The sequence below is a fragment of the Prevotella ihumii genome, from assembly GCF_900155655.1.
Lineage (GTDB): Bacteria > Bacteroidota > Bacteroidia > Bacteroidales > Bacteroidaceae > Prevotella > Prevotella ihumii.
Window position 1 is genome coordinate 2,683,330 of record NZ_LT706987.1, and the last position, 57,671, is coordinate 2,741,000.

A 57,671-nucleotide genomic window follows, 5' to 3' on the forward strand; every position below is an offset into this window, starting at 1 on the left:
GCCTCTGCCTCACCGACTTTGAAACGATGACCACGAGGGAAACTTAGCCATATATGAAGCTCCTTGGCGGAATGCTCGCCATCAATAAACTCAATCTTGGATACTGTCCAAGGTTCTGACAGGCCTAATGCCATTGTAAATATCTCGGTACTATTCATTTTGCAAAGGTAACATTTTGACGAGAAATATTCGATACCTACCCACACGATTCGTTATAGAGCCGGAATGTCTTTGTAACCTTTTGATAGTCAAAATGTTATAAAGGCGTTTTTCTTTATCTTAGCTTTTTCTTATATTGGTCTATTTTTCCTTCTTTCGTTTGATGTATCTTTCTACCGCCTTTCGTATCGATTCTAGTCCAAAGTCCTCTGCTTGCAATTGGTCTAAGGATAGCCACAACGCCTCGTCGGCATCATCGTTGGCTTGTAGCAATGTGGTATCTTCCACCTCACACGCAAAGAAGAAGTCTAACGTAGGTACACAAAAGCCGCTGTAAACATAGCGGTTGGGAATACTGTCCACTAAGGTTAAATGGCTAACAGTAAGCCTTGTTTCCTCCATCACTTCTCGCCTTACGGTTTCTTCTATGGTTTCGCCAATGTCGGTAAATCCCCCAGGGAGGTCTAACGTTCCCCGTGCAGGGTCTTTCTTGCGCCTTACTACCAATAGTTCGCCCTTGCTGTTGTGGATAAAGGCTGCTACAGCTGCACTCGGATTGAGGTAGTACGTAAACCCACAATCCTCGCAGTGCTTGCTCTTCTCATTGTTCTCTATGAAACGCTTGCTCCCACAAACGGGGCAAAACCTAAACTTATCTAATACGTGCATCGTAGTTCTTAAACTGTTAATATTATCTTTTAAATCATTAAAAATGGTTTACACACACTTTCTTTTGTGCAGCTTACTTGCAAATATACTAAAAACTCTAAACATTCGGTTCCTTTGTTCGCCTTTTTTTCTTATCTTTGTATCTTATATAAAGCTATTTAAGCTGCATTTGTGGTGTAAGTATAAACATCATAAATGGACATATAAAATTTCAAAAGATAAGAATGAATTTAAGAAAACTTTTTGTTGCGGCAGGCTTTGTTGCTTTGTCAGCCGTAGCAAGTGCGCAGAGTACATTTGATGTGAAACTCTACAATAACAGAATGCCAAACAATAATGGCGACAAACTTGATACTGCAAAGGTGCGTGTGTTCCTCCCTATCGATCGTGAAGCTACAGGTCGTGCCATCGTTATTTGTCCCGGTGGCGCTTACGAGAGTCTCTCTATGGAGAGCGAGGGTTACAGTTGGGGCGAGTTTTTTCAAAATCAAGGCATTGCTGCCATCGTGTTGAAATATCGTATGCCACACGGCAATCCCGAAGTTCCCATTGCTGATGCCGAACAAGCTATGAAGTTGGTGCGTATGAATGCACAGGCGTGGAAGATAAATCGTAACGATGTGGGCATTATGGGCTTCTCGGCTGGCGGCCATTTGGCTGCAACTGTGGCTACATCAAGTCGTGGTGAGGCTGCTGCCAATTTCCAAATATTGTTCTATCCTGTTATCTCTATGACCGAAGGATTTGGACACGAAAAGAGTTATCGCAACTTCTTGGGCAAGCGTCCGAGCAAGCACGAACAACGCAAATATAGTGCTGACTTGAATGTTAGTCGTGTTACACCACGTGCATTTATCGTGTTGAGCGATGACGATGATAGTGTTCCTCCAGCAAATGGTGTGAACTATTACACACAACTCTACCGCAACGATGTGCGTGCATCGTTACACGTTTATCCTGGTGGAGGTCACGGCTGGGGCAGCAAGATAGGTTTCCGCTATCACGAAGAAATGATGATGGACCTCAAGGCTTGGTTGCGTAGTTTCTAAAAACAAAATAAGAAGGGTAGGAACAATGAGGATTTCTTGCTCCTATTCTTTTTGTATTATCTATCCATAGTTTATTCTTTTTATTTAATAATTCTCTTTCTTAAGGCTGGTTCTATAAATTACCACCGCATATAGTCATTAATTTTTTATGAAATATGTTTTGTTATCTTTTGGCTTCTTTTTAGTTCAAAATGTAAGTTCGTTCAGTCGTGTAGCTCGCTACTCTCCTTCACGCTCTTGCATTTTGACCTCAAAAATAAGCTCAAAATCTAACAAAGCTAATTTATAGAACCAGTCTTAACACACTTCTTATCCCTCTATATTGTGAAACTAAAGAAATTTTTAACTGCTTTTTATTCCTTTGTTGAGCACAACTTCTCGTTTATTTCCATTATGCTGTTGGTTAATCTTACAGCCTTAACTACGCTCAATTCGTTTGGAAAATCCCTCCACTTGTTTCTTTATCAGTGTTTTGCGGTGGTTTGTCTTACTGCTCTTATTGCGCTTATTCCGTGGCAAAGGGCGCGAAAGGTGGTGCAGGATGTATTGATAGGACTTTCGGTGGTTTTGCTCTTTACCGATATTTATTTCGCTTGCTATTATCAAGGCTTGCCCGATCAAGCCATTATGGAGGTACTCATTGCAACTACTGCTGAAGAAGCGTGGGGATATGTTAGAGCCAACTTGTTGAACATCTGGCTTATAGGAGGATTGGTAGTGGGCTTAGGCTTGGTTTATCTGTTGTTCCACTTTGTTGTAAAACTGCGATATGTTAAGGGTGTAGTGCGTACACTTAGCTATGTGTTGCTCGTTGCATCATTGTTTACCATAGGCAATATGGTGAAAGACGTGTTCAAACATAAGGATAAAACCGTTAAAAGCCTCACACACAATTGCTGTTCGGTGCTACGCACAGGAACTCAGTTTTATGAAGGTTGGACAAATATGCGTAACTTTGAGCGTGTTTTACATCGTGGAAATCTTCATCCACGTTTGTTGAAAAACTCCTCATCTATTCCCTATGTGGTCTTTATTCTTGGCGAGTCTACCTCACGACATCACTTGGGCATTTATGGTTATCCGCTCAATACCACACCTTATATGGCTGCTCGCGAGCGTTCGGGCAATCTTGTTAAGTTTACCGATGTTATTAGTCCGCACGGACAGACGATGCCTGCATTGGGAAAGCTCTTCACCTTTTATCGTCACGGTGCAAAGGGGGCGTGGTACGACTATACCGACTTGTTTAGTATTCTTAACGAGGCAGGTTATCACACGGTATGGCTGTCTAATCAAGAATTCTCAGGTATCTATGGCAACAATGGGCGAGTGTATGCCGAACGATGCAGCGAATATGCCTTTACAAAGCTACGTGGGTCGGATAGTTATACCATAAAAGACCCTTACGATGAGGAGATATTGCCCCTCTTGGATAAGAGTTTGAAGGGTGCAAAAGCGAAGAATTTTATCGTTTTACACCTTATGGGAACACATCAAAACTATAAGTTCCGTTTCCCTGAAACCTTCCGTAGCTTCTCTGCAACAGAGGAAAAGGGAGAAAACGATAAGATAAAACAAACAAGAGCCGATTATGATACGGCTGTGCGCTATAACGATAGCATTATGAATGACATCATCAAACGTTTTGAAGATAAAAATGCTGTGGTCATCTATGTGTCTGACCACGCAGAAGATGTTATGGAAATCAACAAGAAGATTGCAGGTCATAGCGAAATAGGATTGAACCGACGTATGGTGGAGATACCTATGATGGTATTCACCTCAAAGCGTTTTCAGACTGCTTACCCTATGTTGACGGCTCGTATTCGCAACGCTGCTAATCGTCCGTTCGAAACAGACGATATGATACACGCCCTTCTCGACTTAATGGATATACATACTGCGGACTACAAGCCACAGTTAAGCGTGTTCAATCAGCACTTTGATGCTAAAAGAACACGTTATTATGGAACGAAAAAGTATTAATCCCAAATCGGTCGTTAGACTTCTTCGAGATTTGCGAGCTTATTTTGAGTTATTTTTGGTTGTTTTTGAAGACGTTTAGCGAGCTAAACAACTGAAAAAACAAACGAAAAGAGCCAAAATAAGGTGCAAGGACGAAGAAAAGCATAACACCAAACGCTTTAAAAAGCCTTTGCGGGCTAATGACCGATTTGGGTTAATGCGTATTGGTTATATCGAAGTATTTCTTTAAAACCATCAGTGATATAAGGCGTTCACGACGTTTGTTGCGGAATTGAGCCACATACTCGTGAGCGTGTTGGATAATCATTTCAGCCTCATTAGGGTGAGCGATGTAGTAGCGTAGACGCTCTTCAAGATCGGAATAGTCGGACTTTATTTCTATGTAATGGTAATTCGGAATGAGCGTAGCTTCCATAAACCACGTTTCACAAGTGGGGCGAGGCATCACAGCGATGGAGTTTGAAGACATAATCCACTTCAGATTGCTTGCTACATCATTGCCTTCTAACGACATAACAAACTTGTAGTCTAAGTGTTCGGTGATGGTTAGCTTGTGTGAGTTCCACTCTGGGAAGTGCTTGTCTATCACCCCAGCATTAATCAATGGGTGTCCAAAAAACTTTTGCATAAAGTCTAAGCGGTTTTTCTTCAATCCGTTGCCTTGCATTTGCCCAATCTCGCCACGAAATATAGCCATATCTTTCTTTTCTCGGAACGACTTCTTATCCTTTACAAATAGGAAGTGGCGCACTTTATCGAGCTTCATGAGTACTGCATTAGTATTGTTCTCGCCTATCGGACGGCTCTTTGTGATGGACGGAAGATGAGGTACGAGGACGTTATCGCCAGGTAATAACACCCACTTCAATGAGGGTGAAAAGGCTTTGGCATAACGATAAGAGTCAAGATAGTACACCTTTTGTCCCGTAATGGGTTGATGGCGCAAGGCTATGGCTTCGGTCTCAAAGGCATCTCGGTTGAATACTGACGATGTTGTAAGTGCATTGTAGTAGTTCACGCGCTGCAAGATATAGTCTTTATCGGCACGCTTTTCCGATGCGTTAAGCTCATATTTCAAAAGCCATTTCAAAAGGATATGCGGAGTATAGATAGCAATGTAAGAACTGACATAATAAGCCAATTTAGAGTTTTTATTGCTATTGAACGTGTAATATATCTTTCTTAAAAAGCTGTGCATTGCGCTTACTTTCCTTTAAAGAACTTCTTCAACTTCTCTATCCATGTAGGTTTCCAGCTGTGCGCACAATAATGAATGGCATAACTCTCAGCTGTGGCTTCGTGCTTGTTGCCTGCAAAGATTTCAGAACGATACACCTTGATGTTGTCTTGCAGAAGTTGGTCTACATCTTTGTACTTGAAACCGTACTTCTCCATTACACGTGCATAAACAAAAGGAGCAATAACACCAGTACCATTCGAGCCTTTAGGCATCTCAAAGGCGCGTCTTTGATAGTCGTCCATTACATCTTTTACAAATGCACAACCAGCCTCTGACCCCATAACAGCCGCTTGTATCTGTATGCCTGATACAAATCCGTCCTTTATGCGATTGCCTTCTGCATCTATCATATCCATTGCGCCCGTCATCTCAATCTGCGATGGGTGATACTCCAACGATGTAAAGAAGTTGTTATTTAGAAAGTCGTCGAATGGTTTCAGCACCTTTACATCCGAATCAAGATATATTCCGCCTTCTGTATATAGTGCATACATACGAATATAGTCGGCTGCAAATGCCCATTTGCGTTGTTTATAGGCTTCTTGCACATAAGTAGGAGCAGATGATATGTCGAAGTTCTCGGTGCTCCAACGCTTTATCTCGTAGTCGGGCATAACCTTCTTCCACGTGTCCATACATTTCTTAATCTTTGAGGGGAAAGGGTCGTTGCTTAACCACACGAAGTGAATAACTTTAGGTATCATTGTTTTTTATGTTTTTTGCTTATTTGTTTCTTAGTTTGCATAGTCCATACACAAAGTAAAGGCGAGGCAGAAAACGGAGTTTATCCATTGTGTTGTCAGTCTCTTGTATCACTTTTATATTGTCCAACAAGCCTTTCGACCTGTTTGTATTCGATACACCATTAGTGTCGAAATTGGCTATAGGGAACGAAAGCTGCACGAAACGTTTCTTAGCCTTCCACAATTGTTTGAAGAGCTTGAAGTCGGCAGACATCGTATGCGTAATATCAAACGGAAAGTCGATTAATGCTTGGCGACTTGTAAGGCAACTTTGATGGCAGAAATACATACGATGTGCATTGTGGGGTGGTTCTGCAGGCTTTATAGTCTTGCCTTTTACAACATCGCCATAGATAACTTCTGCATTGTGTGGTTCGGCAAATATGCGACTTAACACGTCTGTTGTGGCAAAGGTATCTCCTGCATTAAGGAAGATAACCCACTCGCCTGACGCCATACCCACTGCTTTATTCATTGCATCGTATATCCCCTTATCGGGTTCACTTACCCAATGGTCTATCCGCTGGGCAACGCTTTGTATGGCTTCCACTGTACCATCAGTAGATGCACCATCTACCACAACATACTCTATGTTGGCATAGTCTTGTGCAAAAACATTATGAGCGGTCTTTAAGAAAGCCTCTCTCACATTGTAACACACCGTTACAATAGTTACTTTAGGACAATATTGTTTGTCTTGCATAATGGTTTTTAGCGGTTTAAAAGTTTATCGTATTCGGCAAGCATCGTCTGTGCAATGTCGCCATTCTCAAATCGTTTGACATAGATACGGCTCGCTTCTATTCGTCTTGCTCTATCGTCACTGCCTCGCAACATTGCTGTAATGCCTGCTGCAAAGCTGTCTGCATCATCGGGATCTACATAGATATTCTCCCTTCCGCCAGCTTCTTCCAAACACGAACCTGTACACGCCACCACAGGAAGTCCACTTTGTATGGCTTCGATGATAGGAATACCGAACCCCTCGTAGCGTGATGGATAAACGAAACATTCGGCTTGTTGGTAGATGGCTGGAAGTTCTTGATTTGTAATGCCGTGGAGGAAGTGTAAGCGATGTGTTAATCCATTTTCTTGTGCAAACTTTTCCACCTTTTGGGTGTACTTTGTCCGACGCCCAACAGCCACAATGGCAATATCGTTTGGCAACTTTAGGAGGGCTTTCACAGCCAATAGAAGGTTTTTGCGTTCCTCTATCGAGCCGACAAAAAGCAGAAAACGCTTCGGGAGATTGTACTTTTGTGCCACTACCTTCTTTTCTTCGTTGCTTGCAATGGTTCTAAAGCGTGTGCCACAACTCTGATAAACCACATCAATGCGGTCTTCAGGGAAGTTGGAGTAATAGAGAATGTCGCGCTTAGTACATTCGCTAATTGCCACAATGCGGTCTGCCTCCTTGCACGTATTCACGAATTTGCGCTTATAGAGGAAACCATCAATGCGTGTGTAATACTCTGGGTGGCGAAGAAAGATGAGGTCGTGAATGGTAACAAGGCTTTTAATGCCCGATGCGTTCAAACCTTTAGGCAGTTCGCCCGATAATCCGTGATAAAGATTTACACCATCTTTGCCGAGTTGTTTCACAATACCTGCCTGTCGCCAAATGTCTTTTTGGAAACGGAAATGTAGGTTTTCGGGATAAACAAACTGCACGTTTTCAGCCTTTATCACCTCGTTTCGTAAGCGTTCGTTACCCTCGTCAGGTGCATAGAGCCGCAATTGTAGGTCGGAGGTTGAGGCGGCAAGCGAATTGATAAGTGTTCGCCCATAGTTGCCCAACCCTGTATTGTTTTTTACAATGCGCTTTGCATCATATCCTATTCGTATGTTGGTGTATTTGCTCATTGCCTATGCAGTGGTTTGAGAAGCCTTTTGCTTTTCTCTTTTTATGGTTTCTAAGTCGCCATAGTTAAACTTTCCCGTCTCTTTGTCGTATCTTAAATCAAACTCCTCACGTGTTCGTTTCCATCGCTTATGACTCCATAGCCAGTAAGCAGGTTCACGTTGTATAGTCTCTTCGAGCATCTTCATATAGATGTCGGTAATCTCAAAGTTGGGACGAGTTTTAGGGTTCAATTCTATCAAGCGCATATTGCACACATAATAGCCTCGTTTGGGACGACTCATATCTCCATAGAAGCACGCTTGGCATGTATGTCTTGCGATGCGTTCAGCACCTGTCAGCACAGGTGTGTCGTGGTTGAGGAAATCCACCCAATGGTGAATGTTGTTCCACATTGGAGCTTGGTCGGCAATGTAGCCCACCACAAGCGATGCGTTCTTGCGTTTGAAATCGAGTATCTTACGCAGCGATTCCTGCATCGGGATACAAAGTGCGTTTTGCTGTTCACGAAGGTGGATAAATACTTTGTCCATCGCACGGTTTTCTAACGGGTGATAAAGCTCGCAACACTGTACGTGCTTGGGTACCCAATAGGGGATAGCTGAAATCCATTCCCAATTGCAATAGTGTCCTAAATATACAGCACACGAACCACCGTTGTTCAATACCTCGTTGAACTGTTCCATACCTGTAAACTGGATATGCTTGCGCAACGACTTTTCCGACATTGTCATCAGTTTGATGGTTTCTACCAAATAGTCGCAAAACCAATGGTAGAAGTCGCGCTGTATCTTCTTGATTTCAGCCTCGCTTTTTTCGGGAAAGCTCTCTTTGAGGTTCTTCCAGATAGTATGGTGGCGGTACTTTACCACCTTGGCAACAAGGAAGTAGAGGCAATCGGAAATGATGAAAAGCAGCCAAAAGGGTAGCAACGACATCAAGAACCAAAAGCCATAAACGAGGGCATATAGAATTTTGTCCGTTATCTTCATTATGCTTTGTCTTTTCACGTGCGGACAATGTGTTCCGAACGCTTATACTTGCTCTTTCAAAAAGTAGTAAATCGCATAGCGTATTAAGGCTGCTCAGGCAGCTTACCACAACGCAGAATACCACCATACAAAGGTAAAAACAATTTTTTAGAAATCGACAAATTATGGAAAGAAAAGCCACGGCAACAAACTTTTATAACATCAAACAGCATTGCTTTGGCTCGTCGGTTGTTTCTATAGGCTGGTTCTATAAATTAGCTTTGTTAGATTTTGAGCTTATTTTTGAGGTCAAAATGCAAGAGCGTGAAGGAGTGTAGCGAGCTACACGACTGAACGAACTTACATTTTGAACCAAAAACGGAGCAAGCCGAATGCAATCAAACTTGTTTGAATTGTTGAGGCGCAGCCTGTTTTATATAAAAAGAAGCCAAAAGGTAACAAAACGTATTTCATAAAAATTTAATGACGATATGCGGTGGTAATTTATAGAACCAGCCTATAATGTTATTGTGAACTACCTTTGTAGGATAAGTTGAGAGGCAAATGCTATTGTAAACTAATATCTCTTTAACAAAAATATTGCTTAAAGAAAGCTCCTTTTGAAACGGATTTTAATATGCGTAGGAGCCCCTACACCCCCCACAAGCATTTGGACATAGTTCTCTTTAACTCCTCTAATTTCTTAATAAGAGGAACGAATTTTAAGTTAATAGAGATGTGTGCAAAGAGTAGGGAGGATAGGGAAGAATAGATCAAAGGCGACTCTATCTAAACCTTTAAAAATTACCTTTGTAATGTTTTGATAATAAGGAGGTTATAAGTGTGTTGTAAAACATATATGTTTGACCACCCAAAACATATATGTTTTACCCTCTCAAAGTTGAACTTTGACCTTGTCAAACATAGATGTTTGGCTTTCGTAAGATTGATGTTTGATTTTGAAAAGATGAGGTGTGGAAAAATAGAACAATGTTTTTCAACCCAAATCGGTCGTTAGACTTCTTCGAGATTTGCGCGCTTATTTTGAGCTATTTTTGGTTGTTCTTGACGACGTTTAGCGAGCTAAACAACTGAAAAAACAAACAGAAAGAGCCAAAATAAGGTGCAAAGACGAAGAAAAGCATAACATCTAAACGCTTTAAAAGCCTTTGCGGGCTAATGACTGATTTGGGTTTAAGCATAAACAACCACTTGGTTTGTGCTTAAAAACATTGTTCTTCTATTTATAAACGATTAGTTGACGCTTAATTTATCGTTCACCATTCTATACATATATTGATAGATGATGGCTTTCAACTCTTGTTCCATTTGGGCTTGTTGGGCAACTTTTCCTTTCAGGTTGTGCTGCATTAGGCGGTCGGAGAGCTTGTACATACCTACTACTTTTGAACCATCAAACTGCATCACATAGCCATTGCGAGCGTATTGGTACACGCCATTGATGTAGCTGAGCGCATATTGTTGATGGGCAGGGGTATGGAGAAGGTCGCAACCAAAGCTCAGATAAGGTTTGTTGTAGCCTATGAGGTTGAAGATGGTCGGCATTATGTCTATCTGCTGTGCAATACCTTGACGCATAGAAGGTTTGATTTCGCCTGAAGGGTCGTAGATAACGAAAGGTGCGCTAAACTCTCCGATGTCCGATTTGTATTCTTGATGGTTGCTTTGATTGGTGTGATCGCTTACAAGGATAAAGATGGTGTTCTTAAACCAAGGTTGTTTGCGAGCCGAAGCAAAGAATTTGCCGATGGCCATATCCGTGTAGCGAATACATTTATGAATAGGTAGCGTGCCTTCGTCTTTGTAAACGTTCTTGTATTTTTGAGGTACGACAAAAGGGTGATGGCTCGATACGGTGAACACAGCTGTCATAAACGGCTGTTTCATTTCGCCCATCTTTGTGCAGTAATACTGCAAGAAAGGTTCGTCCCATATCCCCCAATTGCCATCAAAGTCGGCATCGCCTCCGAAACGTTTGTCGGCTGCATAGTCTTGTCTGCCATAGTAATGTTGGAAACCTATCTTCTTAGAGAAGGCAAGGAAACCCATTGAACCGCGATTTGCCCCGTGGAAGAATGCCGTCTGATAACCCCAGCGTGAAAGATGTCCTGGGATACCCGTGTAATCGTTCATTGAGGCGGGGGTAAGTACGAAAGGTTCGATAAACATAGGTATGCCGCAAAGTGCCGAGGGCATACCGTCAATACTTTTATGACCATTTGCAAAGGAATATTCGAACACAGTGCTGTGAGCTATAAGCGAGTCGACGTGGGGTGTGTAACCCTTGTAGCGCCCGTTGGGTTCGAGGGTTTTGTTGAATGCGCCTATATATTCACGTCCGAAACTTTCCACAATGAGAATTACAATGTTCTTCTTCTTTGGCTGTGCATTGGCTAATGGTTGTTTGACAGGATTGAAAACACGTGCAGAAGCCTCTATTGAAGCGTAATAATCGGGTACTTTGAACACGCTTTTGCCCAAGGTTCGCATCAGTGCGAATGGCGTGTTAAGCACCAAAGCACACTCTATGGGGCGGTCAACATATTCGTTGGCATTGCTGATGGTGATAGGGCGGACACCACTTTGCAGTCCGCCACGAGCTCCGCCTATACATAAGACAACCGAAAGGGCAAGTACCAAGAAATTGATACCTGTGAATTGCCAGCGTCTGCGTGGGGTATTAAAATCGAAAACTTTTATTTTTGGGAACTGATAGAGTTTGTAAAGCAACCAAACAAGGAAGATAAAAAGCAATACGAAGTACCAATGACGAACAAACTCTGTACCTACAATGCCGAGAAGATTGTTTTCGTTGCCAAATTCCCTAAATACGCTGGTGGTGGTACGTCGTAAGGTGAATGGAAAATATACGGCATCGGCAAGATTGATAGCCAAACAAAGTGCATTGACAACGACAAAGATCCATCGGCAAAACTTATGGTATGCCGTTGTTTCTTTGAACCATAGCGGAACAAGCATTAAAAGAATATAAAGCGAATGGCTATAAACAATGGCTGTGGTGTCGAACTTTAGTCCGCCTACAAACATCTCTATGCCGTGGCTGAAGGTAAGTCCTTCCTTAAAAGTACTAAAGTTTTCTACAAGATAAGCCATGCGTGCTATTGTAAAAACAAAATAAGCCAATAGCAGATTGTATAACAATGCTGCTATTGGCTTTAAAGATAATGTAACGATATTCTCGTTTCTTTTATATGAATTGTGTATCATTGGTTTAGTTCCCTTTAGTGGATAGAATAAACTGCGATAATATTTTATATCTCCTGCATATCGTGCAGCTTCCTGTAATATCCGTCTATCTGCATCAATGCTTCGTGTGTGCCTCGTTCTACTATTCGTCCTTCGTGCATCACACATATTTCGTCCGAGTTCTTAATGGTGGAAAGGCGGTGAGCCACGGCTATGGTTGTGCGGGTCTTCATTAACTTGTAGAGCGCATCTTGCACCAATCGTTCGCTTTCTGTATCTAATGCCGACGTGGCTTCGTCAAGGATAAGAATAGGTGGATTTTTCAATATGGCACGTGCTATGCTTATACGTTGACGCTGTCCGCCTGAAAGTCTGCCACCTCTATCACCGATGTTGGTGTCGTAGCCTTTCTCGTTTTGCATAATGAAGCTATGAGCATTGGCAATCTTAGCTGCCTCCATAACATCGTCTTTGGTTGCATTCACGCCAAACGAAATGTTGTTGTAGAATGTGTCGTTGAATAAGATTGCTTCTTGATTGACATTACCGATAAACTTGCGAAGTTCGTGTAGACGGAGGTCTTTCACATTGATGCCGTCTATCAAAATATCACCTTCTTGCACATCATAATAGCGTGCAATGAGGTCGAGTAGGGTGGATTTGCCGCTTCCACTCTGTCCGACGAGGGCTATGGTTTTACCTTTGGGAATAACAAGATTGATATTTCGCAGCACCCAATGAAAATTTACGCTTCCGTCCTCAGACTTATCAGACGTGTAGGCAAAACTTACGTTTCGGAACTCTATTTCGTGATTGAATCCGTTTAGAACTTTCGGGTTTTTAGCTTCCTTGATTTCAATCTCAGCCTTCAGTATCTTGTCCACTCTCTCCATAGAGGCCATACCCTTAGGAATGTTATATCCTGCCTTTGAGAACTCTTTTAATGGATTGAGAATGCTGTAAAGAATTACCAAATAGTAAATAAACGTAGGTCCGCTAATGACTGGATATTGTCCTAAAACCAATGTTCCGCCAAACCAAAGCACAACGATAATCATCAATGTACCAAGAAATTCGCTCATAGGATGAGCCAATTGTTGGCGAATGTTCACCTTCATTATATCAGAGCGGTAACTATTGTTCACTTTCTCAAAACGTTCGTTCATCAAACGTTCAGCGCAGAACGCCTTAATGATACGTAAGCCGCCCAAAGTCTCCTCTACTTGGCTCATGGTATCGCTCCATAAGGCTTGTGCGGTAACACTATTCTGTTTCAACTTTCGACCTACTTTGCCCATAAACCAGCCAAAGAAAGGGACAAAGATGAGTGTGAAGAGTGTTAACTGCCACGAAATGACAAGCAATGTACTGAAGTAAAAAACGATAAGGATAGGATTTTTGAACAGCATATCCAATGATGCCATTACCGAATTGTCTATCTCTTGCACATCACCGCTCATACGAGCAATGATGTCGCCTTTACGTTCTTCACTAAAAAAGCCTAACGAAAGTTGGGTTATCTTTTGATACAATGCGTTGCGAATATCCCTCACTACACCTGTACGAACTGGTATTATAGAGGCTGAAGAAAGGAAATAAGCCCCCGTTTTAAGGAAGGTCATAAAGCCCAATGCAAGCCCTATAATAAGCAAAGTGTTGGTCGGTCCCCAGCTTGTAACAAATATCTGAACATAATAATCAGCATTGTTGGCTAAGACGTCCTTGTATTCGTGAAACCCTTCAGCTCTACTCCAAGGAATATATTGTGTAGCTCCTGTTCCTGCATCTACCTTAAAAAGAATTTGCAATAACGGAATAAGCGTCATAAAAGAGAAGATGTTCAGCAGTGCCGAAAGCACGTTGAACCCCACCGCCATCACAAGATATTTCTTGTAAGGTGGGATAAATCTGCGTAATACTTGTATAAAATCCTTCATAGGATACAAAGATAATAGTTTAAAGTGGGAACTTGTATTTTCTTGTTTTCAAGGTTTTGTACCTTTTTTCTCAGTCTACTGATGTTGCAAGCTCTCACTTGATATAGCAAAAGGTATTAATCTACCAATTCGCCAATGAGTGTTGCCGAACTTGAGTCTACAATTCTTACTCTCACCGTTTCACCAATATGATGGTTGCCACGTGGAATAATCACTGCCTTATTTTGTTCAGTGCGCCCCATCAATTGCTCTCTGCTGCGCTTACTGAAACGTTCGATAAGTATATCAAACTCTTTTCCCTTATCTTCCTTGTTGCGTTGAGCCGAAATCTCTGTCTGTAACTTAATCAGTTCGTTCAATCGACGCACCTTTTCTTCCTCGCTAATGTTATCGGGTAAGTGCTTTGCAGCGTATGTGCCTGGGCGTTCAGAGTATTTAAACATAAAGGCAGAGTCGAAGCCCACCTCACGTACCAATGAGAGCGTTAGCTCTTGATCTTCCAAACTCTCATCGTGATACCCCACAAAAATATCAGTTGTGAGTCCACAGTTAGGAATAATACGACGAATGGCTGCTACTTTCTCCAAATAGTCCTCACGTGTGTACTTTCGGTTCATCAGTTTCAGCACCTTATTACTTCCGCTTTGTGCAGGGAAATGAATATGATTGCAGAGATTAGGTTCGTCAGCCACAGCGTGGAGAATATCCTCAGTCATATCTTCAGGGTTGGAAGTAGAGAAACGCACACGCATATCAGGCACGCTCTGTGCCACCTTGCGCAAGAGTTCGGCAAACGATGTGCCGTTTTCAGGGCGTTTTCCGTTAGGCAGAAGTCCATACGAATTGACATTCTGACCCAAGAGCGTTACCTCTTTAAAGCCTCTGTCGTGCAAATCCTTCACTTCGCGAAGAATACTCTCTACATCGCGCGAACGCTCACGACCACGTGTAAACGGCACAATGCAATAGTGGCAGAAGTTGTTACAACCACGCATAATGCTCACAAAGCCCGAAACCCGATTGCCCCCAATGCGTTGAGGCACAATGTCACGATAGGTTTCAGTTGTCGATAGGTCAACGTCCATAGCGTTATGCCCATTCTCACAACGTGCTATCATTTCAGGCAAGTTAAGATAAGAGTCAGGTCCGCACACAAGATTTGCATAGTGATTGTCTATCAAGTCTTTACGTACACGCTCCGCCATACAACCCAATACGCCCAAGATGCGCTTTTTCCCTTTCTTTTTCTCAGCATATAAGGTTTCTAATCTATTGTAAATCTTGTTCTCTGCGTTCTCTCTTATGGAGCAAGTATTAAGGAATATAGCATCTGCTTCGTCCTCATTCTCGCACACATCGTATCCTGCCATCTTCATCACGGAAGCAACCACCTCCGAGTCTGCCACGTTCATTTGGCAGCCGTATGTCTCTATAAAGAGTTTTTTCATCAATCTAAATCTAAATTTATTATATAGCTTGAATGTGGCAAACAATTACTAAAATTCGGATAGTCTGCCACTTATAACGTGCAAAGGTAATAAATTGTTAGCAACTTTACAAGTGTTTTGTTTCATTCCTATGGGTACATTCAATATTATTTTGTATATTTGTAGCACAGTAACAAACAATCTTTTGTCATCTCATCACATCAAGTTGACCTATGCGAAACTTCTTTTATATGCAGAAATCGGATAGAAAAGTAATTCTTTTCCTTATCTCTTTAGCACTCATAGCCCTTTGTGCAATCTATTTTGTTGGCAATCAAAACCAATATACAGCCTTATCCCAACCCGATAGCACATGCATTGCAAGTCTACAAAATCCAATCAATGCGAACGAAACGCAGCACTCTGTTCATTATGCCCTTCAGGACGGCAAACGTATCACCTTATTTCCATTCGACCCCAACACAGCCGATAGCAACGCCTTGTCAAAACTCGGACTTGCGCCTTACCAAATTCGGAGTATTTATAAGTATCGTGCAAAGGGCGGAATATATCGTACTCCGCAAGACTTTGCCAAACTTTACGGACTTACCAGAAAGCAATATCGCACCCTTGAACCCTATATAGAGATAGGCGACGACTATCTTCCTGCCTTCACAATGGCAACTATTCAAGCGTATGAACAAAATAAGCGTGCCGAAAAACAACGCATACACGAGGCATACGAAGCCTATAAAGCATCAGACACGTATACACCTTATAAGAAAACCGACCGTGATACCGTGCGTTACCCTATCAAAATAAAGGTAGGCGAACACATCAACCTTGCCACAGCTGATACTGCCTTACTGAAAAAAGTACCTGGGATAGGGTCAGGGTGGGCGCGTGCCATCGTAAACTATGGAAAGCGATTAGGTGGATATGTAGCCGTAGGGCAACTGAAAGAGATAGAAGAATTTCCTGTTGAGGCTCTTCCGTTTTTTGAAGTTCGTGGCGAACATACGCAGAAACTCAACCTCAACACCCTTTCGCTCAGTCAGTTGCGAAGGCACCCTTATATCAACTTTCATATGGCACAACAAATTGTAGCGTATCGCCGCACACGTGGAAAACTCACAAGTTTGTCGCAGTTGCGTCTCCTCAAAGACTTCCCGCCCGAAGTTATCCAACGTTTGCAGCCTTACGTTACTTTTTGATGCCTTACTCTATTTTGTTACAATAGTTCGGGCAACTGGAATAGCTTTGTGCCATTACTACCTTTTATTAATATATAGTGGTCTGTGGGGCAATGGCGTTCTATTTCCAGCTTCACCTCTTCCACATCTTTAAATTTCTTAAAGTCGGTTTTGGTGTGTTCAAAGTTTTCACCTACGAGCCATACATTGGTAATGCCAGCAGCCTGGATAAGGTCTACCACACGTTGATGTTCAACTGCCGAAGTTTCGCCAAGTTCACGCATATCACCCAAGATAGCCATCTTGTTTTCTACATTCATCACTCTGAAGTTTTCGATAGCTGCCGCCATACTCGATGGATTGGCGTTGTAAGCATCTACAACAAGTTTGTTATGCGCCGTAACAGTGAGCTGCGAGCGGTTGTTGCTTGGAATATAGTTTTCTAAAGCGTGGCAAATCTGTTGTGTCGATACCTCGAAATGCAAGCCTATGGCAATGGCTGCCAACATATTATCAAGGTTGTAAGCTCCTACAAGATGGGTCAATACCTCTTTCCATTCGCCTCCTTCTTCGTGCCAACGGAAACGTAAGAAAGGCGCACAATCCACTACTTCGCCTTGAACGTTGGCGGTTTCGTCTTGTCCGTATGATATGATGCGGTCAAAATTGCGCTGCTCTGCCATTTCTGTAAGGTCGTTGTTGCTCTCGTTTAGGAAGAGCAGACAGTTGTGCGCTTTAAGATAATCGTACAATTCACCTTTTGTGCGTTTCACTCCTTCAAAACTTCCAAATCCTTCAAGGTGAGCACGCCCCACATTAGTAATAAGACCGCAAGTAGGCTCTGCATAGTTTACGAGCTTTTCTATATCGCCCTCGTGCGATGCTCCCATCTCTATTACCGCAATTTCGTGTTCGGGAGCAATGCGAAGCAAAGTTTTAGGCACACCCACATCGTTGTTAAAGTTGCCTTCGGTATGCAACACGTTGTATTTTTCTGCCAATACGGCTGATATAAGTTCCTTGGATGTAGTTTTCCCGTTTGTTCCCGTAATACCGATAACAGGGATATTAAATTCTCGGCGGTGTTCTCTTGCTATCTCTTTGTAAGTCTGCAAAGCATCATCTACAAGGATAATACGCTTGTCGGTAGGGTCGGCATATTCTTTTTCGTCAATAATAGCATAGCTGCACCCTTTTTCCAAGGCAGCTTTAGCAAATTTATTTCCGTCAAAAGTTTCACCTTTGAGCGCAATAAATAGGCTTCCTTCAGGACAGTTTCGGCTATCTGTTGTTATTACAGCGTGCTGTTTGTACAGCTTATAAAGTTCTTGAATATCCATAGTTTTCTTTATTTTTATTGACCCTTTATCGTTGATGTTGCTTCCGTTCAAGCTATATCATCTTTCTCCTTGCAAAGCCCTACTTTAATATATAAGGGTAGAACTTCTCACAAGGGTGATGCACCTACGCATTGTTGTTTGCTAAATAGTTTTAAGTACCAAAAGTCTATGGCGTGCTTCAGCACCAACAACCTTTGGGTTAAAGCCAATACAAAAGTAAATAAAAAAAGTAGGAAAAGAAAACTTCAGCACATTTTTATTATTTTATACTAAAATCCCAATAGAATTTTCGTTTGTTCTATTGGGATTTACTTTTGGCTGGTTCTATAAATTAGCTTTGTTAGATTTTGAGCTTATTTTTGAACCAAAAACGGAGCAAGCCGAATGCAATCAAACTTGTTTGAATTGTTGAGGCGCAGCCCGTTTTATATTAAAAGAAGCTAAAAGAGAAAGAAACGTATTTCATAAAAATTTAATGACTATATGCGGTGGTAATTTATAGAACCAGCCTTTTATAAGTCCTTTTATGCTTTTAGTGCTCTTGTGGCATTCAATACTGCCAAAACCATAACACCAACATCAGCAAAAACAGCTAAGCCCATAGAGGTGAGACCGAAGGTAGAGAGTACGAGCACACCCACCTTAATACCAATGGCAAACACAGCGTTTTGCTTTGCAATGGCAATAGTATGGCGCGAAATGCCAATAGCTTTTGCTATTTTAGACAGCTTGTCGTCCATCAACACCACATCGGCAGCTTCGATGGCAGCCTCCGACCCTAAACCGCCCATTGCTATACCCACATCGGCACGTGCCAACACAGGTGCATCATTAATGCCGTCGCCTACAAAAGCAAGTGTAGAGGTAGCAGATGAGGTAGCCAGCAATTCCTCCATATACTTCATTTTATCATCGGGCAACAACTCTGCATAATGCTTATTTATGCCCAATTCATCAGCTACGTGTTGTGCCACATCAGCCTTGTCGCCTGTAAGCATTACCACTTCGGCTACTCCCATCACCTTTAGCTGGGCAATGGTTTCTTTAGCCCCTTCTTTCAGCGTATCGGCAATCACGATATGTCCCTTGTATTGACCGTCAATCGCCACATATACAAGGGTAGCCACAGCATTTGTACACGCATCGCATTGCGGAATGGCTACGCCTACTTGTTGCATCATTCGCTCATTGCCCAAGGCTACGTTGTGCCCGTCTATGGTTGCTGTTACGCCGTGTCCAGCTATTTCTTTTACATTCTTTATTCCTTCCTTGCTTATCGTTCCCGAATAGGCTTTTGTAAGTGCAAGCGCAATGGGGTGAGCTGAAAACTGTTCAGCCAAAGCCGCTATTCGTAGCAATTCTTCGCTTGCTATTTCGTGTGTATGAACAGCCTCCACCGCAAATGATCCGTGGGTCAAAGTACCCGTTTTGTCAACAACAAGGGTGCGAAGTTTAGCCAAGGTCTCCATATAGTTTCCCCCCTTGATAAGAATACCTTGATGACCAGCCCCACCGATACCACAGAAGAAAGTAAGCGGGATAGACATAATGAGTGCGCAAGGACAACTCACCACCAAGAAAGTCAATGCACGATAGAGCCAAACCGAGAAGCCTGCACCATAATCGGCATAAAAGAATGGGGGTACAACAGCAAGAATAAGGGCAAGAATAACCACGGCGGGGGTGTAAACACGTGCAAAACGACGGATAAACGACTCACTTTTCGATTTGTTTTCACTTGCTTCTTCTACCAATTGTAGTATTTTGGCAGCTGTCGATTCGCCTGCAGTTTTCTTTACCTCAACTTTTAATACGCCCGATAGATTTACACAGCCCGACACGATGAAATCGCCACTTTTTACACTTCGTGGTACACTTTCGCCCGTCAAAGCTACAGTGTTGAGGCTTGATGCTCCCTCGATTACACGACCGTCGAGTGGCACTTTTTCGCCAACTTTTATCAATATCGTATCACCAATTTTTACCTCTTCAGGTGTAACCTCTTTTGTGTCATTCCCCACAACAAGATTTGCTTTGTCGGGACGAATATCCATCAAATCGACGATGGAATCGCGACTTTTGTCTTCCGCATAGTGTTCAAACATTTCGCCCAACTGGAAAAACAGCATTACGAAAACACCTTCCATAAATTGAGGTTCGGCATTGGGAAGAAAGCCTATTGCCATTGCACCGATGGTAGCAATTGCCATAAGGAAGTTCTCATCGAAGGGGTCAAGGTTGGCTATTCCCTCCGCAGCTTCCCACAAAACATCGTATCCTACGACAAAGTAAGGAATAAGATAAACCAAGAGCAGTTGCCACAAAGGTAAGTTGGCGTTCTGTTCTATTACGTATGCCACAGCCAATAAGGCAGCAGCAATGATAAGACGGATAATTTTAGTTTTCATATCGCTCTATTTTTTTGTTACTGATTTATGGTTTGCAAAGATAAATAAAAAATATTGCAACTCGGTTGCAAAGGTTGTTGAGGTATTATTTTATAGGAGTTAAAGGAGTGTAAGGGGAGATGTTTGTGGGGGTAGTTTTGGAGAATTGGTCGGACAAGTCGGACGTGTCGGACAGGTCAGACAAGTCGGACAGGTCAGACAGGTCGGACGGGTCGGACGGGTCGGACAAGTCGGACAAAACCACAACAACGAAACATTTGGCTTTAACTCCTCGATAAATCGAGCCCCTACATATTGTTCTGTTTTTCGGTTGACGAACTTTCAAAAACAAAACATCAATCTTTTATTTCCAAAACATATATGTTTGGCATTGTCAAAGTTCAACTTTGAGGCGGTAAAACATATATGTTTTGGGTGGTGAAACATATATGTTTTAGAATGGATTTGTAAATCTCTTGTGCTCAGTGGGTTATGGCATTAAATTTTATGGATATGGTTTAAATATTAATTGTTCTGTTTTTCTGTTGCCTCGGATTTATCCCTATCCTCTGAAAAGTCCTTTTATAATTCTTTTAAATATAAATATCGTGTTTATCAACTTTAAATTGTAAATTTGCCAAGTTAAAAAGGAAAGAAAAAGATAATCAACGCTATGGTGTTAAATTATATTTGGGTAGCTTTCTTCGTGATAGCCTTTGTTTTCGGCATTGTGTCGCTATGTTTTGGCGATGCTACGGTGTTTGAGAAGATGGTTACGGCAACTTTCGACTCCTCTAAGTCGGCTTTTGAAGTGTCGTTGGGCTTGACAGGAGTTTTGGCATTGTGGTTGGGAATTATGAAGATAGGCGAACGAGCTGGCATTGTGAATGTTTTGGCGCGTGTGCTTAGTCCTGTTTTTACCAAACTCTTCCCTGATATTCCAAAAAACCACCCTGTGATGGGCAGCATTTTTATGAACATTGCATCAAATATGTTGGGGCTTGACAATGCGGCAACACCTACGGGGCTGAAAGCAATGGCACAAATGCAGGAGCTGAATACACGCAAAGACACAGCCACCAACCCAATGATAATGTTCTTGGTGCTGAACACCAGCGGACTGACCATCATTCCAACAAGTATTTTAGCATTCCGAAGTGCCAACGGAGCTGCAACGCCTACCGACGTGTTTATCCCCATTCTGCTTGCAACCACGGTGGCAACGATTGCAGGAATTGTGATTACAGCCCTTTGGCAACGCATCAATCTGTTGCAACCTGTGCTGTTAGCTACCATCTTTGGTATGATTGCCGTAGTGGGTGGCATAATGTGGGGCTTTGGTCAGATGGACGAAGCAACGATGACACGTACAACCTCGATAGCCTCAAACTTGATATTGATGTCGATTATCGTCCTTTTCATCGGTGCAGGAGCACTAAAGCGCATCAATGTTTATGACGCTTTCATCGAGGGCGCAAAGGAGGGATTCACTACGGCTGTACGCATTATACCTTACCTTGTTGCCATTCTCGTGGGTGTGGGTGTGTTCCGTGCATCGGGAGCTATGGATATGCTGATTGACGGCATAGGATGGACAATGGAGCAATGCAATCTGAATACCGACTTTGTAGGTGCGTTGCCAACAGCACTGATGAAACCGCTTTCGGGTAGTGGGGCACGTGGATTGATGTTAGAAGCAATGCAAACATACGGTGCAGACTCGTTTGTGGGCAGACTAAGTTGCATTTTCCAAGGTTCTACCGATACGACGTTCTATGTTTTGGCTGTCTATTTCGGTAGCGTAAGCATACGTTATACCCGTCACGCTGTGGCTTGTGGCTTGTTAGCAGACCTTTTCGGAGTGATTGCTGCTATTGGGGTGTGCTACATATTTTTCTAAAATAAAACGATACAAAATAAATGGCAAACTTAAAATCATTGGCGAAAGATACGGCTATTTACGGACTTAGCAGTATTGCGGCAAGGTTTATCAATTACTTGTTGGTGCCTATTCAGACTACCAAATTTAATGCTGCTGGTGGGCAGTATGGTATTATTACCAATGTTTACTCGTACGTGGCACTGCTGATAGTGCTGCTTACGTATGGTATGGAAACAACCTTCTTTCGCTTTATGAGCAAAGAAGGCGAAGACCCAAAGAAGGTTTATGCCACAACGTTAAGAATGGTGGCTGCCACATCGCTCGTGTTTATGGCAATCATCGTTGCTTTTTATAAACCCATTGCTGCAATGGTGGGCTACGACGACCACCCCGAATATATATTAATAATGTATATCACGGTGGCGATAGATGCCTTTGCAGCCATTCCTTTTGCATATCTTCGCTATGTGCATCGTCCTATAAAGTTTGCTACACTGAAGATGTTGAACATCACATTCAACATTGCTTTCAACATTCTTTATTTGGTAGTGCTGCCGTCATTACAGCTCAATCCGTTCGGAATATACGATGCCAACTTTACTTTAGAGGTGGTTTGGATTTTCTATATCAACCTTTTCTGTACCTTGCTCACCTTGCTGATGCTTGGAAAAGAGTTGTTGGGCATTCGCTATGCCTTTGATAAAGCAATGTGCAAGCGTATGTTGAGCTACACTTTTCCACTGCTGATAATGGGTGTGGCAGGACAATTGAACCAGAGTGCATCGCAGATTATCTTCCCAGAGGTGTATAATGGCACTGCCGAAGAAGCACGTATGCAGCTCGGTATTTATGGGGCTTGTATCAAGATTGCAATGATTATGGTAATGATTACGCAGGCTTTCCGTTATGCTTACGAACCTTTTGTGTTTGGAAAGTCAAAGGATAAAGACAATAGAACGACTTACGCTAACGCTATGAAGTTTTATATTATCTTTACCCTCTTGGCTTTCTTGGCTGTTATGGGCTATATGGACATACTGAAACACGTAGTGGGGCGAAGCTATTGGGAGGGCTTGGAGATAGTACCGATTGTGATGGCTGCCGAAATAATGTTTGGTATATTCTTTAACCTTAGTTTTTGGTACAAACTCACTAACCGTACCATCTGGGGAGCATACTTTGCTGGAATAGGAGCGGTGGTGCTTATTGTGATGGACATTGCGCTCATTCCTGTTTTTAGCTATTGGGCTTGTGCGTGGGCAGGCTTTGTGTCGTACGCCGTGAGTATGGTGATAAGCTACTATTTCGGGCAGAAGTATTACCCCATCAATTATCCTTTAAAGGAAATAGGCTTCTATGTTTTGGTGGCATTAGTGCTATTTGGGGCTATCAGTGCTTCTAACGACTATTTGCCAATGATAGGTGCGCTCGGCGTGAACACCCTGCTTCTCTTTGTCTTCCTTGGCATCATTGTGAAGCGTGACTTCCCTTTGAGCAAGTTGCCCGTTATAGGCAAGAAATTTAAGAAATAATATATTTACCAATAAATCAATTATAATGAAAAAATCTACCCTATTGCTTGCAGGTTTGCTCGCTATGAGTACTGCATCGAAAGCAGACGAAGGTATGTGGACACTTTTCAATCTTCCACAAGCAGTTTATACGCAAATGGTTGATTACGGCTTCGCATTGCCTTCTACCTCATTGTACAATAGCCCTAACGCTATTAGCAACTACGTTGTCAATTTCTCTGGCTTCTGCTCAGGTGTTGTTGTGTCTCCTGATGGACTTGTATTCACCAACCACCACTGTGGTTTCGGTGCTATCAACGCTCACTCTACTGTAGAACACGACTATATGCGCGATGGCTTCTACGCAAAGAGTTTCAGCGAGGAATTGCCAAACGAGAATATGTTTGTGTCATTTATGCGTAAGCAGGAGGACATCACGCCACGTGTGAATGCAATGATTGCAAACAAATCGCATGAAGAACAGGAAAAAATCCTTGATGAACTTACCAATGCAATGACCGACTCTATTAAGAAGATAGACAAGACTTTGCATATTGAGGTGCAGCCATTCTACGAAGGCAACAAGTATTATGCAACTACTTATCAAGACTTTACCGACCTTCGCCTTGTATTCACCGTGCCAAAGAGTATGGGTAAGTTCGGTGGCGATACCGATAACTGGATGTGGCCACGCCAAACTTGCGACTTCTCTGTATTCCGTATCTATGCTGACCCTAAGACAAATGGTCCTGCAGCTTACTCAAAGGACAATGTGCCTTACCACCCAGAGCATTGGGCACCTGTAAGTCTTGAAGGTTACAAGGAAAAAGACTTTGCAATGACCATCGGTTATCCAGGTTCTACACGTCGTTATCTCTCATCATACGGTATTCAACAGCGTCGTGATATAGAGAATGCAAGTCGTGTTCAAACTCGTGATATTAAGCTCGCATTGATGAAGAAGTATATGGATGCTGACCAAAAGGTACGTATTCAGTACGAAGACAAGTATGCAAGCTCTGCCAACTATTGGAAAAACTCAATAGGTATGAACAAGTGCATCGACTCGATAGGTTTAATTCGTCAGAAGGCAGAATATGAAGCTAAGATACAAAAGTGGCTTAACGAGCAGACTGTAAAGAACCCTGCAACTAATGTAGACTTTGCTAAGCTCGAAAGTCTTTACAAAAAGAGCCGCCCAATGATGAACGCAATGAGCTATTGGAGGGAATCTTTCTGGAAGACTTCTGAATTTTTCACTCGTGCAACACGACTTGTATTAGGAATGCCGCTCAAGGGTGATGCTGCTAACCCTAAGAAGCAATATTGCGAATTTGCAGACAATAGCGACAGCTGGAACTACACTTTGGATAAAGAGATGACAGCAGCTATGATGAAAAACTTTGCACAACAGATGCCTGAAGAATATCACCCAGAGTTCTTTAAGACCGTGAAAGCTAAGTTTGGAGGCGATTTCTATAAGTACACAGAATGGCTCTATAAGAATAGTAATGTACTCAAAAAGGGAGCAAAGTTCTATGTAAATGACAAAAAGAAGTTTATGAAAGACCCTGCTGTTCAGGTTGGTGGCGAAATTATGGCTATCGCTTCAGTAGTGGGAGAGAAACTTAGAACTATAACAGAAGATATTCAGGCTGAAGAAAAGAAGCTCTGCGAGGCTAAAGTACAGATGGAAATGGATATGCCACATTATAGCGATGCTAACTTTACAATGCGCTTGAGCTACGGACAAGTAGGTGGCTATATGCTCGGAAGTGTAAATAGCGGCTATTATACAGCAGCTGAATCTATTGTAGAGAAGTTTAAGAAGGCAGACAAGATTGCTGACTACAAGGCTGAACCTATAATGATGGATTTGCTTTCTGCAAAGGATTTCGGCCGTTATACCGACAAGACTTCTAACAAAATGCAGCTTTGCTTCCTTACCAACAACGACATTACTGGTGGTAACTCAGGTTCTCCAATGTTCAACGGTAAGGGTCAGCTCATCGGACTTGCATTCGACGGCAACTGGGATAGCCTCAGTTCTGACATCAACTTCGACCGCAAGCTCGCTCGTTGTATCGGTGTAGATATTCGCTTCGTGCTTTATATGATGGACAAGTGGGGTCACGCAGACCGCTTGATTAAAGAAATCAACCCACAATAATTCACGTTAAATAGTTCTTGCACCTATCTTTCATAGCTGTTAGGTGCAAGAATATAGCTTAAACCCAAATAGGTTGTTGGCGCAACAATGGCTTATTAAGGATAAAACTTAAATCGCTCGTTAGCGTAACAATGGCTAATTGGGGATAAAAAACAAAATCGTCATCAAAGTGAGTTTAATGCTTTGATGGCGATTTTTTGATGTTATCTGCAAAATAATTCGTATTTTTGTCTGCGAAATATTGAGGGCTTAGGCGTAAAAGATATACATTCAACGCCTATGTGATGAATTATAAACACTTAGAAGTAAATATTCTACGTTTAGAATTTGTCCCTTTAGCGAGGCAGAGATAGAACTATAAAACAATACTTCGTTAATTCTAATGTAATCGTTTGAAAATGAGAGAGTTAATTAACTTAATATAACTAATAAAATTTGGCCAAGTGGCTGATTATCAGTAACTTTATAGTAGCAAAAACATAAAGCAAATGACATCAGAACCACTCGACCAATATACAGAAATCTGCAGAGATGCCATCAAAAGCTCATCTGCAAAATTAGGCAAAACTTTTGAGAATCTACTCTTGGAAATACTCTTATTGTACATGGCGATACAAAGAAAGATAAATTTCACTCAAATGGAGCGTTACGGCACCCATTGCGAGCAGACCTACAGAACGAATTTCAACCGCAGCCGGGCTAAGTGCATCAACTGGGTTAAGTTCAACCTCTACCTTTCCCAGCGTTATCTGAACATGGACGGACTGCTGGCTATAGCCATAGATCCGAGCTACATCAGTAAGTCAGGCAAGAAGACTCCGCATGTTGGTACTTTCTGGTCCGGCTGTGCAGGTTCCATGAAACACGGACTTGAAATCATGGGACTTGCCCTTGTCGATGTCTACGCCAACAACTGTATGATGCTTCGTGCCCATCAAACCCCTTCTACAAGAGAGTTGAAACTGCGTAGCATGACTCTTGTGCAGCATTACATTGCCGTCATCAAACGCTACAGGAAAGAATTGTTGAAGGTCACCGATATTGTTGTCGCTGATGCTTTCTTCTCTATCCGTCCGTTTGTGGAGGGAATCAAGGAGCAAGGCTTTCATCTTGTCAGCCGTTTCAGGGATACGGCGAGCCTATACTATGTGTACACGGGACCTCGTTCCAATAAGCCCGGGCGTCCCAAAACACTTGACGGGAAAATCAATTACAAGAAACTCGACCTCACGCGTATGGCGAAGATGCATATCGAAGGACTTGAAGGCACAGCTTACACACTCATCGCCTATTCAAAGGCACTGAAGCAGAAAGTGCGTCTTGTCATTTGGGTGATGCCGAACGGCAAGCACAAGCTTTTCTTCTCCACAAAGACATCTATGTCGGGTGAAGAAGTATTGCGCACATACCGCTCAAGATTCCAAATCGAGTTTTGCTTCCGTGATGCCAAGCAGTATACCGGACTCGCGCATTGCCAGGCAAGGCACAAGAATCAGCTGGACTTCTCCTACAACGCATCATTTGCATCACAGAATGTGGCAAAGGTGATGATGAAGGAAAACGGGCTACCGTATTCCATGGCTTCTTTCAAGGAGCTCATGGCGAGCACATACATTGCAAAATTAATTTTCGACAGGTGTCGGAGCATACCGAACCGAAAGTTAATTAGTCATACTATCAAAGAACTCTTTGGCTGGCAGAGGAAAGCTGCGTAACAATTATCTCAAATTTTAACGAACTATTGATAAAACGAAAGAAATAAAAATGATGAAACTACTCATAAAGCGTTTTCCGCTTACGATATTGATGACCATCGGCATTTGGGCGCTTTGTCTCATTCCTGTACCCGAAACTCCGTTAAATAACGTTGCATTGATAGACAAATGGACACATATTGGAATGTTCTTTGTTTATGGTATGACAATAGCTCACGAGTGGTTTCACACATACAAAAAAGCCAAACCTATGGCGTTATTGCTATGGGTTTGGCTTCTTCCAACCTTAATGGGTGGAGTATTAGAGTTGCTCCAAAGATATTGTACAGCAGGTAATAGAAGCGCTGAATGGTTAGACTTTGTTGCTGATGCCTTAGGCTGTGGCATAGCGTGGGTTATCGGTACGCTTCTGTCAAAGTTTCTTTCCAAGCCTTAAAGGTTATCGGTACGCTTCTATCAAAGTTTCTTTCCAAGCCTTAAAGGTTATCGGTACGCTTCAGGCAGAGTATCTTTCCAAGCTTTAAAAGGGTTTCGACGCATCTGAGAGTTGTAAAACCGACGGTCTCCAGTTACTTCCATACCGATGAAATCGGGCTTTTCAAAGGTTTCGTCTTCACTATTTAGCTCTATTTCAGCCATCACTAAGCCCTCATTGTCGCCGTAGAACTCGTCTATCTCAAAGGTTTTACCGCCAAAATCCACCAAGTAGCGACGCTTATCTATCACCCCTGGTTCGCAAAGCATCAGCAGTTCACGAGCCTCGGCTATGCTTATTTCTTTTTCAAACTCATAGCGCGACAGCCCACCATTGCGTGATGGTCCTTTTATGGTGAGGTATGCTTTCTCGTCACGTATACGAATACGCACAGTGTTGATAGCTGCAAAATATCCTTGCTGAATGTGTGAAGAGCTATGGGCATAACTTTTCCAGTCCATCGCTTTATGAACGAGGAACTTACGTTCAATTTCTTGTCCGCTACTCATTTAGCCTATCATTATCACCGACCAAACCATCGTAGCTATTGCCAAGATACCTAAAGTAATAAAAATCCACTTTATTACTGCCTTAGCCTGTTTTTCCTGTCTTTCTTCACGTGCTTTCTTGCTTAGTTTCTTCTTATCGCTCATAGTAATTGATTGTTTATTAGGGCTTTTTCAAGGTCGTTAGAACTAAGAAATGTTGAGGCTTCAGAAGTCTTTAACCTATTTCTATTGTCTATCACCTATTGCTCTAAAGTTAAATAATATGATTGTTTAAACTCTGTTGCTTTGCATCTTATCAATTAATGCTTAACATTTTGTCGCTTTATGTTTGGCATTTTATTGTTTTATGCTTTACATCTTACTATTTAATGTGGGTCTATAACGTTTCATGTGGGTAATCGAGTTTTAATCCACCTGTTACGAAGTAGACCATATACTTAAAGTTTTCTGTATTGACAAATCCTCTTGCCCTCTTTTTAGCGAGTTGTATTTGTGAGTTAAGTCCCTCAAGGATTCCATTATTGACCTCCCTCATTGCAAAGAGATTCTTTATGCCGAACATGTGCGATCTGACCATCGCCACAAAGTCTGTCATGGGCTTGATGGCAGATTCCTCTACCATCTTGCACCACCGTTCAAGCCTTTCCACGGAATCCTTTGTACATTCGTTGAATATATCTGCGAAAGATTCCTTGAAACCATAAGCTTTGCCAATGGTTGGATATGTCAGCAGTATGGTCTCTAATTCCATCGCCTTTTTCTCCGAGAGATTCTTTTTGTTGTACAGCAGCGTGAACCGATGTCCCTTGAGCAGTCTGGTATCCGTATGTTCCAGCTTGCGTACCGTGTCGACAGCCTCGTTGAGAGCCTTGAAGATATGGAACTTGTCAAATATAATCCCTGCCTTGGGAAAGTGTGTCAAAGCTCCTGATATGAACGACTTGGACATGTCCATACTGATTGCCTCGATATTCTCTATCTTACCCTTCTTCTCGACAAGAGCCTTGCGGAAAGCCTCGAATGTACCCGCATCCTTGCCGTCCGTAACAAAGATGGTCTTGCGAGTGTCCAAGTCTACGAACTGTGTGATATAATTATGTCCCTTTCTTTTAGAGGTCTCATCCACTCCGATGCGATGTACCTCGAACATATCTATCTTGTCAACAGCTTTGCGCACCCAATGGTTGAATATGCGCCAAATGCGGGGAGCCGTCTCGCGGACAGTGCGGGAAACGCTGTTCACCGGCATCTCACGCTCAATGAGAAGCATGGAGTAAGCCTCGAAAAGCAATGTGAAGCCACTATTCTTGCGAGCCCATGGCACGTCCACCATCGAAATCTCATGGTCGCCAACCTTGATGCGGGGAACACTGGCATGAAGGTAGCAAAGATGCTCGAAGAAATTTAAGTGGCGCCAAGTCTTGTCTATGGTGTCATAGGCTGTAGCCTCTGCCTCACCGACTTTGAAACGATGACCACGAGGGAAACTTAGCCATATATGAAGCTCCTTGGCGGAATGCTCGCCATCAATAAACTCAATCTTGGATACTGTCCAAGGTTCTGACAGGCCTAATGCCATTGTAAATATCTCGGTACTATTCATTTTGCAAAGGTAACATTTTGACGAGAAATATTCGATACCTACCCACACGATTCGTTATAGAGCCGGAATGGGTCTATAACGTTTCATGTGGGTAATCGAGTTTTAATCCACCTGTTACGAAGTAGACCATATACTTAAAGTTTTCTGTATTGACAAATCCTCTTGCCCTCTTTTTAGCGAGTTGTATTTGTGAGTTAAGTCCCTCAAGGATTCCATTATTGACCTCCCTCATTGCAAAGAGATTCTTTATGCCGAACATGTGCGATCTGACCATCGCCACAAAGTCTGTCATGGGCTTGATGGCAGCTTCCTCTACCATCTTGTACCACCGTTCAAGCCTTTCCACGGAATCCTTTGTACATTCGTTGAATATATCTGCGAAAGATTCCTTGAAACCATAAGCTTTGCCAATGGTTGGATATGTCAGCAGTATGGTCTCCAGTTCCATCGCCTTTTTCTCCGAGAGATTCTTTTTGTTGTACAGCAGCGTGAACCGATGTCCCTTGAGCAGTCTGGCATCCGCNAGCTTTGCCAATGGTTGGATATGTCAGCAGTATGGTCTCTAATTCCATCGCCTTTTTCTCCGAGAGATTCTTTTTGTTGTACAGCAGCGTGAACCGATGTCCCTTGAGCAGTCTGGTATCCGTATGTTCCAGCTTGCGTACCGTGTCGACAGCCTCGTTGAGAGCCTTGAAGATATGGAACTTGTCAAATATAATCCCTGCCTTGGGAAAGTGTGTCAAAGCTCCTGATATGAACGACTTGGACATGTCCATACTGATTGCCTCGATATTCTCTATCTTACCCTTCTTCTCGACAAGAGCCTTGCGGAAAGCCTCGAATGTACCCGCATCCTTGCCGTCCGTAACAAAGATGGTCTTGCGAGTGTCCAAGTCTACGAACTGTGTGATATAATTATGTCCCTTTCTTTTAGAGGTCTCATCCACTCCGATGCGATGTACCTCGAACATATCTATCTTGTCAACAGCTTTGCGCACCCAATGGTTGAATATGCGCCAAATGCGGGGAGCCGTCTCGCGGACAGTGCGGGAAACGCTGTTCACCGGCATCTCACGCTCAATGAGAAGCATAGAGTAAGCCTCGAAAAGCAATGTGAAGCCACTATTCTTGCGAGCCCATGGCACGTCCACCATCGAAATCTCATGGTCGCCAACCTTGATGCGGGGAACACTGGCATGAAGGTAGCAAAGATGCTCGAAGAAATTTAAGTGGCGCCAAGTCTTGTCTATGGTGTCATAGGCTGTAGCCTCTGCCTCACCGACTTTGAAACGATGACCACGAGGGAAACTTAGCCATATATGAAGCTCCTTGGCGGAATGCTCGCCATCAATAAACTCAATCTTGGATACTGTCCAAGGTTCTGACAGGCCTAATGCCATTGTAAATATCTCGGTACTATTCATTTTGCAAAAGTAACATTTTGACGAGAAATATTCGATACCTACCCACACGATTCGTTATAGAGCCTTTAATGTTTAGCATTTGGCGGATTAACGATAGATGTTTTTATTCCGTTACAGGGAACTCCATCAAGTAAGCTTTAATAAATTCGTCTATCTTACCGTCCATTACGCCGTCCACATCAGAGGTCTGATAATTGGTGCGATGGTCTTTCACGCGTCTGTCATCAAAAACATAGCTGCGTATCTGACTGCCCCATTCTATCTTTTTCTTCGATGCTTCAACCTTAGCTTGTGCCTCCATTCGCTTCTTCATCGCTCTGTCATAGAGTTGTGATTTGAGCAACTGCATAGCTTTAGCACGGTTTTTAGGTTGGTCGCGTGTCTCTGTATTCTCAATCAAGATTTCTTCTTGCTCGCCTGTATCGGGGTCTTCGTACCAATAACGTAAGCGTACACCCGACTCAACTTTGTTTACATTTTGTCCTCCAGCACCTCCTGAGCGGAATGTATCCCAACTCAATTTGGCAGGGTCTACATATACTTCAATCGTATCATCGATGAGCGGCGTTACAAAGACACTGGCAAAGCTTGTCATACGTTTACCCTGTGCATTGAATGGGCTGACACGCACCAAGCGATGTACGCCATTTTCGCTTTTCAGATACCCATACGCATATTCTCCGCCTTCAAACTTCATCGTTACACTCTTGATATCAGCCTCGTCGCCGTCTTGCAAATCGGAGATGGTAACACGATAGCCGTGAGCTTCACCATAGCGCATATACATACGCATCAGCATCGATGCCCAGTCCTGACTTTCTGTTCCACCTGCACCAGAGTTAATTTTCATCACACACTCCATAGGGTCTTCTTCCTGTCGGAGCATATTCATCAACTCTAAAGTTTCAATTGCGCTGATTACCTTTGTATAGTTTGTATCTACTTCTTCCTCTGTAACGAGTTCATCTTTATAGAATTCGAAGGCTAACTTCAATTCTTCAGCTTGCGCACGTACACTATCATAGCTTTTGATCCATTTTTCAATGCTCTTTACTTTCTTCATTTGCTCCTGCGCACGGTCTGCATCTTCCCAAAAGTCAGGAGCTTGGGTGCGCAATTGCTCTTCTTCGTATTCTATACGTTTGCTATCGATGTTCAGATAGTGGTTTAGAGCGTCCACACGTTCCATCACATCTTTTAGTTGGTCGGCTGTTATCACGTTGTTATCACTAAGTTTTCGGTTTGTTCTCGAACAGATTACTCTTCGTACATCTTTTCAATAACGTCCTTATAGTTCTTATTCACCTCTCCACGGCGCAACTTCAAGGTATTGGTAAGTTCACCTCTTTCGGCTGTGAAGTGATGTTCAAGGAGTGTAAACTTCTTTATCTGCTCGTATGGGGCAAGTAATTGTTGGAGCGTTTCTATGCGTTCCTTCATCATCTTGATAACTTTCTTATTGGTACAGAGGTCTGCACGCTTATCAAACTTCACCCCATTGTCCTTAGCCCAATCTTCTAAGAAGCTAAATTCGGGCACAATGAGCGCTGTAACATATTTGCGTTGGTCAGCAATGACTGCTACTTGGTCTACAAACTTATCTACCAACAGCATTGATTCTACCATCTGTGGCGCAATATACTTTCCGTTTGAGGTCTTAAAGAGGTCTTTTATACGCTCTGTAAGGAATAGTTCTCCATCTTTTAAATAACCTGCATCGCCCGTGTGGAAGAAACCATCTTCGTCAAAGGTTGTAGCGTTGACGTGGTCACGACGGAAATATCCTGGTGTGATGGTCGGTCCTTTAAGCAAGATTTCGTTGTTCTCACCTATCTTTATTTCAATTCCTTCAATCAGTCTACCTACCGAACCGATGGTAAAAGGCTTTCCACGATGGTCACAACTTACGGTTGCAACGCTCTCTGTAAGTCCATAGCCTACCAACATATCAAGTCCGATGCTGTGAACAAACTCTTCCACTTCAGGCGAAACGTATGCGCCAGCCGTTGGGAAGAAGTCTGCATTCTCCAAACCCAACTCTTTGCGAACCAAGCTCAGCACCGACTTGTTCATAAACTTATATTCTAACTCTAACAAGAGTGGCACACGCTTGCCTCGTCCAAGATACTGTACATTGCGCAAACGTCCCACTTTCAAGGCACGATTGAACACCTTGCGTTGTAGATAGCTCGCACTTTCTACCTTATCTTTTACAGCTATGAATACCTTTTCCCAGAAGCGTGGCACTGCCGCCATACACGTAGGGTGGGTTTCGCGCATACTCTCTTGTATTTCTTTAGGATAGGTATTAATGATGAGTTGCCCACCGTGTCCTAAAACAAGATAAGCCCACGCACGTTCAAAGACGTGTGCAAAAGGCAAGAAGTTAATCGCTCTAACCTTGTCTGATACAGGCACACACTTCGTATTTGCCTCCATTGACGCATTATACATACCATAGGTAAGCACTACACCTTTGCTTTCTCCCGTAGTACCACTGGTATAAAGAATGTTACAAATATCCTCTTCATTTGCTTGAGCCCATAATGCTTCCACTTCCGATTGGCGTGGCAAACCCTCACCCAACTTTAAGAAATCCTCAAAGTATAATGTGGTAGAGTCGTGTGGGTTAATTCTTATACTTGGGTCAAAAACGATGATACGTTCCAAGGTAGGGCAATGTGCTATTACACGATGAGCTTTGTCGTACTGCTCTTGCTCTCCTGCGAATAAGAAACGAATTTCGGCATCGTGAATAACATACTGCATCTGCTGTTCAGACGAACTTGCGTAAAAAGGAATTGAAATCCCACGTATGCCGTATGCTCCAAAGTCAGTGTAGAGATACTGAATACAGTTTTGAGAGAACACAGCTATTCTCTCCTGAGGTTTAAGCCCAAGATTGAGCAGTGCATTCGAAACTTGTTTTACACGTAATGAAAACTGGTTCCAGGAAACTGTCTTCCACTTCAAACTTCCAAAGTTTCGGAACGTTATCGCTGGTTTCGCTCCAAATTTCTTTGCTTGCTCATGAATGAGTACTGAATAATGCCACTTTGCCTGCATAGTCTTCTATTTTTGATTACTGCAAAAATAAGAAATATTCGGCACATTTAAAAATTATTTGCCAATAATATATGGTATATTCACAATTCATTCCTACTAAACAAAACATAAATTGGTCTTTATATAACGAATACGACAGTAAGGAACTCTCTTTAATTTCAACAACTTAACCATTACGAGTAAAAATTCCTTAGCTTCATCTGTTGCATCTTACCGACAAATAGGACTATGCTTTTGTTAGGTCTTTTTTACATTTATTTTCTTTATATTAGCCTTTTTGAAACGAATATTACCTTTATAATTCCTGTACCTTAAATGTTTTAATAACCTATCTTTTAAGTGTTTTACTTCGGTTGCAAACGATTAAACCCAAATCGGTCGTCCGACCCGTCCGACCCGTCCGACTTGTCCGACTTGTCTGACCCGTCCGACTGGTCCGACAGGTCTGACTGGTCTAACGACCTCTAAGTTTGCAGAAGAATGCGACGCAGTCGCATAAACATTAAATAATCAAGGTAAAACTATGATTGCTAAAGACAGTTTCGTACCTTTGTTGTAAAAAGGTAGAATCGGTCTGTCGAAGAGGTAAACCAGCTAACGACCCAGCTAAAAGCTATAAATCGTTTCGGACCTCATCGACATAGTTGCAAAGACCAGATAGAAAGTTATCGACACGAAGCCTATTTAGAGTTCTAGTCCATACAACTATCGACCAATTCTACTTAATAAAATTGTACAAATATATGAAGAATTTATTTATCGGAGTTGATTTTTCGAAAGAAAAAGTTGATGTGGCTATCATTTTTGCAGACGGTCTGACAGAAACGGCCCCAAGAGTGTTCAACGAGTTCAAGACAACAGTGTCTGGCTACAAGCAACTGGTCAAGTGGGTGGAGAAGAATTCCTACGGCATCGACCCTTCCCTGTGGCTCTTCTGCGGTGAAAATACTGGCGACTACAGCAAAGGACTATGCAACTTCCTCTACGGCAAAGGCTACGACATGTGGCTTGAGAACGCCAAGAGCATCAAGGACGCATCAGGTCTCAGACGATTGAAGTCTGACCGCGCCGACGCCTCGATGATTGCAGAATACGCTATGAGAAATCACGACAAAGCCGTTATGTACAAGCCACTTAGCGAGTCACTTGCACAACTACGAGAGCTGTTTCTGTATCGTCAAATGGTGGTACGCCATAGATGCAGCTTTCAGGTGCGTAGAGGCGAGAAGAAGCTCACTATGGAGAAATCGCCTATCAAGACGATGATCTCGCAGAGCGGAAGGCATATCCTGTCAGAACTCAACAAGGAAGTAGAGAAGATAGACAAGCGAATCGCCGAGCTCATTAAGTCGGACGAAGAGCTCACCGAGGTGTTCACAATCGTGACCTCGGTGCCTGGCATAGGAACGCAGAACGCTGTCTGTCTGATGGTGTATACAGACAACTTCCGTCGTTTCAACTACGACTCGCGCAAGATTGCCTGCTATTACGGCTTAGCCCCATTCGGAAAAGACTCTGGCACCAGTGTGCATTCTGATCCGCATGTACATTATATGGCGAACCGCCAGATAAAGGCCATGCTGACACAAGCTGCACTGGCTGCCGTCAAATTCAATCCCGTTATGGCGAGGTACTATATGCGCCTCGTGGAACGCGGAAAGAAGAAGCAAGTTGCATTGAACAATGTCAAGAACAAACTTGTGCATTTGGTCACTGCAATGGTTAGAAACCGCCAAACATTCACCCCTGATTATAAAATCTCAGCATAAATTGAAAATAATGGTCAAAACATTTGGATTTTAACATAGAAAGCGATTTGGGTTAAGGCATTTAGCTGTTATTTATAGAACCAGCCTATAACAATATAAAAAATAAAAATATAAATTTCAGATAAAGGCAGCAGAAAGGGGAATGAATCATCGTAGACATACGTAAGTGTTCATTCCCCTTATTTTTGTTTTGTTCATAGTCGAACAATGGTTTATCTTACATCCAATATCTTATGTGTTTGCAACGATACACGCCATTCGGGGTGTGCCTTGCAATATGCCACTGTAGCCATTGTTATTTGCTTGTTCTTCACCACATCGCCCGTGTCGCAAGGCTGCAAACTGCGATAGCGTGCCTCTATCTTTTCATAGCGTGCCATATTGTTTTCAAGGGTATAAACCACCTTTAGCTCGTCTATTCGCTTCACCTTTAGTTCGGCATGCTTGCAAAATTCAAACTTTGGCGAACACGTTACAAAGTCTATCCCCTCCGTTACTTCGTGTGTACCATTGGTTTCCATCTGTATAAACTTGCCTGCTTTGTGCAATTTGTCGCACAGCGTAGGCGTAACTTGTAACGATGGTTCGCCACCTGTCAGTACCACGTGTGTAGCCTTTCCGCCCAAGGTTTCCACAGCTTGTACTATCTCTTCTTCTGTCATTTCTGTGAACGATTGGAAATCGGTATCGCAGAACGAACAAGCAAGATTGCAACCCGAAAGGCGTACAAACACAGCGGGTACACCTGCAAAGTGGCCTTCGCCCTGAATAGAGTAGAATATTTCGTTTACACGCATAAGGCTTACAGCATTGCTGTGGCTGAACATTTGCGTGTTTCGTCCACTCTACACTTTATCAACCGTGCGCCTGTGCCTTCCAACAATTGTGGGGCTACCTCCTCAAGAAAATGCTTTGCAATGTTTTCTGCCGTAGGATTGAAAGGTACAACCACCATACTCTCTTCAGAAAGTTGCATCATTGTGTCCAAATAAGGGTCGTCTGCCCACATCAAGAACTTGTGGTCGTAATGATTTTCTAACCATTCGCAAAGTGTACTTTTCATTACCCCAAAGTCTATCACACGCCCAAGGCTGTCCAACGCTTCTCCCTCTATGGTGAACGTAAAGCGGTAGTTGTGGCCGTGTAGGTACTTACACTTGTGTTCGTGTCCTACTACCCTATGCCCACAACTTATATCGTGGTATCTTTCTGCTATAATCTTTGTCATTTCTTGTTCTCCTTATTTCATTCTTTCTAAAAGCTTAGTCCGACTAATCTGATTTTTGGGGATTGTCGGACTTGTCGGACTTGTCGGACCAGTCTGACCAGTCTGACCCGTCTGACGCGTCCGACCCGTCCGACCCGTCCGACAAGTCTGACAAGTCTGACGATTTCGCCAACGCTATATAGAGGTTAGTAAAACTAACTACTCTTTCCACTGCAAAGATACTACATTATTTTCTATTTTTATTCTATTCGTGTGCATTCTTACCCGTCGTGCATAACTGCTTAACGCACCCTTCTCTATTGTTCTATTTTTCTTATCTCCCTCCTTTGCAAATCAAACATTAATCTTTTGTTTCCCAAACATATATGTATTGGGTTGTCAAAGTTCAACTTTGGGAGGGTCAAACATATATGTTTTGGGTGGTGAAACATATATGTTTTGGAATGGGTTTGTAATGCTTTTATTATCAATAAGTTATGCGAGCAATTTTTCTAACGTTGTGTTTCTTTCTCCTTGTTCTATTCTTCCTCTACCGCTGTGTAGACGATGAGGGGTGGGGAAGTGCTGTTTTTATATTATTAAACATATAACAAGAAGTGTTAATGATTTTTTTAAACTATCTCAATGCTATTGCATCATAATGCTGTATCTTTGCATAAGATAGGCTGCACTCGGCAATATTCAAGCAAGCTTGTATTGCCCTCGTTGGCACTATCTTTGCATAAGATAGGCAAATACCGCAAGTGTAGGGGCTCGATTTATCGAGTTCCGCTCATCAAAAAGGTCGATTTCAACGATTTTATCGATAGCATCGCCATCATCAAACACCTCTTCCCACATTAAAAATATGCTTATCTCATCGCTGAAGAAAAAATACATTATGAAAGAAAATACATTGTACAGCGGATTAAACAACAAGGAAGTTGAAGAAAGTAGACAAAAGTATGGAGAGAATATATTGACTCCCCCAGCTCAAACTCCTCTTTGGAAACGACTTTTAGTAAAATACAACGACCCCTTAATCATTATTCTCCTTGTGGCAGGTGTGCTCTCTATCGGCATTTCGTGCTACGAATATTTTGGTTTGGGCGAAGGACTGCAAGTGTTTTTCGAACCTGTCGGCATTTTCGTTGCTATCTTTCTTGCTACGGGTTTAGCCTTCTTCTTTGAAGAAAAGGCCAATCGTGCGTTTGCTATTCTCAACCAAGTAGATGATGACGAGCCTGTGGAGGTGGTGCGCAACGGAAATACTACAACCATTCCTAAGCGTGAAGTGGTGGTAGGCGATGTGGTTTTGCTCAATGCGGGTGCAGATATTCCTGCCGATGGCGAATTGTTGGCAGCCTATTCGTTGTCGGTAGACGAGTCTACCCTAACGGGTGAGCCTATTTGCAGAAAGAGTACAAAGCCCGAAGACTTTGACACGGAAGCCACCTTCCCAACCCACCACGTTATGCGAGGTACGAAGGTGATGGAAGGACACGGCGTTTTCCGTGTAGAACGTGTAGGCGATGCGACAGAAAACGGGAAGGTGTTTGTTGCAGCGCAGATAGACAATAGCGTAAAAACCCCACTGACCGAACAGTTGGAACGATTGGGAAAACTTATAACGTGGGCAAGTTACGCTGTGGCAGCACTCATATTGGTGGGCAGAGTTATTATGTTCTTTGCTGAAAATAGTTTTTCGTGGATACCATTCATTCAGTATCTGCTCGATACCATTATGATTTGCGTTACGCTTATTGTTGTGGCTGTACCCGAGGGATTGCCTATGGCGGTAACATTGAGCCTTGCTTACTCTATGCGCCGTATGCTTCAGACTAACAACCTTGTACGCAAAATGCACGCTTGCGAAACGATGGGGGCTACAACTGTGATTTGTACCGACAAAACGGGTACACTTACACAAAACCAAATGAGAGTGGCAGCAATGCGCTACAATGAGGGTGATGCGCTAGCGGTAGCCTTGATGAAAGAAGGAATAGCCGTCAACTCTACTGCATCGTTAGACCTATCGAATGCTGAAAAACCTGTGGCGTTGGGCAATCCTACGGAGAGTGCGTTGCTGTTGTGGTTACACGACCATAAAGAGGATTATCAAACCCTACGTGCCAATGCAGAAATCATAGACGAACTGCCTTTCTCTACCGAACGAAAATATATGGCTACGCTGGTAAACTCGGCATTAGTAGAGGGCAAGAAGGTGCTTTATATAAAAGGTGCAACCGACGTTATTCGTCATTACTGTGCAGCCATAGCGGGCGACATATCGTGGGAAGACATTGCAGCACAATTACTTGAATGGCAAAATCAGGCAATGCGTACCTTGGGATTTGCCTATATGGTGTTGCCCGATGATGCAGATTTGAGCCACTCGGAAGGCATAATCAAGCGCATAATGAATGGCGAAACAGAGCTAAAAGCTCAATTTACGTTCTTAGGAATTGTGACCATTGCCGACCCAGTGCGCCAAGAAGTGCCTGCAGCAGTGAAAGAATGTACCGATGCAGGCATAAGTGTGAAAATCGTAACGGGCGATACCCCTGGTACAGCAAAGGAAATAGGACGACAAGTGGGTATATGGTCGGAAAGTGATACAGACAAGAATATCATTACAGGGCCAGAGTTTGCAGCACTTACCGATGAGGAATTGCGCAATCGTGTGTTAGACCTAAAGGTTATTGCACGTGCGCGCCCTATGGATAAAAAACGATTGGTGGAAACATTGCAAACCCTTAACCAAGTGGTAGCCGTAACGGGAGACGGTACAAACGATGCCCCAGCACTGAAGGCAGCTCACGTTGGACTTTCGATGGGTGATGGTACAAGTGTGGCAAAGGAGGCTTCAGATATTACGATAGTCGACAATTCTTTCCTCTCTATTGGTCGTGCCGTGATGTGGGGACGCAGCTTGTATCAGAATATTCAGCGATTTATTCTTTTCCAACTTACGGTAAACGTTGTGGCGTGCCTTATTGTTTTGGCAGGCGCATTTATGGGTACGCAGAGTCCGCTCACAGTGACACAAATGCTGTGGGTAAACCTTATTATGGACACCTTTGCTGCTATGGCTTTGGCTTCGTTGCCTCCATCACAAAAGGTAATGAAAGAAAGTCCTCGCGACCGCAAAACGTTTATCATTACAAAGTCGATGTGGACAAATATTATTGGTGTAGGAGGATTGTTCTTTGTGCTGTTGTTGGTGTTCCTTTATGGCTTAGAACACGCTTCTGTGCATCAACTTTCCGACTTATTGCATCTACAATTAGGTAGCCATAAGATGATGACAGCTTACGAATTGAGTTTATTCTTTACCGTCTTTGTTATGCTTCAGTTCTGGAATATGTTTAACGCACGTGCCTATGCAACAGGTCGTAGTGCATTCCACTTTAAGGACTGTGGCGGTTTTAACCTTATTGTATTATTTATCTTGGTTGGACAAGTGCTTATCGTGCAGTTGGGCGGAAAGATGTTCAACGTTACACCACTCTCCATAAACGATTGGATTATCATTACCCTTTCTACCTCGGTTGTGTTGTGGATAGGTGAAGGCTTGCGACTGATGAAACGAAAGTAAGAACACGTAAGCGCAATAAAAAAGCGGTAGACAATCGCCCTAAAACATCGATTGTCTACCGCTTTTTGCTTGTTTATTGTTATCAAGCACTCTTATATTCTATATGTATGTACGCTTGCGCTTTGTGCTAAGAAGAAGTAATCATAAGTCTATCTGTACCTAAACCCCAATCGGTCATTAGACGAGTCGGACGGGTCTGACTGGTCTGACTGGTCTGACGAGTCTAACTGATAGAGTTTATCTCTATACGAACACTATGTATAATATGCAAAAAGGGGTTTAACCGATGGCTAAACCCCAATTCTGATAATATGTTAGATCGTCGTTTTTCTTACTTCTTCTTTGGTCTACGGCGTGCCCAACCTTCTTCAGAGAAGTCGGGTTCTTCGCCCTTAAACTTTACAGGTGTGCCTTGCAGCAAGCCTTTCCAATCGTCTTTCTTAAACTTGCGCTGTGCTGTCTGTTCGTTATCATTGCTGCGTTGTCTGCTACTACGTTCCTTATTGTTACGGCGGTCGTTGCGTCCATCACGACCTTCACCACGACTTCCACGACCCTCGTCACGATTTCCGCCTCGGCTGCCACGACCGTGTCCACCTTCTTCAGCATCGTTACAGCGCACACGTCTGCCCTTATAGGTTATGCCGTCTAAGGCTTTCATCACCTTTTTAGCATCTCCATCGGGTACTTCTATGTAACTTTGTTTTTGCAAGAGGTCAATATGACCCACTTCTTGGCGACCTTGCACATACTTATTGATAAACTGCATCACCTCTCCAGGGTAGAAACCATCAGCCTTACCAAGGTTGATAAACAGGCGTGTAAACCCTTGTTCAGCCTTGCGAGGTCCACGACTGCCGTCTCTTCTGCCACGTCCTTCGCCTCTACCGCTGCGATTATCGTCTCTACTGCCTCTGCCCATAGATGGCTTTTCTATCTCTGGTGCATTTTTATAATAGTCTAAGAAGCGACCAAAGGTTGCAGTTATAATCTTTTTGATGATTACTTCTTTATCGATAAACTCAAACTGGCGATTGATTTCAGCCACGTATGGTGCTATCTGTTCTTCATCTACATCGGTCTTGAGAATAGCGTCCATCGACTTGAACAATTGTTTTTTGCAAATCTCTTCTGCCGAAGGAAGCGTGCCATCAACAAACTCTTTGCCGATAACTTTCTCTATGTTGCGAACCTTGTATTTCTCTTTGATGTGGATAATGGCGATAGATGTTCCCTTCTTACCTGCACGACCCGTACGCCCCGAACGATGCGTGTAATTCTCTATATCGTCCGGCAATCCGTAATTGATAACGTGTGTCAAGTCGTTCACGTCCAATCCACGTGCTGCCACATCGGTTGCCACGAGCAGCTGAGTAAGGTGCGAGCGGAACTTCTGCATCGTAAGGTCGCGTTGTTGTTGCGACAAGTCGCCGTGAAGTGCCTCCGCATTATATCCGTCCTTAATCAGTTTGTCGGCAATCTCTTGTGTTTCAAGCTTTGTGCGACAGAAGATAATACCGAAAATCTTTGGCGAGAAGTCTACCAAACGTTTCAGTGCAAGATACTTATCCTTAGCGTGCACCATATAGTAAATGTGGTTTACGTTCTCTGCGCCCTCGTTTCTTGACCCCACTACTATTTCTTTGTAATCGTGAAGATAGCCCTTTGCCACACGTTCCACATCTTTGTTCATCGTAGCCGAGAACAATAGCGTATTGCGGTCTTCAGGTACGTTGGTAAGAATTTCGGTAATGCTTTCTTGGAAACCCATATTAAGCATTTCGTCAGCCTCGTCAAACACCACGTTGTTTACGTTTTCAAGCTTTGCCTTACCACGATTCATCAAGTCAATCAATCGTCCAGGGGTAGCCACAATGATTTGCACACCGTGTCTGAGTTGCTTTATCTGCGTGTCGATAGATGCTCCGCCATAAACAGCAGCGATGTGAAGATGAGGGATATACTTACCAAAATCGTTCAAATCGTCAGCTATCTGCAAGCAAAGTTCACGTGTAGGACTCAACACAATAGCCTGTGTGTCCTTTCTGCTTGTATCAATGCGTTGCAACAAGGGAATACCAAACGCAGCCGTCTTACCCGTACCCGTTTGTGCGAGTGCGATTACGTCGTTTCTGTTACCAAGTAAATAAGGGATTACTTCTTCCTGTACTGGCATTGGTTGTTCAAAACCAAGCTCTTCAATGGCCTTGCGAATCGCTTCGCTAACGCCTAATTCTTCAAATGTTTTCAAATTCTTATTGTAATAATTTATAATCCTAAGGACAAACTATCACCACACGAACCCACTTGAACCCAAATCGTTCATTAGAACAGTTTAGGACCCTCCTCAATTATTATCTAAACTTATGAGATGTCTTATTTCAAAAATACATTCTCATTCTAATAACCGATTTGGGTTAAAGTAAAAATAAATCCATTGCCATACAGGTGATATATATCCTAATATCGGGTGCAAAGGTAAGCTAACAATTTAAAACCTGCAAGGAAAACATAAGATATTTACGGGCGTTATCTTCGGAAATAGCTAATAATCAGTAATTTATTGTCCTATATCAAGCACATTTTATAATATAAGAGGAGACTGTATGGAAGAAAATAACTACATTTGCAGCATGAAAGAAAAGAGTTGTTTATACATATCAGACAATCTCTCGTAAACTTAAAACAAACGAACAAATAACAATGAAAATAGGTGTATTTTGCTCAGCAAACAACAGCATCGACCCCGACTTCTTTGCAGCTACTGAAGCGTTTGGCAAATGGATGGGAGAAAACAAACACACCGTAGTATATGGTGGGTGCAACATCGGACTAATGGAATGTATAGGAAAGTCAACCCACGAGGCTGGAGGACGCACCATAGGTGTTGTGCCACAGATAGTGGAACGTGGAGGAAAGAAAAGCAGCTACATAGACATCGAAATGCTGTGCGATAACCTTTCAGACCGCAAAGACCTCATCAACAACCAAAGCGATATTCTTGTTGCCCTCCCTGGAGGTATAGGGTCGTTAGACGAGATCTTCACCGTAGCAGCTTCGCACACCATAGGTTATCACGCCAAACTTGTAGTGCTCTACAATATGAAAGGCTTTTGGAACTCGCTCATCGCCCTCCTTGACGATATGCAGGCACGTGGCTTTATTCGTGGCGAATGGAAAGACTATATAAAGGTAGCAAACACTTTGGACGAGCTTACCCAAATGATAACAAACGAGGACTGAAATTACCAATAGCGCAAATAAGTTATAACTTTGTAGCTGTGGGCACAAATTTGCTATACCTTGGCTATCTGTGGTTTTGTCAGACCTGTCCGACCCGTCCGACTCGTCCGACCTGTCCGACTCGTCCGATAAAACCACCCCACGCGCAAGCAATAAACAAATTAAATATAAATTAAGATCAACCTATAAAATGAAATTATTAAGAAAAGAAACTCGATTAAGCCTTGCCTTAGCGTTAATGGCATTAACCACTAACGTTTCGGCACAAGAGCAAAGCGAAAGAACCAAAAGTGTTTATTTAGAATTGGGTGGTGCATCAAATGGTATTGGTGTCAATTACGACGCACGATTTAAAGAAGGCTCGCCTTGGGGCTATCGTGTAGGCTTAGGCTGGGGCTATGGTAAAGTGTCATCATTGTTTGGCAATAGCGAATCGGTGCGTGCCTACTCTGTTCCAATGGGTGTGAACTATTTCTTGGGTGGAAAGCGCAACCATCTTGAAATGGGTTTGGGTGTAAATATAGGTCTTTACAACCGCCATTACTATGAATACCATTTAACCCCATCGCCTGAAAATCCAAAGGTAGCAGCAATAAATGCTGTTCAGAAAAAAGATAATGTCGTTGCTGGATTTGGCTTTGCCAACATTGGCTATCGTCACGTTGCAAAGCGTGGATTTCAGTTCCGTGTGGGCATAACAGGTGGTATCGGCATCATCAATGCTGAAAAAAGCAACAACAAGTTTAGCCTTATGCCATACATCAGTTTTGGTAAGGCGTTCTAAAAAGTAGCGTATAGCTTGTAGAACGATGATAAAACAACAACCCTCCGATGTGCTATGATGACATCGGAGGGTTGTTGTTTTAGATTTATAAATTAAACCCAAATCGGTCGTTAGAATGAGAATGTATTTTGCGATTATTTTGAGCTTTATTTTGCATATATCAAGGGAGCATAGCGGGCTATGTGACTGCAGATATAGGTAAAATAAAGCCAAAATAATCCAAAAGACATCTCATAAGTTTCAAAAATAATAAAGTAAGCACCTAAACTGGTCTAATGGCCGATTTGGGTTAAATCATCTTATAATAAGGCTTGAATATCTGCATCAAGGTTCTTTATCTGTGCAGGGTTCTTCACAATAGTGTTAGTGCGGTCTATTAAGTAAATAATAGGTGTGGTGGTTGCAGCTTGGGTGTACACCTTGCTAACGCCAGTATTGTCGAACACGTTTACCCAAGGCAAGTTGGCTACGCTTTCTTTCCAGAAGTGTTCGTTCTCATCGAGCGACACCATAAATATTTCTAAACCTTGAGCGTGATACTTGTTGTACAAGTTACGCATCTGCATAATGTATTGTGGCGACTCTTTAAGGGCAAACGAGTGAAAGTTGAGCACCACCACCTTACCTTTCAATTCGGTAAGACTGCGCTTGTTGCCCTTATTATCGAACAATGGCAAGTCTATCACGCCTGTTTCTTCGGCTTGAATAGCTACCTCTTTTTTCTTTCCCTTCACAATACGGGTGTCGCGCATACTTCTTAGCGTGATGTTGTGTAGGTTCTGAGCACGTTCGGTGTTGGGATAGAACGTGTCCCACGATGTGGCAACAGCACCGAAAGCACGATTGTCTTCAGCATCAATCGTTGGGTCGAAGATGAGGTGAGCCTGATTGTTGATAACGATATATTGGAACAAGGCAAAGTAGCTGTATGCCTTCATTGGCTCTTTGTAGATGTAATTGAGTTTCACATCATTCTTGTAAGCCTTTACAAGTTCGTAGATGAGCGTGTCAGCCACTTCGGGACGTTGTGCCATAAGTGTTTGGCATTGTGCTTGAAGATTGATTTGCTTGATGGCCAACTCCTTTATCTTTTCGTTTTCGTATGAGCCTTTCACATCGTAATTTATCGCCATTTCGGGATGCTTGGCTCTAACATTCACGGTCTCGGTTGAGTCGATGGCAATGTTAATGATTTGTCCTGCTATACGCAAACGATAAAACTCAGGATTTTCGGCTTTATCGCCTGCGAAAGAGAAGTTGCCCTTTTCGTCCAATTTTACTGAATCTACGGTTGTAAAACCTTTCAGACTATTGTGTTCAAAATAGAGTACCGAGTCTTTCGCATTGCTTATTTCGCCCTCAATATGGTACTGTTCGCCTGTGCATCCTGTAAGAATTGCCGCTCCAAGGAACAAGCAACTCATTGCCATTGATTTAAGTATCTTTTTCATTGGTGTATTTTTAATTTTGTGCAAAGATAGTGCTTTTTAGTTCAAAGATTTAAATAAACCCTCGAAAAAACAAAAATAAATCATATTTTATTCGTCTATTAGATATATAATCGCTAAATTTGTACGATTTTATTTTTATGCGGAAACCGTAAGTTATGCTACAAAGATATTTCGTAACGTCTTTATAGCTTTTTACATTCCTCTTATGATGTAGGTCAAAACAATAAGTATTTTTTAAATTTTAGATGAACGTAATTACGAAAACTCTTCAATTGGCAGATGGTAGAACCATTACAATTGAAACTGGAAAGGTTGCAAAACAAGCTGATGGCGCAGCAGTTATTAAGATGAACAACACCGTGCTCCTCGCTACCGTTTGTGCAGCTAAAGAGGCAGTTCCAGGTACAGACTTTATGCCTTTGCAAGTAGATTATCGCGAGCAGTATGCTGCCGCAGGTCGTTTCCCAGGTGGTTTCACCAAGCGCGAAGGCAAAGCCAACGACGAAGAAATCCTAACATCACGTCTTGTAGACCGTGTTCTTCGTCCTCTTTTCCCATCAGATTATCACACAGAAGTATTTGTAAACGTAATGCTTCTTTCAGCTGATGGCGTTGATATGCCTGATGCACTCGCTGGTTTTGCTGCTTCGGTAGCTATGCAGTGTTCAGATATTCCAATCGAACACCCTATCTCTGAAGTGCGTGTGGCTCGTGTCAACGGCGAGTATATTGTTAATCCAACCTTCGAACAAATGAAGGAAGCCGATATGGACATCATGGTTGGTGCTACCAAGGACAACATTATGATGGTAGAAGGCGAAATGGACGAAGTTTCTGAACAAGACCTTATCGGTGCATTGAAGGTAGCTCACGAGGCTATCAAGCCAATGTGCGATATACAAGAGGCACTTGCTAAGGAACTCGGAACAGACGTGAAGCGTGAGTACAACGACGAAATAAATGACGAAGAACTCCGTGAGCAGCTCCGCAAGGAAACTTACGATGCTTGTTACGCATTGGCACAGAGCGGCGACAACGACAAGAAGCACCGCACAGAGGCTTACGAAGCTATCAAAACAGAATTTACAGAGCGTTATGACGCAGCTCATACCGACCTATCGGAAGACGACCTCGATGAAAAACACGCAGAAATAGACCGTTACTTTGATGATATACAGCGCGACTCTATGCGCCGCAGTGTGCTCGACACAGGCAAGCGTATGGACGGACGTGCAACTGACGAAATTCGCCCTATATGGTGTGAAGTAGACCCATTGCCAATGCCTCACGGAAGCGCATACTTCCAACGTGGCGAAACATTGGCACTTGCTACTTGTACCCTCGGTACAAAGTTGGACGAAAAGATGATAGACAACGTTTTGGACAAGAGCTATCAACGCTTCTTACTCCACTATAACTTCCCTCCATTCTGTACAGGTGAGGCTAAGGCACAACGTGGTGTGGGTCGCCGTGAGATAGGTCACGGTCACTTGGCTTGGCGTGGTTTGAAGGGTATGATTCCTTCTGACTTCCCTTACACCGTGCGTCTTGTAAGTCAGGTGTTGGAGTCTAATGGCTCATCATCTATGGCTACTGTATGTTCGGGAACTCTCGCTTTGATGGACGCAGGTGTACCTATGAAGAAGCCTGTATCGGGTATTGCAATGGGATTGATTAAGAACCCAGGTGAAGATAAGTATGCTGTATTGAGCGATATTCTCGGCGATGAGGACCACTTGGGCGATATGGACTTCAAGACTACTGGTACTATCGATGGTATTACTGCAACCCAAATGGACATCAAGTGCGATGGTCTTTCGTTCGAAATCCTTGAAAAGGCATTGATGCAGGCTAAGGCTGGTCGTGAACACATCTTGAAGATGATTACCGACACTATTGCTGAACCACGTGCAGAAATGAAGCCACAAGTTCCACGTATCGTGGCAATGGAGATACCAAAAGAATTTATCGGTGCTATTATTGGTCCTGGTGGTAAGATAATTCAACAGATGCAGGAAGACACTGGTGCTACCATCACTATTGAAGAAGTTGATGGCGTTGGTAAGATACAGATTTCTGCTCCTAACAAGACATCCATCGATGCGGCAGTGGGCAAGATTAAGGCTATCGTAGCTGTGCCTGAAATAGGCGAAACTTACGAAGGAACAGTTCGCTCTATTATGCCTTACGGCTGTTTCGTTGAAATTATGCCGGGCAAAGATGGCTTGCTCCACATCTCTGAAATGGATTGGAAACGTCTTGAAACTGTAGAAGAAACAGGTTTGAAGGAGGGCGACAAGATACAAGTGAAGTTGCTCGACATCGACCCAAAGACAGGCAAATACAAGCTCTCACGCCGCGTATTGCTCGAAAAGCCTGAAGGGTATGTAGAGCCACAACGTCGTCCACGTGGCGACAGAGGCGAACGTCGTCCACGCCGTGAAGGTGGTGAGCGTCGTCGTAACGAAGAATAAGAAGAAATTAAACAGTCAGCTAATGACTATGCAGAGGCTTGTATAAGTCTGCGCATAGCCTATAAATAAAAGGAAATGGGCCTTTCATAGGGTTCATTTCCTTTTTTGTTACCTATGTTAAACCCAAGTCGGTCATTAGCCCCACAAACATTTGGGTTTAACCCCCTCTAACTCCTTGATAACCGAACGGTTTTTAAGTTGATTGAGCGTGTATAAAGAGTAGTTCTTCTTTGTGATAAGTAAAGAAGCTTAGGAAAGTGAGTTCTCCTTGATAGAACGTGAGTAGCTGTAGAACTTTCCTTCGTCGCTAAAGTACGGTTCGGCATACACACCCACCACAGCGTGGTTAGGGAAGCACGCTTTAATCTGTTTCAAAGCCTCTTTGTCTTCAGCTGTATGCTGCAAAGGAACGATGATAACCTTTGAGGTCTGAATATAGTTGATGTAAGCCCAGCTCATATCGTTGGTTGCACGTGGTGCGGTGTAGGTGCTAAAGCTCAATTCCACCACCTCCATTCCGTCAGTTTCCAACTCACGCTTCAATGTGTTTGCCATCTCAGCATCATACTCAGCACAGTTGGTCATCAGCACACGGTTATCGCTAAGGTAACGCACGTGATTTTCTATGTGGTCAGCCATATTAAATTCACCTTCGTGTAGCCAAGCTGGCTTTATAGCCTTGTAGCACGCACTATTTTCTTTGTCCATCACTTCGTGTTTCACGTCGTAAATGTCCAATACCATACATAGTTTGCTGTATATAGGCATAACGCCCTTATCGGTAAGAACCTCTGGTGCAAAGTAAACTTTGTTTGCATCGAAGTGCTCACGGGGCAACTTATTACCGCATAGCGATACTGTTTCTTGATTATCCATAAAGTATTTAGATTTCTTGTTTGGTAAATATATAATGTAATAGAAGTATCGCTGCAAAGATACAAATAATATTGAAACTCCATCGTTTTTTTTACGGAAAAATGCAAAGTCGATATTACATTTTTCTAATAACGGAATAAATAAACCCAAATCGGTCATTAGAGATTTTTTCGTGCAAAAAGTCAGATTGTAGTAGACCGAGTTATCGTTATAGCATCTGTATGCTAACACAATATGTGTTTTCCGTTCTATTTTAAGACAAAATGAAAGCGAAATTTTCTAATGACCGATTTGGGTTTAAATCTCTTTGTGCATTTATCGTGTTGCCATATAGTAGCTTGTCCCTGCCTGTGCTTGACGAAGTTCGTACACACCCTGTGCATCAGGTGTTACATCAACGGTGAGGCCGTTATTAAGGAAAGCTTTAACAGAGCCATCTCCATTGAAATGGATAAGTTTGGTTTCTTTGCCTTCCGCAGTCATGTACCAATTGTTTTCTTCCTTATTATAAGTAAGGTAGAATACTTCGCCATTAGGACGTTGTACCTCGTAGCCATTCTCAAGAATTTTTACTGCATAAAGCAATCCATCGTCGCCCTTTATCTTCTTAGTTTTACCTATTTGGTTGGCCATAGGGTTGTCGCCTGTCCAAAACTCAATGGTATTGAGCACCAAGGCATCAATCATTCCCGCAATACCATAAGCAGGTGAGATAACAATAAAGATGAGTTCGTTCAGAAACTTTGAGTCGGTGGCACGCTTGTTCCAACTTGCTAACTTGTTGAACATAGCAAACGAACCTACACAAGAGGTAGTGAGTACTGCTCCGGCTATAAGGCAGGCAGCTGTTTTTAGTCCTTTTCTTTTCATAATTCTTAATGTATTTAATAGTTATTGAAGAATGACAAAATTGCAAAATATTATTGGTTTTACATTCTTTTTGTCTTGATTTTATAGATTATTCTGATACTTTTTTCATTCTTAGCGCAAGTTGGAAGATTGAAGGAACAAGAATGCAGAGCGAGAAAAACAATCCGCCATACATCATTCGTTCATCGCCGTGGAAGAGGTCGATGAGTTTTCCATCGTTCATTTCGGGAAGAAGTTTAAACATAAGGTAAGCCACGGTGTTGTTGACCCAGTGGAGGGCGATGCCAGGAAGTACGCTCCCCGTGCGCATATACATCCAGCCGAGCAACATTCCAAACAAGGTGGCGTGAATGCCTTGTGCAAAGTTGCCGTGAATAGCACCAAAGATAGCTGCTGAAATAAAGATGGCTATCCATCGCTTCTTACCTTCAAAGAGAGTTAAGAGCTTGCGTAACACTGCGCCACGGAATATGAGTTCTTCGCCAATGGGTGCAAGAATGCCTACAACAAGGTAGCCCCCTGTTTCGTTCATTATGCCTTTGAAAAGCTCGGCAACGTTTTGTGCCATCTCTACTTGTAAGCGTTCGTAAATATATTGTGCGGGGAGAATAGCTCCAAGCCCTAAAAAGCCTGCCCATGTGAGTACTGCCCAAGGCTTAGATTTCAGATAGGTACGTGAGATAGGCGACCATTTGAGCTTGATAAACAACGCAATGGAAACCAAACTGCTCAACAGACTACTGATAATAATGGCTGGCGAATGTTTGCCTATTTGTATGCCTTGGCGCACTTCATTTACAGCTATTTCTTTCAGATAAGCGTAAATAAAGATGGCGATAAACTGAAAGAGCGCTTGAATGATAAAAAACGTAGAGACGAAAAGAACAACGTATAGTATACTTTCTAATGATTTTTTATTTTCCATAAATGTGTATTTTAAATTGCTGCTTAATTCTTTTTTGTTTTTTATTTTATAGCTGACAATATCTTGATGCTGCGCTGTTTGTCTTCCTCCATCTTGGCTTTGAGGGCATCAAGTGTATCGAATTTCTCTTCGCTGCGGAGGTAAGAAATAAAGTGAATGGTGAGATTTTGCCCATAGAGATTGTCCGAGAAGTTGAAAATGTTGACTTCCATAGAGATTTCTTTTCCATCAAAGGTGGGGCGAATACCTATGTTTAACATTCCGTTATAAGCCGTTTCATCGGTATTTATGTACACTTTCACGGCATAAACACCTAAAGCAGGGAGGAGTTTGCCCAAACCGTGAAAGTCGATGTTTGCTGTGGGAAACCCTAATTTGCGACCATTCTGAAACCCAGAAACAACCTTACCTGTCAGCGAGTAGGGCATACCAAGGCATTGGGTTGCCTTTTCCATCTCGCCTGCTGCTATATATCGGCGTACTACAGACGAACTTACGTTTACTTCGCCTACTTCTAAAGCGGTGTTTTGACTCACGCAAATACCTATCTCTTTGCCATAACGCACGTAGTCATCGAAGGTTTCCGCTCGATTATGCCCAAATCGATTGTCATACCCCATTACCAATTGAGCTACATTGAGTTGGCATTCGAGTACGTTTTGCATAAAATCGTAGGCGGAAAGTTGAGCCAAAGCCCTGTCAAAATGGACGATAACGATGTAGTCAACCCCCGTTTGCTTCAATTTTTCCACCTTTTCATCGAGCGTCGAAAGCATTTGAGGTTGATAATCGCTTTGCAACACTTGGCGTGGGTGTTGGTCGAAGGTGATGACCATTGATGCAAGATTGTTCTTTTGGGCTTGCGCTATAAGTTGGCGAATGAGGAATTGATGTCCTAAATGCACACCATCGAAAAATCCGATGGTAGCTATTGAAGGACTGATTTCCACGTTTTCATCGTGTTGTAGATAGATTACTTTCATTCGTTTTATTGACTTTGGAGATTTTTATAAATCGAGCGATAACCAGTCGTTGGGGTGCTCGTTGCAATAGGTTTGTATGCCCAACGATGCAGCTGCGGCACAATTTGCCTTGGCATCATCTATAAAAAACGTTTCTTCTGGGCAAAGATGCGAGGTTTGAAGAACGGTTTGGAAGATTTCTAACGATGGTTTAATGAGATGCATTTCGTAAGATAAATATATCTTTTGGAAGTATTCTTCTGCTGTGTACACTTTACCCCTTGCACCTTTCTCGTTTACATCAGATTGGTCTGCTTTGTAGGGGAATAGGTCGATGGCGCATTTCTGCCAATGCATTTCGTTCGTATTGGAGAGTAGAAACACATTATAGCGTTGGTTTAATGCTATCAATCGTTGCTTCTTTATATCGGGAATATCGGTTAAAAGTTGATTCCAAGCCCATAAAATTTGCTCGTCAGCTGTGCTTACATCACCTATTTTGCGCACTCTATCATAAAATTCAGAACTGTTGATATTGCCCACCTCGGTATCGAAAAACAATTCTTTGGTTGTTCCCTCCTTTATAAGTTGTGCCACCTTCTCTATACCAATGGTAGAAAAAGCATCAATGCATCGTTGCCAATCAAGTCCAACGAGCACGTTCCCTAAATCGAATATGATATTCTTTATATTTGTATTCATCTCTGCTTTATATTTGTCCGCTTCTTGTTTTCTTTAATGCTTTGGCGACTAAAACAACAAATCTTTTTCTAACTTTTTTGTCCTCTTAAGATAAACCCCCTTAACAGCTTGGCATCTGAAAAACCTGCGAACTGTTTCTGCAAAGATGTAAGAGTAAAAACTTTGACAAGCTCTCCCTCGTTTACTTGAAAAGGACTGCGAACGCTCTAACCGCATCCGTCACAATGCTAAGACTATGTGTCTCTTTATCGCTAACTTGAAAAGGACTGCGAACCATCAACGAATTAGCCTCCTCCTTCTCTACAGAGAAAGGGCGAGACCGTTATTTCTCATTGCAAAGTTACACTAAACCCCTCGTATATCACCCCTCTTAACCGCAAAATGTGTTAAAACGCCTAAAAATATTCCTTATCTCTGCTTGTTTTTCCATTTTATTGATTACCTTTGCAGCCGAATTATAAATTCAGGACTTGTAGCTCAGTTGGTTAGAGCAACAGACTCATAATCTGGAGGTCCCTGGTTCAAGCCCAGGCTGGTCCACATTGAAAAGCAAGGAGTTACAGCAATGTAGCTCCTTTTTATTTGTCTTGTATTGAACTTTAGGTGACCTTTCAGAGAAAAAACTTTGTATCTGTAATGTTGCTGAATGACATTTAACCCCAATCGGTCGTTAGCCCAGTCAGCCCAGTCGGACCAGTCCGACAAGTCCGACAAGTCCGACAGGTCCGACAAGTCTGACAGGTCCGACTGGTCCGACAGGTCTGATTGGTCTAACGACCGATTGGGGTTAAATACACACTAAATTAATTCCGCCAACGGGTAAGAATTATAAACTTCTCCAGAGACCATTTGAAGAAAACTCACATAAAGAAAGGTATTTCTCAAGGAAGTAGCTCTATTTTTCCAAAATTTTTTATAAATTTGCGAGGAACTTTCGTTTAATATATGTCCGAGATTATAGATATACACGAAAATAAATTACTGCAAGATGAACCGGGACTGCTTGAAGTACTCCTCATCGACCATACCACCCGAAAGAATATTTTTTGGGCAACGGACTGCTATGCCAACTACGGCCAAGGCTATGAATGGCATAACAGCATAACCGTGGAATCCATAACGGGAAAGCATGGTCATGTCATTATGCCGCGCGCCCTAAAGAGCCGCGACGAACAGCTGCGCCGCTCGCGCCAAATGGCGGAGGTGTTTACGCCGTCGTGGGTGGTGAGAAAGATGACCGACGTGATGGACAAGGAATGGACAGCCATTTATGAGGAAAAGGAGGAGGGTAAAGACGCGTGGCAGGGCTATGCGCTTGCCACCGTATTGGAGATAACCTGTGGAGAAGCTCCGTTCCTCACCGCTCGTTATGATACTGTCTCGGGCGAACCTATCCCTATGGCAGAACGGTTTGGCGCGCTGGACAGGAAGCTGCGTAAGGTGAACGACAACTGCCCAGACGGCGAGTGGACGCATTGGGCACTTTTGGCGCTGGGCAGCGTGTATGGCTATGAGTGGCAGGGCGACAACCTGCTGCTGGCGCGCGAAGCCTTGCTTGCCACCTTCAATGAGTATCACGAGCAGCGATTTGGCACAAGGGCGGATAGCTCAACGCTGCTCAAGGCGGCAGAGATAGTGTCGTGGAACGTTTGGCAAATGGATGGGCTGAAAGCTGTGGTGCCCTGTTCTTGCTATGACGACCGCCATACAGAGAGCAACCTCTTCGGAGAGCAGACCACAACCGTAACCCCCTGTCTTGGTTGCCACAAGAACGACATTTTACTTCATAATGGTTTGCGTTGCCTGCTGCGACGCTGGTTGCCATCCAGCTGCGATATGCCCGACCACTTCGACTGCCTTTACCTCGACTTTATTACCAAAAACTATAAAACTCATCATAAAACAAAATGGCCTATGAAATTCGATTTCGTTATTGGGAATCCACCGTATCAACAAGAGTCTAATGGTGCTAATGAAAGTGATACGCCTTTATATCATTACTTTTATGATAGTACATTAGCGGTTTCAGATAAGGCAGAGTTAATTACACCTGCTAGATTCCTATTTAATGCAGGGGGCACACCGGGTGCATGGAATAATAAGATGCTGAAAAGCGAACACTTTAAGGTACTTCACTATTTTCAACAAAGTGCACAAGTATTTTCTAATACCGACATAAAGGGTGGTGTGGCAATTTCTTACTATGATGCTAATCGCAAATATGAACCAATTATTTTATTTTCACAATATTCTGAAATTGTGTCTATTTTCAAGAAAGTAAGAAAAATCTCAAACGATGATTTATCTTCAATTATAACAAACCGTGGTCTGTATAGATATTCTCAAAGTGCATATTCAGAACACCCTGATATATTGCAACGTACTGCAGATGCACGTATAGCTCCAAGTTCATTTGAGAGAATGCCTGAACTTTTTAAGAATGAAGAGCCCTATGATAATGACAAATATGTCAGAATCTATGGACTAGGTACTGAAGGAAGAGTATTTAAATGGTTCAAAGAGAAATACGTTAAACCAACAGAAAACATTAACAAATACAAGGTGGTTGTACCCAAAGCAAACGGAAGTGGTACCTTTGGAGAAGTAATAACCAACCCAGTAATTCTTGGCCCCCAAATTGGATTTACAGAGACATTTATTTCTATCGGTGAAACAAATGAGATAGAAGCAAAAGCAATATTAGCTTATGTGAAGACAAAATTTGCAAGAGCAATGCTTTCCATTCTAAAGGTTACACAGAATAATGCCAAACCAACTTGGAAGTACGTTCCTCTGCAAGATTTCACTTCTTCTTCCGACATAGATTGGTCAAAGAGTGTTCACGAGATAGACCTTCAGCTTTACAAGAAATATGGGCTGAACGAGGAGGAGCGCAACTTTATTGAAAATCATGTAAAGGAGATGGACTGATGAAAACACCGAATATACAAACCTCTCGCGTGGCTCTGCCACAGATTTATGCCTACACCACGCCAGAGATAGCTCGCCATAATGGATGGGTAAAAATAGGCTATACGGAACTACAAGATGTGAAAGTCCGTATTAAGCAGCAATGCCACACGGCGAATATTGCCTGGGTATTAGAATGGTATGGCAATGCGGTGTATGAAGGCTCTAACCAGAGTTTTCTGGACAAGGCCTTCCATTCCTATCTGAACAAGCTGGGATATGAACAGGAGCCCAAGACGGAATGGTTCAAGATAGGCACTGATGAGTCGCGCCATCACTTTTATGACTTCCGCACCAACCATGGCGTGGTAAAAGGCAAGGCTACTCAGCGGTATCAGTTACGAGACGACAGTCAAGGAGAAGCGGTGCGTAAGACGGTGGACAGCTTTACCAACCGCCCAGAGACCGAATACCTTTGGAATGCTAAGCCTCGGTTTGGTAAGACACTGGCAGTCTATGATCTGTGCCTGCGCATGAAGTTTAAGAATGTGCTTGTTGTTACTAACCGTCCTGCCATTGCCGATTCATGGTATTCCGACTACTTGAAGTTCGTGGGGCACGAACGCTATCTTTTCGTCAGCCGTGTGTCTGCCCTCCTTGAACGTAAGGATGCGCCTTGTCTCACGCGCCAGCAATATTTGGAATATATCAAGCAGCCAGACAGGGTGAGGAACTGTATAGAGTTCGTAAGTCTGCAAGACCTGAAAGGCTCTATCTATTTCGGTGGAAACCACGATAAGCTGGGAGAAGTAGCCCAGCTCAACTGGGACTTGCTGGTCATCGACGAAGCCCATGAAGGGGTAGATACCTATAAAACAGATGTTGCTTTCGACCAAATCAAGCGCAAGCATACCCTTCACCTCAGCGGTACACCATTCAAGGCATTGGCCAATGAGAAGTTTCCACAGGATGCCATTTTCAACTGGACATACGCTGACGAGTGCAAGGCAAAGGCATCTTGGGACGAAAGCCTGGGCACCAACCCCTATGCCGAGATGCCGCGGCTCAATATGTACACCTATCGCATGAGCGATATTGTGACGGAAAAGGTACGTGAGGGTGTGGAAATAGACGGAAACACCGAGGCATACGCTTTTGACCTGAACGAGTTTTTCAGAGTTGAACGTGGGCGCTTTGTTCACGAAGAAGCAGTAGACAAGTGGATTGACGCATTGAGCCGTCAACAGCGTTATCCTTTCTCCACACCAGAATTGCGACAAGAACTGCGCCATACTTTCTGGTTGCTCAACCGAGTGGACTCTGCTAAGAAATTAGCGGAGAAACTGAGAGACACC

48 protein-coding genes, 1 tRNA gene and 1 pseudogene (2 of these 50 only partly in view) are annotated in these 57,671 nt (G+C 42.9%); 21 read left to right on the forward strand and 29 right to left on the reverse strand.

Annotation, left to right across the window (positions count from 1 at the left end):
• Both CZ367_RS11700 and CZ367_RS11705 read right to left on the reverse strand, forming a co-directional pair.
• A protein-coding gene (locus CZ367_RS11700; protein WP_077197020.1) for an ISL3 family transposase crosses the window boundary here: on the reverse strand, window positions 1–158 show its start. The gene continues 1,069 nt to the left of window position 1, outside the view; 158 of the gene's 1,227 nt are visible here — the first part of the coding sequence; its start codon is at window positions 156–158; its stop codon lies beyond the left edge, outside the window.
• A 142-nt stretch (window positions 159–300) separates the two neighbouring features.
• Window positions 301–828, reverse strand: a complete 528-nt coding sequence (locus CZ367_RS11705) for an NUDIX domain-containing protein (RefSeq protein ID WP_077197021.1) — start codon at window positions 826–828, stop codon at window positions 301–303.
• Between the two features lie 224 nt (window positions 829–1,052).
• Between CZ367_RS11705 and CZ367_RS11710 the strand changes: the two genes are divergently transcribed.
• Together CZ367_RS11710 and CZ367_RS11715 are read left to right on the forward strand one after the other, a co-directional pair.
• Window positions 1,053–1,877, forward strand: a complete 825-nt coding sequence (locus CZ367_RS11710; RefSeq protein WP_077197022.1) for an alpha/beta hydrolase — start codon at window positions 1,053–1,055, stop codon at window positions 1,875–1,877.
• A 393-nt stretch (window positions 1,878–2,270) separates the two neighbouring features.
• Window positions 2,271–3,863: a phosphoethanolamine transferase gene (locus tag CZ367_RS11715; protein ID WP_084793517.1), complete on the forward strand. Its 1,593-nt coding sequence runs from the start codon at window positions 2,271–2,273 to the stop codon at window positions 3,861–3,863.
• 193 nt (window positions 3,864–4,056) lie between these two features.
• Here CZ367_RS11715 and CZ367_RS11720 read toward each other — a convergent pair whose 3' ends face one another.
• The 5 genes from CZ367_RS11720 to CZ367_RS11740 are packed head-to-tail and all read right to left on the reverse strand — an operon-like array spanning window position 4,057 to window position 8,699.
• Window positions 4,057–5,061: a glycosyl transferase family 90 gene (locus CZ367_RS11720; RefSeq protein ID WP_077197024.1), complete on the reverse strand. Its 1,005-nt coding sequence runs from the start codon at window positions 5,059–5,061 to the stop codon at window positions 4,057–4,059.
• Window positions 5,062–5,066: 5 nt separating this feature from the next.
• Window positions 5,067–5,807 (reverse strand): glycosyltransferase family 32 protein, encoded by a 741-nt coding sequence (locus CZ367_RS11725; RefSeq protein ID WP_077197025.1) that lies wholly within the window; start codon window positions 5,805–5,807, stop codon window positions 5,067–5,069.
• Window positions 5,808–5,826: 19 nt separating this feature from the next.
• Window positions 5,827–6,549: a glycosyltransferase family 2 protein gene (locus CZ367_RS11730; RefSeq protein WP_077197026.1), complete on the reverse strand. Its 723-nt coding sequence runs from the start codon at window positions 6,547–6,549 to the stop codon at window positions 5,827–5,829.
• Between the two features lie 8 nt (window positions 6,550–6,557).
• Window positions 6,558–7,709, reverse strand: coding sequence for a glycosyltransferase family 4 protein (locus CZ367_RS11735; protein ID WP_077197027.1), 1,152 nt, complete (start codon window positions 7,707–7,709; stop codon window positions 6,558–6,560).
• A 3-nt stretch (window positions 7,710–7,712) separates the two neighbouring features.
• Window positions 7,713–8,699, reverse strand: coding sequence for a lysophospholipid acyltransferase family protein (locus tag CZ367_RS11740; RefSeq protein ID WP_077197028.1), 987 nt, complete (start codon window positions 8,697–8,699; stop codon window positions 7,713–7,715).
• A 164-nt stretch (window positions 8,700–8,863) separates the two neighbouring features.
• On the opposite strand from CZ367_RS11740, the gene CZ367_RS15580 reads away from it, so the two are divergent.
• Window positions 8,864–9,016 carry a hypothetical protein gene (locus CZ367_RS15580; protein WP_154669334.1) on the forward strand — a complete coding sequence of 51 codons (153 nt, stop codon included), beginning with the start codon at window positions 8,864–8,866 and terminating at the stop codon, window positions 9,014–9,016.
• 916 nt (window positions 9,017–9,932) lie between these two features.
• Here the strand turns inward: CZ367_RS15580 and CZ367_RS11745 are convergent.
• The 3 genes from CZ367_RS11745 to miaB form a co-directional block, all read right to left on the reverse strand.
• Window positions 9,933–11,927, reverse strand: coding sequence for an LTA synthase family protein (locus CZ367_RS11745; protein ID WP_077197029.1), 1,995 nt, complete (start codon window positions 11,925–11,927; stop codon window positions 9,933–9,935).
• Between the two features lie 44 nt (window positions 11,928–11,971).
• The gene (locus CZ367_RS11750) at window positions 11,972–13,843 is read right to left on the reverse strand and encodes an ABC transporter ATP-binding protein (protein ID WP_077197030.1); all 1,872 of its coding nucleotides are present in this window, start codon (window positions 13,841–13,843) and stop codon (window positions 11,972–11,974) included.
• Window positions 13,844–13,959: 116 nt separating this feature from the next.
• Window positions 13,960–15,291, reverse strand: a complete 1,332-nt coding sequence (gene miaB, locus CZ367_RS11755; RefSeq protein WP_077197031.1) for a tRNA (N6-isopentenyl adenosine(37)-C2)-methylthiotransferase MiaB — start codon at window positions 15,289–15,291, stop codon at window positions 13,960–13,962.
• 230 nt (window positions 15,292–15,521) lie between these two features.
• Here miaB and CZ367_RS11760 point away from each other — a divergent pair, with 230 nt between their 5' ends.
• Entirely contained in the window at window positions 15,522–16,484 is a 963-nt protein-coding gene (locus CZ367_RS11760; RefSeq protein WP_237581706.1) for a helix-hairpin-helix domain-containing protein, read from the forward strand.
• A gap of 17 nt (window positions 16,485–16,501) precedes the next feature.
• Here the strand turns inward: CZ367_RS11760 and CZ367_RS11765 are convergent, their stop codons facing one another.
• Both CZ367_RS11765 and CZ367_RS11770 read right to left on the reverse strand, forming a co-directional pair.
• Entirely contained in the window at window positions 16,502–17,803 is a 1,302-nt protein-coding gene (locus CZ367_RS11765) for a UDP-N-acetylmuramoyl-tripeptide--D-alanyl-D-alanine ligase (RefSeq protein WP_077197450.1), read from the reverse strand.
• Window positions 17,804–18,327: 524 nt separating this feature from the next.
• Window positions 18,328–20,211: a heavy metal translocating P-type ATPase gene (locus tag CZ367_RS11770; RefSeq protein WP_077197033.1), complete on the reverse strand. Its 1,884-nt coding sequence runs from the start codon at window positions 20,209–20,211 to the stop codon at window positions 18,328–18,330.
• A 119-nt stretch (window positions 20,212–20,330) separates the two neighbouring features.
• Between CZ367_RS11770 and CZ367_RS15960 the strand changes: the two genes are divergently transcribed.
• The 6 genes from CZ367_RS15960 to CZ367_RS11795 all read left to right on the forward strand — a co-directional run bounded on the left by CZ367_RS15960 (window position 20,331) and on the right by CZ367_RS11795 (window position 27,904).
• Window positions 20,331–20,489 (forward strand): hypothetical protein, encoded by a 159-nt coding sequence (locus CZ367_RS15960; RefSeq protein ID WP_154669335.1) that lies wholly within the window; start codon window positions 20,331–20,333, stop codon window positions 20,487–20,489.
• A 374-nt stretch (window positions 20,490–20,863) separates the two neighbouring features.
• Window positions 20,864–22,090 (forward strand): nucleoside recognition domain-containing protein, encoded by a 1,227-nt coding sequence (locus tag CZ367_RS11775; protein WP_077197034.1) that lies wholly within the window; start codon window positions 20,864–20,866, stop codon window positions 22,088–22,090.
• Between the two features lie 20 nt (window positions 22,091–22,110).
• On the forward strand, window positions 22,111–23,604 hold the full coding sequence (locus tag CZ367_RS11780) for an oligosaccharide flippase family protein (RefSeq protein WP_077197035.1): 1,494 nt from the start codon (window positions 22,111–22,113) through the stop codon (window positions 23,602–23,604).
• 25 nt (window positions 23,605–23,629) lie between these two features.
• Window positions 23,630–25,753, forward strand: coding sequence for a S46 family peptidase (locus CZ367_RS11785; protein ID WP_077197036.1), 2,124 nt, complete (start codon window positions 23,630–23,632; stop codon window positions 25,751–25,753).
• A gap of 488 nt (window positions 25,754–26,241) precedes the next feature.
• Window positions 26,242–27,468 carry a transposase gene (locus tag CZ367_RS11790; RefSeq protein WP_077197037.1) on the forward strand — a complete coding sequence of 409 codons (1,227 nt, stop codon included), beginning with the start codon at window positions 26,242–26,244 and terminating at the stop codon, window positions 27,466–27,468.
• Window positions 27,469–27,520: 52 nt separating this feature from the next.
• Window positions 27,521–27,904, forward strand: a complete 384-nt coding sequence (locus CZ367_RS11795; RefSeq protein WP_237581708.1) for a VanZ family protein — start codon at window positions 27,521–27,523, stop codon at window positions 27,902–27,904.
• 47 nt (window positions 27,905–27,951) lie between these two features.
• Here the strand turns inward: CZ367_RS11795 and CZ367_RS11800 are convergent, their stop codons facing one another.
• The 7 genes and pseudogenes from CZ367_RS11800 to CZ367_RS11825 all read right to left on the reverse strand — a co-directional run bounded on the left by CZ367_RS11800 (window position 27,952) and on the right by CZ367_RS11825 (window position 34,545).
• On the reverse strand, window positions 27,952–28,452 hold the full coding sequence (locus tag CZ367_RS11800; RefSeq protein WP_077197039.1) for a CYTH domain-containing protein: 501 nt from the start codon (window positions 28,450–28,452) through the stop codon (window positions 27,952–27,954).
• Complete coding sequence (locus tag CZ367_RS15965; protein WP_202613131.1) at window positions 28,453–28,596, reverse strand: hypothetical protein; 144 nt, start codon at window positions 28,594–28,596, stop codon at window positions 28,453–28,455.
• A gap of 232 nt (window positions 28,597–28,828) precedes the next feature.
• Window positions 28,829–30,055: an ISL3 family transposase gene (locus CZ367_RS11805; protein ID WP_077197020.1), complete on the reverse strand. Its 1,227-nt coding sequence runs from the start codon at window positions 30,053–30,055 to the stop codon at window positions 28,829–28,831.
• Window positions 30,056–30,128: 73 nt separating this feature from the next.
• Window positions 30,129–30,590, reverse strand: a complete 462-nt coding sequence (locus CZ367_RS16300; protein WP_077197040.1) for a transposase — start codon at window positions 30,588–30,590, stop codon at window positions 30,129–30,131.
• A pseudogene (locus CZ367_RS11815) lies at window positions 30,589–31,479 on the reverse strand (ISL3 family transposase); the annotation flags it as partial. The gene CZ367_RS16300 and the pseudogene CZ367_RS11815, both read right to left, overlap by 2 nt.
• A 103-nt stretch (window positions 31,480–31,582) precedes the next feature.
• Complete coding sequence (gene prfB, locus CZ367_RS11820; protein WP_077197042.1) at window positions 31,583–32,698, reverse strand: peptide chain release factor 2; 1,116 nt, start codon at window positions 32,696–32,698, stop codon at window positions 31,583–31,585.
• A 38-nt stretch (window positions 32,699–32,736) separates the two neighbouring features.
• Window positions 32,737–34,545 carry an AMP-dependent synthetase/ligase gene (locus CZ367_RS11825; RefSeq protein WP_077197043.1) on the reverse strand — a complete coding sequence of 603 codons (1,809 nt, stop codon included), beginning with the start codon at window positions 34,543–34,545 and terminating at the stop codon, window positions 32,737–32,739.
• Between the two features lie 339 nt (window positions 34,546–34,884).
• Between CZ367_RS11825 and CZ367_RS16510 the strand changes: the two genes are divergently transcribed.
• Together CZ367_RS16510 and CZ367_RS11830 are read left to right on the forward strand one after the other, a co-directional pair.
• Complete coding sequence (locus CZ367_RS16510) at window positions 34,885–35,013, forward strand: hypothetical protein (protein ID WP_262500739.1); 129 nt, start codon at window positions 34,885–34,887, stop codon at window positions 35,011–35,013.
• Window positions 35,014–35,288: 275 nt separating this feature from the next.
• Entirely contained in the window at window positions 35,289–36,314 is a 1,026-nt protein-coding gene (locus CZ367_RS11830) for an IS110 family RNA-guided transposase (protein WP_077196100.1), read from the forward strand.
• 212 nt (window positions 36,315–36,526) lie between these two features.
• Here the strand turns inward: CZ367_RS11830 and CZ367_RS11835 are convergent, their stop codons facing one another.
• The 3 genes from CZ367_RS11835 to CZ367_RS15975 are packed head-to-tail and all read right to left on the reverse strand — an operon-like array spanning window position 36,527 to window position 37,753.
• On the reverse strand, window positions 36,527–37,141 hold the full coding sequence (locus CZ367_RS11835) for a 7-carboxy-7-deazaguanine synthase QueE (protein WP_237581710.1): 615 nt from the start codon (window positions 37,139–37,141) through the stop codon (window positions 36,527–36,529).
• A complete protein-coding gene (locus CZ367_RS11840) occupies window positions 37,117–37,542 on the reverse strand; it encodes a 6-pyruvoyl trahydropterin synthase family protein (protein WP_077197044.1) in 426 nt (141 codons plus the stop codon). The genes CZ367_RS11835 and CZ367_RS11840 overlap by 25 nt, the downstream gene beginning before the upstream one ends.
• Window positions 37,543–37,585: 43 nt before the next feature.
• The gene (locus CZ367_RS15975) at window positions 37,586–37,753 is read right to left on the reverse strand and encodes a hypothetical protein (protein WP_202613132.1); all 168 of its coding nucleotides are present in this window, start codon (window positions 37,751–37,753) and stop codon (window positions 37,586–37,588) included.
• 413 nt (window positions 37,754–38,166) lie between these two features.
• Between CZ367_RS15975 and CZ367_RS15185 the strand changes: the two genes are divergently transcribed.
• Entirely contained in the window at window positions 38,167–38,385 is a 219-nt protein-coding gene (locus CZ367_RS15185) for a hypothetical protein (RefSeq protein WP_144005988.1), read from the forward strand.
• Window positions 38,386–38,422: 37 nt separating this feature from the next.
• Window positions 38,423–41,119 carry a calcium-translocating P-type ATPase, PMCA-type gene (locus CZ367_RS11845; RefSeq protein WP_077197045.1) on the forward strand — a complete coding sequence of 899 codons (2,697 nt, stop codon included), beginning with the start codon at window positions 38,423–38,425 and terminating at the stop codon, window positions 41,117–41,119.
• Window positions 41,120–41,450: 331 nt separating this feature from the next.
• Here CZ367_RS11845 and CZ367_RS11850 read toward each other — a convergent pair whose 3' ends face one another.
• Window positions 41,451–43,370: a DEAD/DEAH box helicase gene (locus tag CZ367_RS11850; RefSeq protein ID WP_077197046.1), complete on the reverse strand. Its 1,920-nt coding sequence runs from the start codon at window positions 43,368–43,370 to the stop codon at window positions 41,451–41,453.
• Between the two features lie 452 nt (window positions 43,371–43,822).
• On the opposite strand from CZ367_RS11850, the gene CZ367_RS11855 reads away from it, so the two are divergent.
• On the forward strand, window positions 43,823–44,362 hold the full coding sequence (locus CZ367_RS11855; protein WP_077197047.1) for an LOG family protein: 540 nt from the start codon (window positions 43,823–43,825) through the stop codon (window positions 44,360–44,362).
• A gap of 76 nt (window positions 44,363–44,438) precedes the next feature.
• On the forward strand, window positions 44,439–45,146 hold the full coding sequence (locus CZ367_RS11860) for a hypothetical protein (RefSeq protein ID WP_237581712.1): 708 nt from the start codon (window positions 44,439–44,441) through the stop codon (window positions 45,144–45,146).
• A gap of 299 nt (window positions 45,147–45,445) precedes the next feature.
• Here the strand turns inward: CZ367_RS11860 and CZ367_RS11865 are convergent, their stop codons facing one another.
• A complete protein-coding gene (locus CZ367_RS11865; protein ID WP_077197049.1) occupies window positions 45,446–46,597 on the reverse strand; it encodes a TlpA disulfide reductase family protein in 1,152 nt (383 codons plus the stop codon).
• A 245-nt stretch (window positions 46,598–46,842) separates the two neighbouring features.
• Between CZ367_RS11865 and CZ367_RS11870 the strand changes: the two genes are divergently transcribed.
• Window positions 46,843–49,071, forward strand: a complete 2,229-nt coding sequence (locus CZ367_RS11870) for a polyribonucleotide nucleotidyltransferase (protein WP_077197050.1) — start codon at window positions 46,843–46,845, stop codon at window positions 49,069–49,071.
• A gap of 249 nt (window positions 49,072–49,320) precedes the next feature.
• Here the strand turns inward: CZ367_RS11870 and CZ367_RS11875 are convergent, their stop codons facing one another.
• From CZ367_RS11875 to CZ367_RS11895, 5 genes are all read right to left on the reverse strand, one after another.
• Window positions 49,321–49,947: an agmatine deiminase family protein gene (locus CZ367_RS11875; protein WP_077197452.1), complete on the reverse strand. Its 627-nt coding sequence runs from the start codon at window positions 49,945–49,947 to the stop codon at window positions 49,321–49,323.
• Window positions 49,948–50,262: 315 nt separating this feature from the next.
• The gene (locus CZ367_RS11880; RefSeq protein WP_077197051.1) at window positions 50,263–50,817 is read right to left on the reverse strand and encodes a DUF3332 domain-containing protein; all 555 of its coding nucleotides are present in this window, start codon (window positions 50,815–50,817) and stop codon (window positions 50,263–50,265) included.
• An 88-nt stretch (window positions 50,818–50,905) separates the two neighbouring features.
• Window positions 50,906–51,742, reverse strand: a complete 837-nt coding sequence (locus tag CZ367_RS11885) for a CPBP family intramembrane glutamic endopeptidase (protein ID WP_077197052.1) — start codon at window positions 51,740–51,742, stop codon at window positions 50,906–50,908.
• 41 nt (window positions 51,743–51,783) lie between these two features.
• Window positions 51,784–52,725, reverse strand: coding sequence for a bifunctional riboflavin kinase/FAD synthetase (locus CZ367_RS11890; RefSeq protein WP_077197053.1), 942 nt, complete (start codon window positions 52,723–52,725; stop codon window positions 51,784–51,786).
• Between the two features lie 24 nt (window positions 52,726–52,749).
• On the reverse strand, window positions 52,750–53,406 hold the full coding sequence (locus CZ367_RS11895; protein ID WP_077197054.1) for an HAD-IA family hydrolase: 657 nt from the start codon (window positions 53,404–53,406) through the stop codon (window positions 52,750–52,752).
• A gap of 466 nt (window positions 53,407–53,872) precedes the next feature.
• Between CZ367_RS11895 and CZ367_RS11900 the strand changes: the two genes are divergently transcribed.
• From CZ367_RS11900 to CZ367_RS11910, 4 genes are all read left to right on the forward strand, one after another.
• A tRNA-Ile gene (locus CZ367_RS11900) sits at window positions 53,873–53,946 on the forward strand.
• A gap of 106 nt (window positions 53,947–54,052) precedes the next feature.
• Window positions 54,053–54,208: a hypothetical protein gene (locus CZ367_RS15980; protein ID WP_154669336.1), complete on the forward strand. Its 156-nt coding sequence runs from the start codon at window positions 54,053–54,055 to the stop codon at window positions 54,206–54,208.
• A gap of 143 nt (window positions 54,209–54,351) precedes the next feature.
• Window positions 54,352–56,337, forward strand: a complete 1,986-nt coding sequence (locus tag CZ367_RS11905; protein WP_077197055.1) for an Eco57I restriction-modification methylase domain-containing protein — start codon at window positions 54,352–54,354, stop codon at window positions 56,335–56,337.
• A protein-coding gene (locus CZ367_RS11910) for a DEAD/DEAH box helicase family protein (protein WP_077197056.1) crosses the window boundary here: on the forward strand, window positions 56,337–57,671 show its start. It continues 2,025 nt past the right edge of the window; 1,335 of the gene's 3,360 nt are visible here — the first part of the coding sequence; it begins with the start codon at window positions 56,337–56,339; its stop codon lies beyond the right edge, outside the window. The genes CZ367_RS11905 and CZ367_RS11910 overlap by 1 nt, the downstream gene beginning before the upstream one ends.

Coding starts and splice junctions, on each gene's coding strand:
- CZ367_RS11765 (WP_077197450.1), bottom strand. CDS start 17,803: ATGGATATTCAAGAACTTTATAAGCTGTACAAACAGCACGCTGTAATA.
- CZ367_RS11730 (WP_077197026.1), bottom strand. CDS start 6,549: ATGCAAGACAAACAATATTGTCCTAAAGTAACTATTGTAACGGTGTGT.
- CZ367_RS15960 (WP_154669335.1), top strand. CDS start 20,331: ATGTTTGTGGGGGTAGTTTTGGAGAATTGGTCGGACAAGTCGGACGTG.
- CZ367_RS11805 (WP_077197020.1), bottom strand. CDS start 30,055: ATGAATAGTACCGAGATATTTACAATGGCATTAGGCCTGTCAGAACCT.
- CZ367_RS11855 (WP_077197047.1), top strand. CDS start 43,823: ATGAAAATAGGTGTATTTTGCTCAGCAAACAACAGCATCGACCCCGAC.
- CZ367_RS11710 (WP_077197022.1), top strand. CDS start 1,053: ATGAATTTAAGAAAACTTTTTGTTGCGGCAGGCTTTGTTGCTTTGTCA.
- CZ367_RS11705 (WP_077197021.1), bottom strand. CDS start 828: ATGCACGTATTAGATAAGTTTAGGTTTTGCCCCGTTTGTGGGAGCAAG.
- CZ367_RS15965 (WP_202613131.1), bottom strand. CDS start 28,596: ATGAGCGATAAGAAGAAACTAAGCAAGAAAGCACGTGAAGAAAGACAG.
- CZ367_RS11785 (WP_077197036.1), top strand. CDS start 23,630: ATGAAAAAATCTACCCTATTGCTTGCAGGTTTGCTCGCTATGAGTACT.
- CZ367_RS11905 (WP_077197055.1), top strand. CDS start 54,352: ATGTCCGAGATTATAGATATACACGAAAATAAATTACTGCAAGATGAA.
- CZ367_RS11800 (WP_077197039.1), bottom strand. CDS start 28,452: ATGAGTAGCGGACAAGAAATTGAACGTAAGTTCCTCGTTCATAAAGCG.
- CZ367_RS11715 (WP_084793517.1), top strand. CDS start 2,271: ATGCTGTTGGTTAATCTTACAGCCTTAACTACGCTCAATTCGTTTGGA.
- CZ367_RS11760 (WP_237581706.1), top strand. CDS start 15,522: ATGCAGAAATCGGATAGAAAAGTAATTCTTTTCCTTATCTCTTTAGCA.
- CZ367_RS11845 (WP_077197045.1), top strand. CDS start 38,423: ATGAAAGAAAATACATTGTACAGCGGATTAAACAACAAGGAAGTTGAA.
- CZ367_RS11830 (WP_077196100.1), top strand. CDS start 35,289: ATGAAGAATTTATTTATCGGAGTTGATTTTTCGAAAGAAAAAGTTGAT.
- CZ367_RS11895 (WP_077197054.1), bottom strand. CDS start 53,406: ATGAATACAAATATAAAGAATATCATATTCGATTTAGGGAACGTGCTC.
- CZ367_RS11865 (WP_077197049.1), bottom strand. CDS start 46,597: ATGAAAAAGATACTTAAATCAATGGCAATGAGTTGCTTGTTCCTTGGA.
- CZ367_RS11790 (WP_077197037.1), top strand. CDS start 26,242: ATGACATCAGAACCACTCGACCAATATACAGAAATCTGCAGAGATGCC.
- CZ367_RS11825 (WP_077197043.1), bottom strand. CDS start 34,545: ATGCAGGCAAAGTGGCATTATTCAGTACTCATTCATGAGCAAGCAAAG.
- CZ367_RS11740 (WP_077197028.1), bottom strand. CDS start 8,699: ATGAAGATAACGGACAAAATTCTATATGCCCTCGTTTATGGCTTTTGG.
- CZ367_RS11870 (WP_077197050.1), top strand. CDS start 46,843: ATGAACGTAATTACGAAAACTCTTCAATTGGCAGATGGTAGAACCATT.
- CZ367_RS11720 (WP_077197024.1), bottom strand. CDS start 5,061: ATGCACAGCTTTTTAAGAAAGATATATTACACGTTCAATAGCAATAAA.
- CZ367_RS11840 (WP_077197044.1), bottom strand. CDS start 37,542: ATGACAAAGATTATAGCAGAAAGATACCACGATATAAGTTGTGGGCAT.
- CZ367_RS11725 (WP_077197025.1), bottom strand. CDS start 5,807: ATGATACCTAAAGTTATTCACTTCGTGTGGTTAAGCAACGACCCTTTC.
- CZ367_RS15185 (WP_144005988.1), top strand. CDS start 38,167: ATGCTATTGCATCATAATGCTGTATCTTTGCATAAGATAGGCTGCACT.
- CZ367_RS15980 (WP_154669336.1), top strand. CDS start 54,053: ATGACATTTAACCCCAATCGGTCGTTAGCCCAGTCAGCCCAGTCGGAC.
- CZ367_RS11875 (WP_077197452.1), bottom strand. CDS start 49,947: ATGGATAATCAAGAAACAGTATCGCTATGCGGTAATAAGTTGCCCCGT.
- CZ367_RS11780 (WP_077197035.1), top strand. CDS start 22,111: ATGGCAAACTTAAAATCATTGGCGAAAGATACGGCTATTTACGGACTT.
- CZ367_RS11775 (WP_077197034.1), top strand. CDS start 20,864: ATGGTGTTAAATTATATTTGGGTAGCTTTCTTCGTGATAGCCTTTGTT.
- CZ367_RS11885 (WP_077197052.1), bottom strand. CDS start 51,742: ATGGAAAATAAAAAATCATTAGAAAGTATACTATACGTTGTTCTTTTC.
- CZ367_RS11735 (WP_077197027.1), bottom strand. CDS start 7,709: ATGAGCAAATACACCAACATACGAATAGGATATGATGCAAAGCGCATT.
- CZ367_RS11750 (WP_077197030.1), bottom strand. CDS start 13,843: ATGAAGGATTTTATACAAGTATTACGCAGATTTATCCCACCTTACAAG.
- CZ367_RS15580 (WP_154669334.1), top strand. CDS start 8,864: ATGGAAAGAAAAGCCACGGCAACAAACTTTTATAACATCAAACAGCAT.
- CZ367_RS11795 (WP_237581708.1), top strand. CDS start 27,521: ATGAAACTACTCATAAAGCGTTTTCCGCTTACGATATTGATGACCATC.
- CZ367_RS11880 (WP_077197051.1), bottom strand. CDS start 50,817: ATGAAAAGAAAAGGACTAAAAACAGCTGCCTGCCTTATAGCCGGAGCA.
- miaB (WP_077197031.1), bottom strand. CDS start 15,291: ATGAAAAAACTCTTTATAGAGACATACGGCTGCCAAATGAACGTGGCA.
- CZ367_RS11745 (WP_077197029.1), bottom strand. CDS start 11,927: ATGATACACAATTCATATAAAAGAAACGAGAATATCGTTACATTATCT.
- CZ367_RS11890 (WP_077197053.1), bottom strand. CDS start 52,725: ATGAAAGTAATCTATCTACAACACGATGAAAACGTGGAAATCAGTCCT.
- CZ367_RS11770 (WP_077197033.1), bottom strand. CDS start 20,211: ATGAAAACTAAAATTATCCGTCTTATCATTGCTGCTGCCTTATTGGCT.
- CZ367_RS11835 (WP_237581710.1), bottom strand. CDS start 37,141: ATGTTCAGCCACAGCAATGCTGTAAGCCTTATGCGTGTAAACGAAATA.